The organism is Chloroflexota bacterium, assembly GCA_014360905.1.
GTDB lineage: Bacteria > Chloroflexota > Anaerolineae > UBA2200 > UBA2200 > JACIWX01.
The window spans coordinates 115,343-173,013 of the sequence record JACIWW010000002.1; the positions used below are offsets into that span (position 1 = coordinate 115,343).

Genomic DNA, 57,671 nt, shown 5'->3' on the forward strand with positions numbered 1-57,671 from the left:
GATAATGCGGTTGCCCAGCACAGCATCGTCCACCAGCCTGATCGAACGCGGTTGGCCCACGATCAAGGGCAAGAGAATGGGAATGGGATATACAACTGTATTCTTCAACGGCAGGATAGGCAGAACCTCAGGGATGGTCAGGCGCTCAGTAGACTGCTCTGCCTGCATCGCCGGTGCTTTTTGCTCTGCATTCGTTCCCGCTCCCTGTGCCAATGACTTCATTATTCAATCACCTCCATGGCCACCGTTTTCCGCATTACCCCTCTATGCTTTGCGTTCAGGCACTATCACGATTGGTACTTTGTACTCCCTGCGCACTTTTGGCAGGAGAATGTACAGGAAACCTCTGTCGTAATTTGCCTTTGTTTCGTTCTCATCCACATCGCAAGGCAAGTGTACTTCGCTATGGAACTCGCCATAGCTGATCTCCATTTGCTGATATGCCATCTTTGCCGCCGGGTCAAAGCGGTAACCATGCACTGTCAGGAGACGTCCGTCAAGCCGAACGATGACATCGCTCTCTTCCACACCAGCCACTTCAACCTTGACGGTAATGTGCGAATCGGTCTCGTAAACATCGGTGGGTGGATGCCAGATACGTGGCTGCCCAGGATATAGCCTTTCCCGGCTCGATGCCATAGAAACAAAAAATTGGTGATACCAGGGATTACCTGGATCATGATCTCGCACTTTTAACTTGTCATCGGACCACATATTGATTTACCTCTTTCGTACAGACTCAGGATGGCATTCATATTTTACCGTATATGCATCAAAAAATCAAAGGGCATGGTTCCTAGTCATTCATGTTGAGCACGCGAGAGCACTCAAAAGCGGAGGCAGCACACATAATAAGAAAAGCAACTTTGCTCTTCTCCTTGCTTTGCGATATACTATGTTCGACCGTCCTACCCCAATCGAATCTTTAGCCCAAGGAGGGAATGCAATGACCACTCAGATGGAAGGCTGCCAAGTGATTGCACCGGCGCAATTATGGGCTGCGGCTACCACTCTTCCACCCCGCGTGCAACGGCTGCGTGAGCAGTTCTTTTCCTTCTATGAGCGAGATTACACCAACGAAGTCCGCGCTTATACCACTGGAACACCTTGGGACGTAGTGTATTCCATCTGGAACTGGACCAACGTGCCAGAGATGGCTATGTTCTTTCACGGTGTACGTAGCTATCTCTGGGCAGCAGCTACGCCCGTGCAATTACCCAAAGGATTTTGGAATGAGCCACTGGTGGTACGCCGAGCGCTTTTCTTCCGCGAAGTGCTACAAAAATACCTACCAGTGCAAATCCTAGATGGCGAGCTCATTGTTGGCTCGCACTTTAATACTGCCCTGTCTCGCTGCTTGAAGAAGGACGAAGCCCAGGCACGCGACCGAGCAGAACAAGCCTTTCTCAAAGAATGGCAAACGCTTAATAGCCTGGGCGTGGGCAACTGTGGCGCTATTCCTGGGCACTTGGTACCAAACTACGCCAAAGTACTGCGCATTGGTTGGAAGGGAATTCAGGAAGAAGCCAAGGCACTGCTGGAGCAGCCCGTGAATATGTCTACGACAGGTGCAGGTATCACCCCCGAACAGCGTGAGTTGGCACGGGCTGTTGTCATCTGTGCGGATGCAGTCCGTCTGCTGACAGAGCGCTATGCCCGCGAGGCGGAGCGTTTGGCTGAAACCGAGACCAATCCACTCCGTCGAGCAGAGCTGCGAGAGATTGCTCGCACCTGCCGCAAAGTGCCTTGGTTGCCAGCAGAGACCTTCCCCGAGGCTTTGCAGTCTCTGTGGACCACGCACATGCTGCTTATAGCTGCCGAAAGCTACCCCGGCCCTGGCGTATCCCCTGGACGAGTGGATCAGTACTTGTATCCATATTACAAAGCTGATCTAGACGCTGGCCGGCTGACCCGCGAACAAGCCAAGGAATGGCTGGAATGCTTGTGGATCAAGCACAATTATGTCTATGATTACCAAAGTTGGGTGGGCACTAATCAGGGAATCAATTCCTCATTCGGCCAGCTTATTACTCTGGCCGGCATGGATGCAGAGGGAAACGATGCCTCGAACGATCTCACCTACCTGATGCTGGATGTCATTGAAGAAATGAATCTACTGGAACCTAAGCCCAACATTCGCATCCATGCACGCACGTCAGACCGTTTGCTGAGCCGCATTGTAGATATGCTGGCGAAAACCCAAGGTTCGCCGTTTTTGATCAATTTTGATGAGAATTCCATAGCTGGCTTGCGCTGGGAGGGATTGCCGGAAGAACTCCTATGGGACTATACACCAGTTGGTTGCTTGGAGAACACCCTCCCAGGCTGTGATCGTTCTGGCACTGTTGATGTGAACCTGAACCTGGCCAAAGCAGTAGAGCTGGCTCTGAACGATGGTCGGGACATGGCCACTGGTAAGCAAATTGGCCCACGAACTGGTGATCCAACCACCTTCACTTCTTTTGAACAGTTTTTCACTGCATTTAAAACCCAGCTTCGTCATCTGCTGGAATGGATCATCCGTGTCAACGACATGGCGGATGCAGGACGAGCACGGTGGGAACCAGTGCCATACATGAGCGCACTGGTGGAAGGTTGCCTGGAAAGTGGCAAGGATAGCAACGCCGGTGGTGCACGCTATAACTTCTTGACCGTGGAAGGAGTGGCTCTGGCTACTGCAGCGGATAGCCTGACCACTGTGAAGAAACTAGTCTTTGAAGAGCGCCAGATCGAAATGGAGCAACTCCTCAAAGCTCTGCGGGCTAACTTTGAAGGCTACGAAAACCTGCGCCAAACCTTGCTGAACAAAGCTCCCAAATACGGCAATGACGATCCTTATGCAGATGAAATTGCCCGCGAAATCAGTCGGTTCTGGACAGAGCAAGCATTCCGCTATGTCTCCCCAACAGGCAAGCGCTACCGAGGTGGTTACCTCTCCTGGAACTACTGGATTGCCTATGCCCCTTCCACCGCTGCTACGCCTGATGGACGTCGGCGAGGCCAATTTCTCTCCAATGCGGTCTGCCCAGTCAATGGGGCCGACCGCCAAGGTCCCACTGCGGTGATCAAGAGCGTGGGCAAATTGGGCTTGGAGACAGCCCCAAATGGCGCCAGCCATACGATGAGCTTTAGCCCCAGCCTCCTTCGACATCCTGAGCAGCGGCAGAAGCTGATGGCCTTGCTGCGCGCTTATGGCAAAGTAGGCGGCACTTGCCTGCAGATCAATATCATTGATGCAAATACCCTCCGCGCAGCACAAAAACATCCCGAAGAATACCGCAATCTGTTGGTGCGAGTGACTGGTTACAACGCGTATTTTGTCGGACTGGGCAAAGAAATCCAAGACGAGATCATCGCTCGTGAATCCCACCAACTGTGATGAACACGACATGACGGTCACTGGCCTTGCTTTTAATGTACAGCGCTTCAGTACAGAGGATGGCCCGGGCATCCGCACAACAGTCTTTTTGAAGGGGTGTCCCTTACGCTGCGCCTGGTGCCATAATCCAGAAGGCCTGAGCCCCAAACCTGAATTGGTTTGGTATGATATGCGCTGCGTTGGCGCTCGTGAATGCCTGAAAGTTTGCCCAGTGGATGCGCTGCAATTGATGCCGTCGGGCATGCGCATTGACCGTGACCGTTGCACCATGTGTGGTGCATGCGCAGAAGCCTGCCTGGCTGGAGCTTTAGAGGTCATTGGCCGCCATTGGAGCCCTGAGCAATTGTTGCTGGAATTGCTCAAAGACAAGGTATTTTATGAAACATCTGGAGGTGGTATCACTTTCAGTGGCGGCGAGCCCATGATGCAGGTAGATTTCCTCTGTCAGGTATTGCCTAGATGCCGGGAAGCAGGCCTCCACGTCGCCTTGGATACGTGTGGTGCGGTCTCTTGGGAACGCTATGAGCAAGTGTTGGACTGGGTGGACTTGGTCCTTCTCGACCTGAAAATCATGGATGCAGGACGTCACAAAGATGCTACCGGAGTCTCGAACGAACACATTCTGGAAAATGCTCGCCACATGGCCGCTCGACAGATGCCAATGTGGATTCGCACGCCAGTCATCCCTGGTTATACAAATGACCTGGCAAATATCCAGGCGATCGGTTGGTTCATCCGGGAGAGATTGCCCACAGTACAACGCTGGGATTTGTTGGCTTATACCAATCTAGGCAAACCCAAATATCACCGGTTGGATCAGCCCTATCTATTGGAAGAGGTACCATTGCTCACCAGCGAGGAAATGGAACTTATCTGGCATACAGCAGTCCAATTGGTTCCACAGGCGCACTGGTCTGGGGCCACTCGATAAAGACAGAGGAGAGCAAGACAATGGCTCATGACACTCCTCTGTACTATCGCAATCTGGTCTTGTACGAGGTCTTTGTGCGCAACCATGGCCCCAGTGGTACATTCGCCGACGTACAAGCCGACCTGCCCCGCATTCGGGACATGGGGGTTGATGTGGTCTGGTTCATGCCCATCCATCCCATTGGCAAAATACAGCGAAAGGGGCGTTTGGGTAGCCCATACTCTATCGTTGATTATCGGGAAGTCAATCCTGAGTACGGGGACAAGGCAGCCTTGGCGCATCTGATTGAGAACGCACACGAATTGGGACTGAAGGTCATGATAGACGTCGTGTACAACCACACTGCACATGACTCGCGACTAGCACAAGAGCATCCAGAGTGGTTTCACTGTGATGAACATGGCGTTCCCGCAAGCACGGTCCCGGAATGGAGCGATGTCATTGATCTGAAACACCCCAACCAAGCTTTGGCAGCCTACCTAATCGAGATCCTTCAGGAATGGGCCGAATTCGGCATAGATGGCTTTCGCTGCGATGTTGCTTCGTTGCTACCACTGGAATTCTGGCTACAGGCGCGTCGCGAGGTAGCCAAGGTTAAGCCTGGCATAATCTGGCTGGCTGAGTCGGTGCACGCTGCATTCGTTGCTGCACGGCGTGCCGCCGGGCTGACTGCCATCTCCGACAGCGAGCTCTATCAGGCCTTTGATCTGACCTATGATTATGATATCTGGCCTATCTGGCAGGCTGCTGTGGTGGGGAAGGTTCCTGTAGGACGTTATCTGGAGATGTTGCGCTATCAGGATTGCATCTATCCGGCCAATTTTGTCAAACTGCGCTGTGTAGAAAATCACGACCAGGCGCGCATCATGGCCTTGGCCCCAACCCGTTCTCAGGCAATTGCATGGACAGCTTTCCAGGCGTTTAACAAAGGGGCGTTTCTCATCTATGCCGGCCAGGAATCAGCGGCTACCCACACTCCTTCCCTGTTTGATACAGACAGAATAAAGTGGGGCTATTATGAGCTACAGCCATTCCTGACTTTATTGACGCATCTGAAAAAAGATCCGGCACAGATGGCAGGCCAGTTCGTTCTGCTGAGCACAGAGCCAGCGATTCAGGCAACTTGGTTTTTGCCTGGCAATAGTCTGTATGGTGTTTTCAACACGAGCGCTACCACGGGACGGATGTCTGTACGGCTGCCTGACGGAGAGTACACCGATCTCTTGAGCGGGGCAACTGTGCTTGTTACGCAAGGGCATATGACGATCCCACCTTCAGCAGTCATTCTACGCTATGCAGACAAAATAGATTTGCAAGCGTTCTACTCAGAACTCTTGGATTACCATCACGAGCCACAATGATGGCGCTAGGAAGATTAAGGAGAACATAGAGGCCTGAGCGCTTGGGCTAATTCTCACAATCTGGAGGGAAGAACGATGTCTGTATTGGAGCAGACACCTGGATTGTTAGCAGCTTTACAGGGTGAAATGACGCCCAAATTCCTGGCCTCGCGCAACGCAGCAGGTGTGCCGAATGTGGTGCCAGTAGTATCCATCCTTCCTGCGGAGGACCAGCCGGACACCCTATTCTTTGGCAATTTCTTGCTGCGCAAAACCATCCAAAACCTCAACGAAGATCAGCGCGTGGGGATCCTGGTCATCACTCAGGAGTTGCAGGGCTGGGTGCTCAAAGGCGAATTCGTGGAGTTTCAACGTACTGGTGCTTACGTAGATCGTCAGATGAGCAGCTCCCTACTGCGCTACAATGCATACACTGGCATACGCAATGCAGGGGTCATCCGCGTACACTCGGTGGAAGCCGCTTTTGGCATTTCCAAATGGCAAGTAGCCAAGGACTACTTACTGGCGAGATTATCAAGAGCTGGTGGTGTACGAGATGGCGGCGTGAAAATGCCTCTGCCTGTGCAGCGCGAATTTGCCAAAATGATCGCTGTGAAGGTGCTGACCTGGGTCGGAGAAGATGGCTACCCCATAGTGATACCTGCTCTCTCCTTGCAACCGTCCGGAGAAACAAATCTGGTCTGTCGGAAAAGCACGCGGTTCCCAGAACCGCCGCTAGGTTCTTTGGTAGCAGCCAACATCCTGACTTTTGAGGCGATATCTTACCAGGTCAAGGGGCGCTGGGTTGGAAGCGGCAAGACGGGCATCATCCGTGTACAAGAAGTCTACGCCGGTGGTCCGCCCCTTCCGGGCGGCCGAGTAGCATAGATTGAAGCGCCTCCGCAGCAAATGCGGGGGCGCTTCTCTTTTGGAACATTCCCTTACCCTGTGCCGTCTCAAGATATGAAAAACCGCGTATGTCTTGAGGAGGTGCAGATGAAAATGTTGGCGTCAACACGCCCACGGGGTCAGCGTTTCTGGTTTACAACATGCGCCGCTCTGCTGCTATTCCTGACAGCGCACACAACCATCAGAGCAGATGGGTTCATCATTCCCATTCCGCCACCCCGAGTGGAAATCGTGCCCGATCTTGCGGTCAAATATCACCACGTTAGGGTCACCATAGCAGACCAAGTGGCTCAAACAGAAATTGACCAGGTTTTCCTCAACGATTCGCCGTACGACCTGGAAGGCACCTATATCTTCCCCTTGCCTGAAGAAGCCGCCATTTCTGATTTTGCGATGTTTGTAGATGGACAGCGCTTGGCAGGCAAGATCCTGGATAAAGAGGAGGCACGCCGCACTTATGAGAGCATAGTGCGTCGCCGCCGAGACCCTGCATTGCTCGAATATGTTGGCCGTAACGCCTTCCAGGCCAGCGTTTACCCCATTCCTGCCCATGGTGAGAAGCGTGTACAGCTTGCTTATAGCCAGATTCTGCCCGCTGACAGGGGGCTAATCCACTATGTCTATCCTCTGGATACCGAACGCTTCTCGAGTCGGCCATTGGAAGAGGTGGTCATCACCGTGGATTTGCGCTCCCATGTACCGATTAAAGCTATTTACTCTCCCTCTCACGATGTGGCGATCGAACGCACAAGTGAGACATCGGCTCTCGTGAGCTTTGAAGCGAACAACGTTCGACCAGTTAAAGACTTTGAACTGTACTATAGTCTCTCGGAAGATGATATAGGAGTGCACCTGCTCTCTTATAAGGAGCACGGAGAAGATGGTTTCTTCCTCCTCCTTATCGCACCCAAAATGGAAATAGATGAAGAGGCAATCGTGGCCAAAGATGTCATTTTTGTCCTGGATACTTCAGGCAGTATGGAAGGGCAAAAGCTGCAGCAAGCTAAGGAAGCCCTCGAATTCGTTTTGGATCACCTACGGCAAGGAGACCGATTCAACATCATCGCCTTCAATACCTCCATCAGCAAATATGCACCAGATCTGCGTCCTGCCTCCGAAAGCGCTGAGGCACGCCATTTTGCGCGTCGTCTGTCTGCGGGTGGTGGAACAAATATCCACCGTGCCTTGCTCGAGGCATTGCAAATGCCCAGCAGCGCACGGCCCCAGTTCATTATTTTCCTGACAGATGGCTTGCCCACTGCTGGCGAGACTGACTTGCAGCGCATTCTTGCCGAGGTGAACCGTGTTGCCGCGAAGAACATACGCCTGTTCACTTTCGGAGTTGGTTATGACGTGAACACGGTGCTACTAGATTCGCTCAGTGAGGCGCATCGCGGGGTGAGTTCTTACGTTGAACCGGGACAAAGCATCGAGGAGGTGGTAACCTCTTTTTATAGTAAAATCAACGCACCTCTTTTATCGGATTTACGTCTTCAAATTCAGGATGTCGTGGTAGAAGATCTGTATCCATACCCTCTGCCAGATCTCTTTGCTGGCAGCCAATTGTCGGTGGTCGGTCGCTATCGTGAAGGAGGTAAAGCGCGGATTACGATAAGCGGCATGGTCAATGGGAAAGAGCAGTTTTTTTCTTATTCAAACGTATATTTCAGTCAGCAGAGTGGCCAGGATTTCGTCCCTCGCTTGTGGGCTACGCGCAAGATTGGATATTTGCTCAAAGAAATTCGCCTGCACGGGGAAAACAAGGAACTAGTGGACAGTATTGTATCCCTCAGCGTGCGCTATGGCATTATGACGCCATATACCTCCTTCTTGGTGGATGAAGAACAGGACATTCTGACCGAAACCGGCCGCCAGCTGGTTGCTGAGAGCAACAGCTTCCCGACTGCTGCTCGCGCGCCTTCATTTGGAGCAAAGGCAGTTGCCGATAGCCAGACACAGAACAAATTGACATTGGCTGAACGGGCTGGCGGGAGCGAGACCACTGAGATCAGGTTAGTGGGGAACAAAACTTTTGTCTTGCGTGACCATATCTGGACCGACACAACCTACAATCCACAGCAAATGCGCGTTACTTGCCTGCAACTTGGCAGTCCAGCCTACTTTAAACTGCTGGCGGAGCATCCGCAGTGGGGCAAATACTTCGCTGTTGGCAGCCAGGTCATCGTGGTACTGGAGGGCACGGCGTACCAGGTCAAGGCAGACGCATGTGAAACTCAAGAGCCTCCTCTGGCGAACCCTCAGGCCTTGAGCCCGTGGGAACAATTCTGGCAGTGGTTTTGTGCCATAACAAAACGATAACGATTCACTAATTTGCGTTTTGGGAGATATGCTGTATAATCTGGTTGAGCAATTGTGCGCTATCCTCCAATGACCCTGAATGAAGGAGGTTTTAAGAAATGAACGCGAAATTGCTGCGCTTTAGGATATTGAGCCTACTGATGGCGACCGTCCTACTTTGTCTGAGCGCCTTACCTGTTCAGGCTGCCCCACCGCCCACACCTGTGCCATCCGCTGCTCCGCCTATGCCACCTACTCCTTATGCACCGACAGGCTATCCCATTTATCATCAAGTACAGCGGGGAGAGAATCTGACGCGCATTGCCTTGCGCTATGGAACGACCATATGGGCTATTGCTCAGGCAAACGGCATTTGGAATATCAACTATATCCGTGCTGGACAGATCCTGCTCATTCCGGTACCAGGCCCTACCCCTGGGCCAACGCCGCGTATCTACATCGTGCAGCCAGGTGACACCCTGAGCGCTATTGCCTGGCGGTTCGGCACCACGGTGTGGGCGATAGCTCAGGCTAATGGCGTCTGGAATCCCAACTTGATTTACATCGGACAGAGGTTGTACATCCCTTAAAACCGCGCTGATGGCGCGTTTCGATTGACACTTCGTCAGTTAGAAATGTGTGCCGTCGAGCAATCCAGAAGGAGGGGACAATGAAAAGGATGATCAGAAAAGGGTTGCTGGTCTTTGCGCTCCTGGTAGTTTTGCAATTGATCGTGGGGGCAACAGCCGTTATGGCTGACTGCAGCCGCTGGCACGTCGTCAGGCCGGGCGAGACGCTTTTTGCCCTTGGCCGTTTATACGGCGTCAATCCCTATACGATTGCTCAGGTGAACGGACTGGCTAATCCGAACTACATTCGGATAGGGCAGGTGTTGTGTATCCCCGCTTCCTGTGGCTGGACTGCTCCGCCACCCCAACCACGCTATCCACCAACCCAATGCTGGTACTACTATCGTTGCTGGCCCTATTATTACCCCTGCTATTGGTGGAACTGGTGTTGGGATCCATAAAGCCTTTCCCCCACGATTCATAAGTTGCAGGGTATCGGGGAGTGCCGACCTCGGTACCCTGCTTTTATGTAGCCTATCTTCATGGAGGTCAACATGGATTGCGTCATCAGAAATGGTACGATTGTTACTGCCGAGCGCACGTTGGTGGCTGACATTGGCATTCAGGGCGAGAAAATTGCTGCTATTGAGCCAGGACTTGAAGGCGACAAGTACATTGATGCCAGTGGCTTCTATGTATTCCCCGGCTTTATTGACCCGCATGTACATCTGCAGATGGCTATTGGCGACCTCACGTCGAGCGACGATTTCACCACAGGCACGATCGCTGCTGCCTGCGGTGGAACAACCACAGTCATTGATTTCACAGAGAACTACCGTGGAGATGACCTGCTCGAAGGAGTTGAGAAACGACGCGCTCAAGCGGATGGAAAAGTAGCAGTGGATTATGCCCTTCATCTGACCCTCGCCGATGCAAGCGAAAGGACGTTGGTACAGTTGCCCTTGTTGGCCAAGGAGGGTTATGCAAGTGCCAAGCTGTATACCACCTACGAGGGCCTCTGGCTGCAGGATGGAGAGCTCTTGCGCCTGCTTGCAGCAACGCGCGATTGCGGCATATTGCCCATGGTTCACACGGAAAACCGGGATGCCATCGCCTATCTCACAGCTGAACTCTTGCGCCAAGGCAAAACAGCCCCCAAATACCATCCTCTTAGCCGCCCACCCCTAGTTGAGGCTGAAGCCGCAAATCGTGTGACGGTTCTGGCCGATCTGGTAGATGCTCCCATCTACATAGCCCATCTCACCTGCCAGGAGACGCTGGAAAGAGTGCAGGCAGCAAGGTTGCGCGGGCAGAAGGTGTATGCAGAAACCTGTCCCCAGTACCTGCTGCTCTCTCAAGAGGATTATGAGCGGCCTGGCTTTGAGGGAGCCAAGTTCGTGCTGTCCCCCCCATTGCGCGACAGGTCCAACTGGGACGTGCTTTGGTTGGCACTGGCGAACAACGAAGTGCAGGTTGTATCAACGGATCACTGTCCTTGGTATTATGAGACACAAAAGATCCGCGGTCTGAATTCATTCGCTGAAATCCCCAATGGCACCCCGGGTATCGAGACTCGTGTGCCTTTGCTCTTCAGCGAAGGAGTGGGCAAGGGACGTATTTCTCTACGGCGCTTCGTGGAGATCTGCGCTACCGCGACAGCAAAGCTCTTTGGCCTGTACCCTCGTAAAGGTACTATCGCGGTAGGCTCCGATGCCGACCTGGTCATCTATGATCCCAATAAAGAGGTCACCTTGTCCTACCAGACACTTCATCAACGGGCAGATTACTGCCCCTATGAGGGGCATACCGTGCACGGTTATCCTCGCACGGTATTGTTGCGCGGCCAAGTCATCGTGGACGATGGACGTTTTGTTGGTCAAGCAGGCCAGGGCCAATTCGTCCTCAGAGATACTTTTGCCTTCCACTCGTAATCGAACTTCAGAGCAACCATGTGCTCAAGGATGCCACGCTGGACATGGCGGTGTCGCACGCTGTTTGTACGGGCCGCTGGCAAATGCATTCCAATAGCCACGCGAGTTGACGATTCCGTAAGAGAAAATCGCATGTCCAGGAACAGCGCCAATAGCCGCAGCCTCTCTGCGCTCAGCGTTGATGCGCATTTCGATGGAGGCCCAGTCCATATCCGCGCTGATACCCGGGAAAACGAAACGGCTAGCACGGTGACTTAACCAATCGCGCATAACCGTGATCCAGTTGTCATCGCCAACTGAACCACCCACAAAGGCTGAGCAACCATATAGCATGGGCATCTCAGCATCCACTATGCCCTCACTCAGCCAACCGCGGCTGTCCTGGTAATAGCGGTCATAACCACCAGCGCAGCCCATGCCCCACAAATCCTGTGGGAACCACCATACTGCCGCACTGAGCAGCGCTTGCCGATCCAATGGGACGATGCCCTCTTGGTATATTCGTCTAATCAGGCGTGTGATCTGTGCGCGTTGCCAGTCTGCATAACCATCTTCTGTGAAACACGGTGCTCCCCAACGTTCTTCGCTGCGTGGATCGCATGAATAGTTCACACCAGCGTAACGCACCAAATCCAGGTGCAATCCATCCACATCGTAGCGTGTAAGGATGTCAACGGCAGTGGCAACGAGGTGATTCTCAACCAGCCAGTCGTTTCCGGGGCTGGCCCATAAATAATGCGCATTCAGCAGCATCGGTTGATGGTTCATATCCCATTGCCGCCAATAAGCCCACGAACTGCCTGGCGCACGGCTCCAAACCCAGAAGGGATGGAGCGGCTGGGTATCATCAGGTGGTGCAGCTGTCCCTGACCAAACGGAATATACATTGAAATACGCATGTACCTGAATGCCACGGGCATGTGCTGCAGTGATTAACGTGGCAAGGGGATCCCAGCCGGGATTCTGCCCCAGAGTGGCAGTATAGGTCCCTGTCAGTCGCGCTGACCATGGTTCAAGTCCTGGTGTGTAGAAAGCATCGCCCTGACTGCGAACCTGAAAAAGGATCATATTAAATCCTGCTGCATCTATATTGGCTACCATCTGCCAGATTATATCTGGCCCGGGCAATTGTCCATCAGGGCAATCCGGCAGCATGCACGTCCAGTCGAAACGGGTGACCCAAATAGCACGCGCCTCTATCTCAGGAGATGCTACCGTTGGAGTAGCAGTGGGCGTTGGGACTTGGAGCATTGCTCGAAATGCTATGGGCAGGTAAAGTTGGTTCGGATAGGACATTGGCAGCAAGCCTCCATTCGGCACTGGCGTGGGTTCGATTTCCGCGGCTGGTGGTGCATCCAGATAGCCATGAGCAACGTACCAAGCCTCGTGGCCCAAGATAGCCCAAAGCTGTTCGTCAAATAGAGTATTGGTGGGATATAGTTCAGGCGTCACACAAGTTGCTACACCATGCTGTGGTACTGACCACGCGTATATATTGAGCATTGCTGCAGCTAGGAAGCTCGCAGCAGCTAGCAGATGTAGCGGCCTTATGCTTTTTCGCGCACTTTCGCCTCGCTTCATGCACCACCTGCACCAGATAATATAATCAATCACCTTTTTCACAAAACCATATACTCTCGGCTGTGCGGACAGCCGCAATACCAAAGTTGACCGATCCAATCAAGGCACTTGGCAATTGAACATGATAAACCCGATACAGTTACTCCTCTTTTGCTTTTTTCACACTTTTGCGGTACAATATCCTACCAGGAGGTGAGAACATGGCTTTCAATGAAGGACTGACTGCGCTTGAAGTACTTGGTTTAGCCATTAGATCTGAGATCGAAGCTGCTTCACTCTATGCCTATATGGTTGGACAGGTACGTAATACCTCGCTAGCAAGCAAACTAGCCTTCCTACGCCAGGAAGAAGAGAAACATCGCGAGATGCTGGAAAGCCTTTATTCCCACCGCTTCCCAGACATCGAGCTGCAACTACCGGCCAAATCCCCCGTCCCTCAGATCCAGTTAGCCAATCTCGCCGATTTAAGCGTCCCGGAATTGTTCCAACTCGCATTGAAAGCTGAACAAATGGCTGCAGAGTTCTATGCGCGCGAAGCGGATCGCTCCAATGACCAGACGGGGCGCATAATGCTGCGTTACCTGAGCAATGTGGAGCGAGGACATCACCATTTATTGGAAACCGAGTATGAACTCGTATCCCGCTTTCCTAGCTATTACGATGCAGATGAGTTTCATTTCGGCGATGAAATGATGCATATCGGACCATAAATAGCCAGCGATAAACATGGCTTGCTCGCCGAGCAACCAAATTTATAGACCATGGAATACATAACTCAACCGCAAAATTGGAGGGTGAACAAATGAGCAATCTATCTGGAAAACGTGCTGTTATTTTGGCTGAAGATTTGTACCAGGAATTGGAGCTTTGGTATCCATTGCTCAGGCTGCGCGGTACAGGTATGGAAGTTCAGGTAGTGGGAACAGGTAGTGCCTCTGTCTACACGAGCAAATACGGATATCCTGTAGAAGTGGATACAACGGCGGACAAGGTCAATGCAAAGGACATAGATGCTATCGTGATCCCCGGTGGATATGCCCCCGATCGCTTGCGGAGATATCCTGCTGTGCTGAAGTTAGTTCGGGAAGCATTCGAGCAGGGCAAGGTGGTTGCTGCCATTTGTCACGCGGGTTGGGTACTTATTTCGGCTGACATCGTGAAGGGGCGTAGGGTAACCTCTTTTTCTGCGATCAAGGACGACATGGTCAATGCAGGAGGACATTGGGTAGACCAAGAGGTGGTACAGGATGGCAATTTGATTACATCGCGTCAGCCAAGTGACCTGCCAGCTTTCACTGATGCAATTATTGCTACGCTTGGCGGCATTGAAGCAGGCGGGTTGGAAAAAGTCACAGAGAAAACTAGGCCACTCGAAGCGCTACGCATGGCAATCCAAGCCGAAGAAGCGGCTTACAACTTCTATACTATGGCCGCCCAGAAGACCAAGGACGCGGAAGCGAAAAATATCTTCTATAACCTGGCACAGGAAGAGCAGCGTCATCGCTCTATTGTCCAAGATGAATACAACCGCCTGGCTATGAACCCGGATTGGGATCGCTACAGCATCTGGCGGGAGATCCTTTAGAAATTACTCGCATAGCGAGATGGGGTGAGCACAACGATGAAAATACTGGCAATAGCGGGCAGCCCTCGTCGTGGGGGCAACACCGATGCCCTGTTAGAGCAGGCCAGTGCGGGCGCTAAAAGCGTGGGCGCTGAGGTCGAGCAGGTTGTCCTGAGTCGTCTGAAGATTGCCCCATGTATGGCGTGCAATCGCTGCTTCGAGACTGGCCGTTGTGTCGTGAAGGACGATTACCAGTACCTCTACGACAAGACGCTAGGTGCAGATGGCATTATATTGGCCTCCCCGATCTTTTTCATGAACGTTACCGGCTGGACCAAGGCCTTTATTGACCGTTTTCAATGTCTCTGGGCGCTCCGGTATGTGCTCAAGCAGCCTATTCCGCCTCCACCAGGAGGTGAAAAGAGACGCGCCATCTTCTTGTCTACGGCTGGCTCACCCAAAACCAAGTTTGACGGCACGCTATACACTGTACGCGCTTTCTTGAGCACTATAGATGCAAAATTGATTGGCATGCAGTGCATCAATGCTGTGGATGAGAAGGGAGCTGTGGCTGCACATCCAGAAATGCTTCAGGAGGCCTATGCCTTGGGTGTCCTGTTAGCCTCTGGCCAGGCAACGAACGATGTTTCATAAGGAGAAGAGACTTGACTGAAGAGACCTTAGACATCCCTCTTTTCCCAATAAATGTGGTGCTCTTTCCTGGGATGGCATTGCCTTTGCACATCTTCGAAGAAAACCATCAATGGATGATCACGGAGTCCTTGGAAAGCAATCGACAGATTGGCATAGTTTGGGCCAACCCCGAGGCTGAAGGAGCCGTGGCCGTCTATACGACAGGCACATCTGCACTGATTACCCATGTTGACAAACTAGAAGATGGCAGTATGGATATCCTGACAGCGGGGCTGGATCGTTTTCGTGTTTTGCATCTGCTGCACAGTGAGCCTTATATCGTTGGTCGGGTGGAATTGTTTCCACTTGAGAGTGCAACATCGCCAGGAGCTGCAAGACTAGCCAACAAAGCAAAGGCCCCATTTGTGCGCTACCTCAGACTGGTCAGTGAAGTGCTGGGCACTACAATACGCATTGAGAGCACGCCACGCGACCCAACTGAATTGGCCTATCTTATGGCAATTGCGCTGCAAGTATCCATGGAAGAGAAACAAGAATTGCTCAGTATACCTTCCTTACCCGCCCTTTTATGGAAAGAGTGTCTCATCCTGAACCGTGAGGAGATATTGCTTAGCCGCATGCAGGAGGTTCAACGTCACAATACAGGCTATATGCGGGGAATAACGAGCTATCTGTCCGTAAACTAATGGTATGCAACTAATGAACTCGGCTGTTCAGGTAACTGCACGAGCTATTCATACAACTATTACCTAAAAAGGAGGCCCTTCATGGCAAAGAAAAACCATCTACAGATCTTCAGAGCGCGACGCACTATTCGCAGGTTTACTCCAGAAGCTGTCAGCGAAGAATACCTACAATCGCTACTTGAGGCGGGCAGCGTAGCCCCTAGTCGGTTAGATCGCCGCCCTCTCCATTACGTGCTTATCCGCAACAATGACACCAAAACTAAAATCGCTGAGGCTTTGCGCGTGCGTCCTTACATCGAAGAAGCGCCTCTCGTCATCGCCGTATGCGCAAACCCAGAGATCTCCGATACCTGGGAGATGGACGGCAGCGCAGCAATTGAAAACATGTTGCTAGCAGCGACCACGCTCGGTTTAGGAGGAGCCTGGGTTGGCTCCAAGGGAAGCGCATTGTGGGACCAGACCGTGCAGGTCCTGCGCCAGACCACAGGGATTCCGGCAAATATCGAGGTGGTGTCGCTGGTCTGCTTTGGCCACCCAGCCGAAGAGAAAAGGGCGTACGAACCGGGCGAAAAGATGGACCGGCAACGGGTGCACTATGAGCATTGGAATAACTTGAAACTGTAACAGTCCGAAGGTGCATGTCATGACGAAAAATCAACGCTTAGTAGTCATTGGCGCAGTTGCCGCGGGCACCAGTGCTGCAGCCAAAGCCAAGCGGACCAATCCAGAGCTGGAGGTGCTCCTGCTTGAACGTGATTCATACATTTCGTACGGTGCTTGCGGGCTGCCCTATTTTATTTCAGGCCTTATTCCTAGCGCAGATGCACTGATCGCGCGTAGCCCCAATGAGTTTCAGAAACAAGGCGTCGAAGTGCGGATCCGGCATGAGGTGCTCGAGATCAATCCACAAGATATGAGCCTTCGTGTAATTGACCACGAGCACACAAAAGAATACCGATTGCCATACGACTATCTAGTTGTCGCCACAGGTGCTACGTCTTTCCGTCCCCCAATCCCAGGACTTGACCTCCACGGTGTATTTACTTTGCGCACCCTGCACGATGGGTTGGCTTTGCAAGAGACCCTTAGGGAAAAACGCCCCAAGCACGTTGTCATCATCGGCGGAGGATATATCGGGCTGGAAATGGCCGAGGCTTTTCGTGCTCTTGATCTGCCCGTGACGATCGTCGAAATGGCACCGCAACTCATGGTGAACTTGGATGAAGACATGAGCAGATTGGTGCTTGCCGAAGTGGAACGCCAAGGCGTACGTGTGCTGCTCAACGATGGCTTGGTACGCTGTGAAGGGGCAAATCACGTGGAAAAAGTGGTCACGCAGCATAATGAAATCTCAGCAGATTTGGTATTGCTGGCTATTGGTGTGCGCCCTAATGTCCAATTGGCGGAACGGGCTGGCGTTAAATTGGGCGCAGGCAAGGCCATCGGTGTGGACAATTATATGCGTACCAATCTAGAAAGCATTTACGCCGCTGGAGATTGTGCGGAAACTACCCATGTCGTAACAGGCGAAAAAGTCTACATCCCCTTAGGCACGACGGCGAATAAACAGGGCAGGGTAGCTGGGGCGAATGTAGCAGGCATGAGCTGTACCTTTGAAGGCGTGGCAGGTACAGCAGTGGCAAAAATCTTTGGCTTGGAGGTAGCGCGCACCGGGCTGACCGAAAGAGAGGCCACCGCGAAGGGGTTCAGCGTGCACACAGCCACCATTCGCACCACAGACCGCGCTCGTTACTATCCTGGTGCAACCGAACTGTACGTGAAATTGATCATGGAACGCACTTCCAGACGCTTGCTAGGTACACAGTTAATCGGTGCGCAAGGGGCGGCCAAACGCATTGATGTGCTCGCCGCTGCGTTATATGCGAAGATGACCGTGGACGACCTAACTCGACTTGATTACAGCTATGCACCGCCATACGCCTCAGTGTGGGATGCGACGCTGATTGCAGCCAATGTGGCCAGCAGGTGCAGTTAGAAGGCTAACTCCTCCTAGAAAAACTACGGTTGGAAAGCATAAACTGGCTTTGCTGTAGCTAACAAACTTTTAGAGGTAGTGCAATGATGGCAACTGTTAACAACATGACCTTCAAATTCTCTGGTGAAGCCGGCCAGGGAATAGAATCCACCGGGAGGGGGTTTGCCAAAGCACTTGTACGTGGTGGTCTGTATGTATTCGGCCTGCAGGACTATCACTCTCGCATCCGTGGCGGTCACAATTTTTATCAGATCCGCGTGGCAGACCACGAAATCTACTCCCATGATGAGCAAGTGCATGTTTTGCTAGCCTTTACGAATGAAGCCATTGCCGAACACTTGCAGGAGATTGTCCCCGGTGGCGGCGTCATTTACGACCCAGAGCTACAAATCAACCCAGCAGCCCTGGCAGCAAGATTTGTGCAGGCTTTTCCCGTTCCCCTGAACCAAATCGCTATGAAAGAAGGGGGAAATAAAGTTATGAGCAACACAGCAGCAACTGGCGCTGCTGCTGGGTTAAGTGGTTTTGACCTGGAAGCAATTAACAGCGTGATTCGTGATAACTTTGGGAAAAAGGGCCCCACCGTGGTAGAAAGCAATCTTAAGGTGGCAGCCGCCGCCTACCATTTTGTCAGAGAGAAATATGGTAGCTCGTTGACATTCCGATTGCAAGCACAAAAAGCAAAACCTCGTATGCTGATCAGTGGTAATGAAGCGCTGGCTCTGGGAGCACTTATGGCGGGGTGCAAGTTTGTTGCGGGCTATCCCATGACACCGGGCAGCCCTATCCTAGAATGGTTTGCCACCCATAGCAAGGACTATGGTATCGTTACCAAGCATGCCGAGGATGAGATTGCGGCTATCAATATGGTCATAGGGGCAGCACAGATGGGCATACGAGCCATGACAGCTACCTCCGGTGGCGGATTCTCCCTCATGGTCGAAGCCCTGGGGCTGGCGGGCATGACCGAAGTCCCCATCGTCGTAGTCAATGCACAGCGACCTGGGCCAGCAACGGGCCACGCTACTCGCCATGAACAAGGCGACCTGCTTTTCATGCTCTATGCTGCGCAAGGCGAGTTTCCACGCATCATCCTCGCGCCAGGAACGGTCGAGCAATGTTTTGAGGCTGCCTACCGCGCCTTCAATTTAGCCGAAAAGTATCAATGTCCGGCTATAATCCTTTCAGATGCATTCTTAGCACACTCGCCACGCGCTTTGGAGCTGGACACACTGCAACTGGATGTTCCTATTGACCGTGGTGAACTTCTTAGTGACGAGGAATTGGATCAGTTAACCGAGCGCTATCAACGCCACGCCCTCACCCCATCAGGCATTTCACCTAGAGCTTTGCCCGGACATCCTAAAGCAATCTACTCGACGTCTAGCGACGAACACGATGAGTACGGGCAAATTTGCGAGGATGCTGCTATCCGCACTCAGCAGATGGACAAACGTATGCGCAAGTTGGAGACAGCACGAGCGGAAATGAAGGCACCACTGCACTATGGCCCATCTCAAGCCGAAATCACTTTTCTGACCTGGGGATCTACCTATGGCCCCCTGCGCTCAGCTGTGGATATCCTGAATGCACAAGGCACGCCAGCCAACATTGTACAAATCATGGATATCTGGCCTCTGCCTGTTGAGAAAGTGAGCCAAGCCTTGCGAGGAGCCAAAAAACTGATCAGCGTAGAGCAAAACTACAGCGGACAGTTGGCTACGTTAGTGCGGGCCTATACCGGGATCAAGATAGATGGCTTGATTAACAAATACGATGGACGACCTATGTCGCCTGAATACATCCTGTCCCGCCTAAAGGAGGTGGCATAAACCATGGTCAGCCTGAAAGATTATCTCAGTCCTATGCGTCCCACTTGGTGTACAGGATGCGGCAACTTTGGCATCTGGAATGCCCTGAAGAAGGCGCTAGTTGAATCAGGATTAGAGCCACATCAAGTGATCCTGATCAGTGGCATAGGTTGTGGCTCGAAACTCCCTGACTATACCACCGCCAATGGCTATTTGAGCCTCCACGGACGTACTTTGGCAGTTGCAACTGGCGCGCGTCTGGCCAATCACGGGCTCAAGGTTATCTGTACCCATGGCGATGGCGATGGCTATGGAGAGGGTGGCAATCATTTTATCAGTGCCGTCCGCCGTAACATCGGCATCGCAGACATTGTGCAGAACAATCGCGTGTATGGGCTGACCAAGGGACAATACTCTCCAACAAGCCCGCATGGCTTTGTAAGCAAAACATCGCCCCAAGGGGCTATCGAACATCCTTTTAATCCGTTAGCTATCGCCCTGGCAGCGAACGGCACTTTTATCTCCCGTGGTTGGTCGGGAGATGTGGAACACCTGGCCTGGCTTATCAAGGAGGCACTGCAGCATCGTGGCTACGCTTTGATTGATGTGTTACAACCCTGCGTAACCTTCAACCGCATGTACTCGTATGAGTGGTTGCGTCCACGAGTGTACAAAGTGCAGGATGATCCAAATTACGATTCCAGTGATAAGGGGGCAGCTTTCGCCAAGGCGCAGGAATGGGGCGAGCGCATCCCCATCGGAATTATCTACCGCACGGAAGACGTCCCAGCATATGAGGAACAGGTGCCAGCATTGACACTCGGACCGCTGGTAAAACAACCCATTCGTGTGAAGCCAATGGCAGAATACGAACTACTGAAGCAGGAATATCTGTGAGGAGGGAATACGTATGGAGGTAACTGTATATACTACCAAAACCTGACCTTACTGTTATCAAGTGAAGGGGTTCCTTTCGCAAAGAGGAATTCCGTTTAAGGAATACGATGTCGGTATCGACCGGGAAGCAGCCCTCCGTATGATCCGCCTTTCTGGTCAACAAGGCGTGCCTGTTACCACTATTGATGACGAGGTTATCGTAGGATTTGACCGACGCCGTTTAGAAGAAGCATTGGCCAAAGCGCAAAGCCGTAAGCCTCCACTGGGCGTCGCAGTAGCAGATGCTACGGGAACCACAGAGGGTGCATACGTAGGGCGAGTAACCCCCTACTCTCTAGCAGAGAAAGCGAGTTTACAAGTCGGGGATGTCATTATCGAGATAGGCGGGCAACCTGTGCGTAATGCAGTAGATTTGGAGCGAATTTACAAGAAGCTGCACACGGGTTCGCGCGTCGCGTTGATTTTCCTTCGCCAAGGACGGCTTACCCAAACCGAGTTATCCCTTTAGAATACTTATGAATAAGGAGGCAAAATGAACAATCGGATTGATGGTGCATTGAAGGCTTTGGAAGAAGCAAAATGCCTAGAGCAAGAAGGACAAGCTTTTTACAGTGAGGCGGCCAAAAAAGTCAAAGATGCGAAAGCTCAGGAGATGTTTCTCTCCTTGGCTAGGGATGAAACAATGCATGAGCGCCTCATCCAGCGACAGATTGATAACCTAGTTTCAACAAGCCAATGGGCAGAATTGCCCGAAACCAAGGGCGCCAAATGCGATCTGAGCCAGGATATTTTTCCACGAGGGCGCGCTGGACTCCCCAAGGTACTCAATGCAGATCCCACTGAGACCGAAGTTCTGATCACGGCGCTTGAGTTCGAGGCAAAAAGCTATGACAAATATCGCCACGAAGCCGAGGTCTCAACGGACGCAGCAGCCCGTGAAATGTACGAGTTCCTCACCAGCCAGGAACGATTGCACTTTGACCTACTGATGACAAATTATGAATCTATGGTGCGTTACGGGGGCTGGGCTGATTGAGAAGGTAGGCAAACCATAGACCGAAACTCTGTAAGAATTACACCTTGGGAGGTTGTGAATGGAAAAAGCAGCGTGTATGGCAGCGCTCACCGCGCTCGAAAAAGCCATGGAAGCGGAGCGGCAAGGCAAAGCCTTCTATGAGGAAGCCGCAGAGCGCGTTCAGGATCCAATGGGCGCGGCGGTGTTCAAAACCTTGGCTGATGATGAGATCAATCATTTGCGCCTATTGCAAGCGGAATATGAAAAGATCAGCAGTGATGATGAATGGATGGAACTAGATGAAGCCAAGGTCTGCGAACCGCAGACACCGCTCAAGCTCTTCCCTGATAAAAGGGAAGCCTCACTGATCCTGCCGGACAATGCCACGGATCTAGAAGCATTGCAAATGGCGATGCAGTTTGAGGAAATGGGGTACAATCTGTACGCCAAAGCCGCAAATGAAACCGACGATCCGAAAGGGAAAGAGGTATTCCGCTTCCTGGCCAGACTCGAAAACGAGCATTTTGTCTTCTTGCAAAAGACGCACGACTATCTGACGAACAAGGGGGTTTGGTACTTCGACGAGCAAGAGTTCCCCATGTTCGACGGAGGATAAGCGACAAAGCGAATCGTTGTCCTGGCAACTACGATGGAGGCATTGTGATGAAGAAATGGGAATACGACATCACTTCATATTCCATTGAGCAGGTTCTCGCGATAAGGGAGAAATTGGGTTATCCCCCAGAGCAGGAAAAGCCGGTTGTGTTCTGCACGGATACGGGAGTATGCTTCTTCAACAACATTCCCAATCCCAATATCAATGCTATCCTGCATATCCTCAACACCAAGGGGGCGGAGGGCTGGCAACTCGCAGCTGTAACCTTTCGTGCAGATGAGATGCTCTGTTTCTGGATGAGAGAAGCGGAAAGTAAGTCGCAGCAAGCAGAAGGCTGACAACAGATCCCAATAAAGAGGAAATTACCTTGATCGGCACTTTGCTTAACGTAGCCACCGTATTGATCGGCGGTGGATTGGGTACCATATTGGGTCAACGTTTGCCCAATAAAATGCGCCAAACCGTGCTCCAAGGCTTGGGTCTGGTGACGCTTGTGACTGGCCTGAGCATGGCCCTACAAACCAACAATATCCTCATTGTCATGGGCAGTGTTTTGCTTGGGGGTATCCTAGGCGAATGGTGGGGCATCGAAGAGCGCCTCCAAGCGGCGGGAGAGGCTCTACAACAGCGCCTGCGCTTGGGGCATACGGGCAAGCTTGCCGAGGGTTTTGTCACTGCCAGCCTCATTTTTTGCGTCGGTCCGATGACCATCATCGGCTCGATCCGCGACGGACTAGTTGGGGATTACAGTTTGCTAGCTATTAAATCTTTGCTGGATGGGTTTGCAGCATTGGCCTTGGCATCTTCGTTGGGCATTGGAGTGATGCTTTCTGCCATTACGGTTCTGCTCTACCAGGGTGGTCTGAGCCTTCTCGCCAGCCTGGCTCAGGTAGCAATGAGCGAAGCAATGATCACGGAAATGACCGCTACGGGCGGTACGATTATCATGGGCATTGGGCTGATCCTGCTCGACCTCAAATGCATCCGCGTGGCTAACCTGCTTCCTGGCATTTTCATTGCGCCTTTGATTGTGGCCATCTTAACGACTCTGGGCATACCAATAGCCCCCTAAAAGGTACGCCAATAGACTTGCCCAAAGTGAACTATACTCGATGCGCCCTGGTTGCCTTTTGTGCAAATTTGTGCTAAAATTTCTTTTGCATCAACATCGCAATCAGGAGGGTGAAGGAGAGCCATGCCTATCTATGAATACGAATGTGAGTCTTGTCGCATTCGTTTCGAACGTTTTCAGCATTTCAAGGACGAACCACTGAAGGAATGCCCTGAGTGCGGCGGCACGGTGCACCGCTTGTTGCAGCCTGTGGGTATTATCTTCAAGGGTTCTGGCTTTTACATCACGGACAGCCGCCAACTGTCCTCGGCCTCGAGTCAGCCGCCAAAGGAAATCTCTGCACCTAAGGAGTCAGGTGAAAAGAAAGCACTGCCGGCTGCAGAGAGCAGTTCGGGTCGAAAAACAGAGGCGGCGGATTAATACCGCCGCCTCATCCCACAACATAGGGCATGATAGAGTAAGCTCACAACTGGAAGCCGCCTGTGGCTTTGACAATGCGGCGTTTGTAGTTTTCCACAAAGTTCAACAGTTTGGCCTCCAGTTCTTGCCATTCTTTGCTGGCCAAAATGTCGCGCATCTGGGGCAAAGTCTCCGTAACACCCCCAGCCAGCACCTGGGGCCCTTCGCCGTACATGGTGTACCAAGCATCTGTCAATTGTAACCCCGCTTGCACCATGGCTGGACCAAATTCGCGCATAATAAACTCGATGTATTCGGATTCCCGATCCCGTTTGATATCCCAGGTCATCAACAGTTTGAACATGTCCTCTCGCCTCAACAAAATTCTAAATCGGATGTATCATACCCGATGGTGTATGGAAATGCAAGTCCCGTGCTGATCGCTATTGTATTGCTACTACCTATACATACAACTATCTAGGAGCAAAATCCTTGAAAGCGGTCGTACAGAGAGTAACTCAGGCAAAGGTAACAGTTGAAAACACGGTGGTAGGTGCCATCCAATCCGGGTTGGTTGTCTTGCTTGGCATTGGCCAGGGCGATGGCGAAGAAGAAGCGCAGTGGATGGCCAACAAGATTGCCAACTTGCGTATCTTTGCCGATGAAAACAGCAAGTTCAACCGCTCCATCCTGGATGTGGGTGGACAGGTGTTGCTCATCTCCCAATTCACTTTGTATGGCGATGCACGCAAAGGACGGCGGCCCAGCTTCACGGATGCTGCTCCTCCTGAAATAGCCGAACCCCTGGTAAATCGCGTGGCACAATTGCTGGTTGAAAATGGCGTACCGGTAGCTTGTGGGCAGTTTCAAGCGCACATGCTGGTCGAAATCCACAACGATGGCCCTGTAACGATCATCCTAGAAAAATGATGAGCGCTCAATAGCTGGTAGCCGTATCGCTAGACAAAGCGAACTGGTGTTAGGAATTGGGAAGCCATTCCATCGTCTAGACTAGTGGGGGCATTACGATGCATAGATTTAGGCGTGCAGCAACAATCATATCCATTATCTTGGTTGTTTGCCTATCCTGGCTCACCGCTTGCCAGCCAGGGCGTGACAAAACAGTATCTATCGCCTTGGAATCCCTGTACACCCAGTCCGGATTAGCGTTAAGGGTATCGGGCAGAAACTGGCGCCCTGGCAGCCAAGTAACTGTTGGCTTCAATGCACCAGAAAGCCAGCCACAGGATAGCGAAACCATCGCCACCACGCTGACAGATGCATCAGGTAATTTTGTGGCCTTGTTTCCTTTCCCCACGGATAAGCACTGGGCCCTCATGCCCGAGATATGGATAGTGGCTCATACATTTGACTTTAGCCAAGTCGCCGTGACCAGTTTTCACAATCCACAACTCTTCACACCTACTCCCTTACCTAGGTCTACCCTTCCTGCCATACCTACCGCTATACCCATTGCCTACGTGCTTGGTTACGTTGAAAAGATTGCCCTCGATTCCCGTAGCCTTATTCTGAAACCACTTGATGGCCAGGCTAGGGTTATAACTTGGCATGAAAGCACACAGGTCATAGCGGCTGGACAGCCAGCACAGCTCGCAGACATGCGTGTTGGAGATCTCATCGAAGCCAGTGGACAAACCGTCACAAAAGATAGCCTCATTGCCGACCGCATCCGTATCCTGTCCCGCACCACTGCTGAACCAAGCCCAACCCATGCACCGACAAAACCTATCTCCGCGTGGCGCGGCGAGTATTACAACAACACCGCCTTCAGCGGCATCCCTACGGTGACGCGGAGCGATCCGGTCATTGATTTTCAATGGCAGAATGGTTCCCCTGCAGAAGGATTGCCCGCCGATCAGTTTGCTGTACGGTGGACAGGCGCCTGGTCATTCGAGGCAGGCACCTACCGTTTCTATGCACAAGTGGATGATGGCGTTCGTTTGTGGCTTGATGCGCATCTAATAATTGACCGCTGGCACGAAAGCACTGGCGCACTGTACAGCGCAGATGCATACTTGAGCACTGGATCACATGCCGTTCGAGTAGAGTACTTCGATGCATGGGACAATGCCTACGCCAGAGTCTGGTGGGAGTATCGCGGACCTAACATTGCAGTCGCTGCTCCTGATTGGAAAGCTGAGTATTACGACAATATGACCTTGAGTGGGACGCCTTTTCTCGTGCTGAACGAGCGCGCAATTGATTTTGACTGGGGAGCAGGAGCCCCAGCAACTGGTATGAACACTGACCATTTTTCGGCTAGATGGACGCGAACGATCTCGCTAGATACAGGCACCTATCGTTTCTATGCCCTTAGCGATGATGGCGTCCAATTGTGGATAGATGACACGATAGTGATCGATCATTGGATGGACGGAGCCGCACAAACCTACGTGGGCGATCTACACCTCCTGCAAGGCAGCCATACGATTCGCGTGCACTATTACGAAAATGCCGGGCAGGCCGTAATCAAGGTGTGGTGGGAATTGCTTCCTGCTACTCCTACGCCAACCTACACACCAGTGCCACCCACGCCGACTTTCACACCCCTGCCACCTACAGCTACAGCGACTTCTACCTTGGAAACTCCGCAGCCGACACCTGAGTGAGTGCTGGGATTTGCAGGGCTCCTGATTCAGCCTGCCTCACAAAGCCGATAGGCCGTACTTCAGAGTGTAGAGCCAACCATATCGTGAGAATCAGGGTGCTTCAGCAGGCGAGCCTGCTCCGTTTGACAAATAGAACATTTGTTCCTAAAATAACCTTATTAGTATATCATCGCGAGGTCTCCAGGTGGACAGGGTTGCCAAGTTGAAATTGCTCACTCGTGCTGCACAATACGATCTGTGCGCTGCTTGTGGTGCCCAGGCTTCTCGCGTGCGCGACGAAATTGGGCAATGGCTCTACCCCGCTTCGCTGCCGGATGGCAAGAGGGTTACCCTGTTGAAAATCCTGCAGTCCAGTCTATGCGAGAACGATTGCCTCTATTGTGCAAACCGCCGTTCACGTGATGTAGAAAGGAGCACCCTCGGTCCCGAGGAACTTGCAGCAACTTTCGATGAACTGGTGAGGCGCAACCGAGCACAAGGGCTCTTCTTAAGCTCAGCGGTATGGAATAGTGCCTCGCGCTCTATGGAGCAAATGATCGCCACCGTGGAATTGGTGCGCTTCAAGTACCACTTCACGGGCTACGTGCACCTTAAACTGTTGCCTGGCTGTGAGAAGGCAGCAGTCGAACGAGCCGTGCAGATCGCCGATCGCGTTTCTGTAAATCTGGAAGCACCGAGCGCTGGACACTTGCAAAGATTGAGCGGAGACAAACATTTCGAGCGGGATCTATTGCAACCCATGGAGTGGGCCAAGCAATTCCGCGAGGCTCACTTAGGGGCTAAGGCAGGACTGACGACGCAGTTTGTCATCGGTGCAGCAGGCGAGTCCGATCAGGAAATCCTGGCTCTCGTCGAGCGGTTGTACCGCGAGCACAACCTGACTCGCGCGTACTTTAGCGCTTTTCAACCTATTCCCGATACTCCTCTGGAACACCTACCTGCTACCCCGCCACTGCGTGAACATCGGCTCTATCAAAGTGATTTCCTTCTTCGTCATTACGGTTTTACCTTGCAGGACCTGACATTTGACCGCAACGGCTATCTTGATGTGGATGTGGACCCCAAAATGGCCTGGGCGCAAAGGCATCCTGAGTATTTCCCGCTGGAAATCAACCGTGCTAGTAAGGAACAACTACTGCGCGTACCGGGCATCGGCCCACGCTCGGCGGCACGCATTCTGCGTGCACGGAGAGAAAGCAAGCTTCGCTATATGGAAGATTTGCACGCCCTAGGCATTGAAACAAAGCGAGCAGCACCCTTTATCCTACTTGATGGGCACTGCCCGCCTCAACAGCTGGCACTCTGGTAACAACTTCGTATTCACCCAGGGATTACATCGTAACTATGACGCGGTAATTGTCCCCATTTAGCGCTGCTTCCAAAGCCTCGCGGAGCTGGGAGAAGGGAAATGCCTTGGAGATCAGAGGCTGAACGTTGATGGAATGGCTGGATAAAAGAGCTACTGCCTGCGAAAAGTCCTCTTGATCCTGACTCACCGTGCCGGTCAACACAATCTCTTTATGATGGAACAGGTTCGGGTCGATCGTGATCATTGAACCCCGGGGGTGCACGCTGGCATAGATCATCAGTCGGCCACCTTTGCCTACTGCTTTGATTGCTTCCTCAATGGCAGAGGCAACCCCAATAGCAGCGAAGATCACATCTGCACCTCGGCCCCCGGTCAATTCCTTGACACGCTCTGTAAAGTTTTCTTTGCTGGGATCAACAGTTGCCATAGCGCCCATCTCCAGCGCTTTTGCTGCTCGCACAGGGTTGGGTTCGCTGACAAAGACCCGTGCGCCAAGACGCTTGGTCAAAATAAGGTGCAGCAATCCCATAGTGCCTGCGCCGATGATGACCACGTTGTCCGCAGGCTCTACCTGTGCCTTCTTAATGCTGCGCAGCACACAAGATACAGGCTCGGATAGACAAGATTCGATAAATGGTACATCGCCATTCACAGGATAGATTTGATAGCCATCCACCAACATATACTCAGCTAACCCGCCAGGTCCAGCAGGCTCACCGCTCTTACGATTTTGCCAGGCGTTGTCACAAATATTGTCCAGCCCACGACGACAGGATGTGCATTGGAAACAACGATAGAGCCTTGCCGCAACAACATGGTCGCCAGGTTTGACCTTCGCCTGAAGCCCTGGGCCAACTTCCGCTACAACCCCAGAGACTTCGTGCCCTCCTAACAGCGGGTAAACGCTCGTGTCAGCACCAGCGTACACCCGCTGCTCCCACGTACACAAAGCGCAAGCTTTGACCTGCACCAGAACCTGTCCAGGCCCAGGAACAGGGATCGGCACTTCCTCGAACTGGATTTCTTTCGGAGCAACCAGTATGGAACGAATAAAAGTTTTCTTTGCCATTCTCGTATTAGCTTTCTAGCGAAGTATTGTGGTTCAGAGAGTTAGTGCAAAGCCTTCTCAGCCTGCTTGACCGTAGCATTATCATGAATGATGGCGGCAATAGCACGCGTCATCTTGTCGGGCGCAGGATGTTGGTAAATATTGCGCCCAATGGCAACCCCCTTTGCTCCCGCCTGCATCGCATCATACACAACGGTCAACAAATCGGCTTCACTCTTGATCTTGCCACCGCCCAGGATAACGATGGGAACATAAGTGGTATCTACAATGCGACGGAAGCTCTCCACATCACCGCTGTATTGCGTCTTCACAAAGTCCGCACCCAACTCGGCCCCAATACGGCACGCATGGCCGATGTTCTCCGGCGTCCACCAGTTTGCAGGATCCTCAAACCCAGCGGGCAACATCTCAGCCAACACAGGGAGGTTCCAATCACGGCACTCACTGACCAGCAGCGAGAGATAAGGCAGTGTTTCTGCTTCGTAGCGGCTGCCTGGAAAACCCATGGCTACAACGCCATCCGCTCCAATGCGCAAGGCATCAATGGCATTGTAAATGAGCGACATAGCGCCACGATCTTTCGCCAGCGTGCTCGTTCCACCATCTACACGCAGGATAAGCCCAGCCGTGCCGATTTGCTGTGCAAAGCGGGTTGCCACCCCATACGTGGTCATGATAACATCTGCACCGCCTGCCACGACCTGCTTGATCGTCTTACCTGGGTTGTCTAGGCCGGGAACAACTCCCATTCCTCCAGCGTGATCCATGGCGACAATAAGCGTCCTGCCATCACTTCTGAAGATGCGCTGCATTCTGCGTTCCTTTGTTCCGTACAAAAGTAGCCTCCTTGTTTCTTCATTCAGATGCTGTGTTTTCCGTTCGGCACACCCATCCCTTCGAGCACACAACTGGCTATGGGCCGGGGCTTGCTCGCACGCCGACCCATAGCGAGTCCTGTTAAGCCAGGCTTTGCTCTAGAAGATACCAAACTGCCCGAAGATCGGGTAAGACCCCAGCACAGCAACGACGATAATTCCAATCAGGATCCTGGTCGGCGAGATTTTCTTCCTTTCCAGTAACCACCAAACTAGCAACACCAGCAAGAGTGGTAGCATGTTAGGCAACAACCCATCCAGAATCTTCTGCAGCTCAAAAGTGCTGCCGCCGATCGTAAACTTGATCTTGGTGCTAACCTTAACAAAATTGACAGTCAATGCACCAAGCACAAAGTTGCCCAGCACACCAGCTATAGTGATCGCCCGATTCAGCGCACCGCTCTTGAGGATATTGGTAACTGCATCCCGACCCTGCAGATAGCCTTGCTGCCAGATCCACCAGCCAATGCCCCATACAAAAGCCGCCACAAGGATAAGGTAGATAATGGGCCCCAAGAAATTACCTTGTAGCGCCAGGCTCATGCCGATGGCTAGCGAGATAGGAATAACGATACCCTGCTGGATCGTATCACCAATGCCTGCCATGGGCCCCATCAGGCCTGTCTTGACCGAGTTGATGGCGTCATCGCTGATGTCAGCACCCAGTGCTCGCTCCTCCTCCATAGCGATGGTGATGCCGTGGACAACGCCACCAATGTCAGGTTGGGTGTTGAAGAATACCAAATGGCGTTTGAGGGCTGCTTTAATGTCCTCCTTGTTCTTATACAATTTGCGGATGATAGGGGTCATGCTCATGGCAAAGCCTGTACCCTGCAGGCGTTCCCAGTTATAGCAAGCATGCGAGAAGAACAACCAGAGCAGCCAGGAGCGAAAGACGTCCCTGCGCTCCAGCAGCGTATATCGTTCAGCCTTTTCTCCCCCAGTTGGGAAAAGGGGCCCTGTTTCTTCAGCGCCGGTGATAAACGTCACATGCAACAATGCGACACACAGGCCAATGATAGCCAACACCAGCAGGTTCGCGCTTCCAGCTGCCAGAGTAGCAATAAAGAAACCAATGAAGAAGTAGGCTGGCAGCGAGCCCCGGAAAAGGAAGCGGAGGTTGAGTGCAATTCCTAGGGCAGCCAGCATGCCACTCGCTGTGTACAAGCCACTCATCACCCAGCCTAGGTTCTGCCCGATCCAGTTCAGCGCATTGGCTACTGCAGCCGAACCAAGATAGGCTGCTAACGCAACCGGAGCAGCGTACAGGAAGAATAAGAAAATCTGCGAGGGGACAACATTCATCAAAGCTACCCCACGGATGTCTGCCTTCTCGGCGCGGGCATCAGCCCAGTGAGCAAAGGCTGAACAGACCGACATGCGCAACGCCCAGGTGAGGCCACCGAGCAAGCCCAGTGGAGCAGCCAAAGCCAATGCTGCCTCCGTCTGCAGCCCACCACCCAAAGCGAGAGCCGTGCCAAGGTAACCTGCTAACCCCGGGTCACCCGGCAGCGAGCCGCCAGCGGAGATCCAGCCTAGATAGAGCACGTTGATGTTAGCACCAATGGTCATGCCTTCTACAGGTCGCCCCATCACCAGGCCTACTAGCGTACCAGCGATCAGAGGACGGTAGAGTACCGTAAAGCCAAGGTTGGCAAACCAGGGCGATAGTGCTAAGTAATACAAAATGCCCACAATGATTGCCACACCCAGACTCATCCTTGTCTCGCCCTGTGCCAGTGACGCTGCATGACTGATAGAGAACAAAGATCCTGCCAGCAGCAACACTAAGCTGATCATTAGGGCAAGTGCTACCTTGCGACGTTCCATTTGTTCCTCCTTTTTGAATTTGGTATAAGAGTACTACGGCCTACTTAACCAACGCTGAAAAATCCACGCACTGTTCGCCTGGCACAGTCTGGAGAGTGATTTTCACCCCGTCCTTCACGAGGCTCTTCAAGATTTCCTTTTCCTCATCCGACATGGAGATGTTTTTGAACACGGATTTGCGACTTGACCCTGCTCCCAGGCCTCCTACGTTCAAATGGCTAAAACGAACCCCACCATCAAACAATTGGCGAGCAGCTTGGGGCGATTTGAGCAGTATCATCGTGCGATCCCTTTGCGATGAGCCTTCACCAAAGGTGGCAATGGCCTCCTGAATAGTGCGTACATCCACCTTAATGCCTGGAGGCGCGGCCAAGCGCAGCACTTCCTGCATAAATGGGTCTCTAGCCACCCCATCATCTACAATGACAATGCGATCAGTACGAATGTGTTTGACCCAGACTGCTACAACTTGCCCATGGATAAGGCGATCATCAATCCTCACCAGACTGAACTCAGCGATTGTCCTCACCTCCTTTCCCTGCTCAGTTTTTGACAGTGGCTTTACACAGGAGCGGCTTCAAATTCAGGACGGATTTCTGCCCCGCTTCTGCCACGTGTGCTGCTAACTCACTCAACGACATACAGTCACGCGATGTGAGGGCTTCAATGACTGTGGCCATATTTGCACCAGTAACGCACTCCACATTGGGCTGCAAAATTTTACGCACCGCCACGTTACATGGAGTGCCTCCAAAAAGGTCAAGCAGCATGAGCGTATCCTGCCCCTGAAAGTCCAGCAGGGCACTCTCCAATTTGTCGCCAAAGCCTTCCGGGCTTTCCTCAGGAAGGAGTGAAACAGCGCGCACGCCTTCTTGCGCTCCTACGATCATCTGTGCAGCGCGAATGAGCGCTTCACCCAAGTTTCCATGAGTGACAACGACTACGTGGATCAAGGATTCGCTCTACTTTCTTTTCGTTCTCCATAAGGATCCAACTCAAAATGTAACCTGTACCACTCGCCGCAATAGAAAACCTGCGAAAACTCGATGACCTCCCCCGTATCAAGGTAGGTAGTGCGTTCCGCGTGTAGAACAGGAGCAGGAGCAGATAGACCGAGCAGCTCTAATTCACGAGGTCCAGCCAGTACCGCTCGCACGGTTTGTTCCGCGCGCGCCAGGTGCAAACCATATACCTTCTCGAGGGTATGGAACAGCGACTCCTCAGCCAAGTTGTATTGGAGGATGTCGGGACAAAGGCGGTGAGGGAGGTAAGCCGTATGCAAAGCCAGCGGCACATTGTTGACCAGACGCAGTCGTTCTACCTTGACCACTTCTTCCTGCCTTGAGATATGAAGCTCCTTGGCTAACGCAGGCGTTGCCTGCAATAATCTGGCTTCCAAGAGAATAGAGGAGGACTTGGCTCCAGAACGCCGAATGTCTTCGCTGAAACCAGCTAAAGAAATCTTTACTTTCAAACCTCTCGGGGGATCAGCAACAAAGACGCCTTTACCTACTCGAGTGTAGACAAGCCCTTCCTTGACAAGGTTACCTATAGCCTGGCGCACCGTCATGCGGCTGATGCCAAGACGGCGGCACAGCTCACGCTCAGATGGGAGCTTCTGATAAGGATGCAAATCGCCGCTTACAATCTGCGACACTAGAATTCTTTCGAGTTGCACGTACAATGGTTCTGAACTGTCTGGTCTTAACAACAGATGCGTTTCCTTAGAACACTTTGCCATTATAATGGTTATGATTGGTCTATACCAGTTGAATACCAATATAGCAGTTCGGATTTTTGTCAAATTTGCAATGTACGCTAAAGAGAATGACCAACCCAGGTTGGGTCTCCATGACACATCATCCTCAAACAATCTTCGCTATGGTCAGTGTACCGAATCCAAGAAAGCGGCCACTGCCTGCAGGAATTCTTCTGCGCATTCCTCCTGGACTAAATGGCCGCAATTAGGAATAACTACTAATTCAGCTTCAGGCAACTCAGCCGCAAGACGCACACTCTGCATAGAGGGCACCCAGCGGTCATCGTCGCCAGTGATGACCAATACCGGCTGATCAATATGCTCCAATTGTTTATCTAGTTCCAAGGGATGGCTAGCCAGGACAAACTCCCAGAAAGCGCGCTCCCAGTTATCAGCGTGCAGCGGTTTTTTGTAACCAGCAAGCACTTCTGGAGTGATTTTGTTCGGGTCATGCCAGGCACTGGGCAATGCTCCCTCCAGGCGGGAAGTGAGTAGACGCACTAGCAAAGGGCCAAGGCGTTGCAACTGTGGCAGGTGCAAGAACGGACGAACCCATGAGGGTGCACCACCCCCTTCGTATATTGCGGGGCTGACCAATATCAATGCCTGTACCCGTTCAGGGAAAAGGAGAGTAGTTAGTACAGCGATCGTACCCCCCGCTGAGTGTCCCACCAGAATCGCCCTTTCGATGCCCATCTGGTTCAACAGGCCTACCGTAAGACGAGCCTGTGCTTCGACCGTGTAGGGATTCTCGTTTTCCCACTCGCTGGGCAGGGGACGCTCAGTCAATCCGAAGGCAGGACGGTCAAAGGCAATGACCATGCCAAACTGGGACAAAGACGGCATGACCTCGCGCCAAGACCAGGCGCTAGCCCCAAAGCCATGCAACAACACCAGCACGGGTTCGCCCTGCCCCATGGATTTGTAGTGCACCTCCAAATTGTTGACCGTGATAAAACGACTATCCGTGTCAGCCAATTGCCTAGGGGGTACAGTGTTTTCAAGCGGGGGCACGGGAATGAAAAAGGGCCCAACGCACAACACAAGCAACAAAATGGCAAGAATGGGCAGAACCACGCGTTGTAAACGTTTCATTACAAGTGCTCCATAGCTGTGGAGTAATAGTACAATAAATTATAACATCGGGTTGCTTTCTGGTACAAGATGCCCTCTTCTCAATGCCTCGGCACGGGAGCAGGCCTCAAGCTGTGCACCACTGAACATGGGTGAAGGGGCTGAGCACTCAAAATTTACAAACTAGAACCTTGCATTGACATTCCGCGCAAATGGGGGCATAATAGGAGTATCAAGTGCTTTATTGAGAGCTCTCGAACAGCGAAAGGAGGAGCTGTGGCCCGAGTTACCTTACAAGAGTATTGCGATGAGGCCCGCGATTTGATCAGTGCGCACGCTTATGATGACGCTATTGCCATCTGCCAGCACATCTTGAAACGGTACCCCAAACACATTAGGGCTTATCAAATCCTAGGCGAAGCTTGCCTGGACAAAGGCGAGATTGACGAGGCTATTGACATCTTCAAACGACTTTTGGACCATGCCGATCCAGAGAATTTTGTCGCTTATGCTGGCCTTGGCGTCGCGCTCGAGGAAAAGGGGCAGATCCCTGAGGCAATTTGGTACATGGAGAGGGCTTTCGAACTGGCGCCAAACAACGAAGAAATTCGCGGAGCGCTGCGCAGATTGTATGCCAAGCGGGACGGCAGGGAGCCCGAACGGATCAAGTACAATAAAGCGGCATTTGCTCGCGTGTACACCAAAGGGGGACAATACCGCCAGGCTATTCGAGAGTTTCGCGATTTGCTTGAAAGCGAAGCCGGTCGTGACCGCTTGGATCTGAAGCTCTCTTTTGCCGAAACCCTCTGGCGCGATGGACGTCACGAGGAAGCAGCCGCAGTAGCACGTGAGATTTTGCAGATATGCCCTGACTGCCTCAAGGCCATTCTGCTTTTGGGAGCGATACTGCTCGAAAAGGGCCGTCAGGATGAGGGCTGGGCTATCTTAGCCAATGCACGCCATTTGGACCCTGAAAACAAATTAGCCCAAACCCTTTTTGGCGACCAATCTCCCTTGCCACCCCAGAGTATCAGGATACCCCGCCTCGAAAAGAAGGCAGAGCCCGAAGTAACACCTGCTGCAATTCCTGAGGTCTTGGCACCGGCTGGCGCAGCTATAACAGAAGTAGCAGCAACAACAGAAGAGATGCCAATTGAAATCATCCCCGCTGGCCTTGAACCAGTCGTGCCATCAACGGAGGAACAGGTCAGCCCAATCCCGGAAGCAGCCTTGGAAAAGGAAACAGGGGTTGCCGAACTTGAGCCTACAACGCCTGCCGTTGAAGAAGCGCACCTTGAAGAAAAAGCACAAGCCATGGTAGCTCCGGCTGAATCAGAAGCCCTGACGCCCCTAGAGGTAGCCTCTGAGGAGACAACCCTAGCATCTGCTGCAGGGATGACGCCTAGCGCAACGGCGGTGATAGAACGTTACAAGCTGCATCTGGAGGAAAGTCCCAAGGATGACGAAACGCGCCTGGCTTTGGCTCGCGCCTATCTTGACCTGGGTCAGGTGAAGCTAGCGCTGGAACAATACAACCTGCTGCTTCAGGGCAAGTCCAAGATCTTGCCAGAACTCATCCGTGACGTGGAAACCATCGTGGCATCTAGGCCAGATAATCTAGAAGCCCATGAATTGCTCGCGGATCTCTACGTAAAAGATGGCCAGTTGCAGAAAGCACTGGACAGATACCGATGGATCTTGCGCAGGCTGGAGGAGAAAACCACATAACTGCAACAAGCCTACTATTTCATTGAGGAGACATCCAAGATATGGAAAGAACTCTGGTTATCATCAAGCCGGATGGAGTACAGCGTGGCCTGATTGGCGAGATTATCACGCGGCTAGAGCGCCGAGGTCTGAAGATCGTGGCCATGAAAATGATTCAGATGAGTAAGGAACTGGCAGCAAAGCATTACTCCATACATAAGGGCAAACCCTTCTATGAGGGATTAGTCGAATATATCACTTCCAGCCCAGTGGTCGTCATGGTAGTGGAGGGCAACCGAGCCATTGAACTGGTGCGAAACACCATGGGCGCAACGAACCCAGCCAATGCGACGCCCGGGACCATCCGCGCTGATTTTGCCGTAGAAATCGGTCGAAACCTGGTGCACGGCTCAGATGGTCCCGAGACGGCTGCTTTTGAACTGGGATTGTTTTTCCGCGATGAGGAAATCCTATCCTGGAATCGGGACACGGATCGCTGGATATTCGAGTAACTGAAAGCGCAAGAAGATGTACAGCTTATCACCCTCTTGCGCTTCCTCGCAGGCCATTAGAGGATTCTAAGCACAGGCCTGGCATCCTTCCACAATTGCTCCAAGTTATAATAACGTCTCGTCAGCGGCAAAAAGATGTGAACAATAACTGAACCGTAATCCATTAGGAGCCAACCGGATGTCGCCGTGCCCTCCGAACCGAGTAAACGCACACCCATTTCGTCCAGTTTTGTTAGGATATCTTCATAGATAGCCTGAATCTGTCGCTCACTCGTACCGCTGCAGATGACGAAGTAATCGGCAAACGTCGATACTGGGCGGATATCCAGTAGAAGGACATCCTCTCCCAGTTTGCTTACGGCGAAATCCACTATAGCTCTGCCCAGTTTCTCTGGATCCAGACCATTCCTCCTTTCTTTTGCTTAGGTATCAAGCCATGCAGTTGGATTACTATTCATATTATAAACTTATCCACCGAAAGGACAAAGGCACTACCCTCACACTTCTAATTTCTCCAGTTGTTCGCGCATCTTTTGCCAATGCGTCCCGCGCCAATAGAAGCGATTGCATTCAGGGCACAAGCGGAAACTCTCCTGGGTTTGAAAAACGAAGGGAGGTACCTGCCCCCAGGCTTCGTGCTTGGGGACTTCTTCGAGCACTGTATTACACACCGGGCATCGGGAAAATGGTTGATCGAAGCGCAAACCAAATGCCTGCCGCACTTGTGCAAGTTGTTCCTGCAATACCTCGCTCTCAATAAACAGGGAACGAAGGCCTTTGCGCCGGAGCAGACCAGTATCCCGTGTCAGCAGCACACGTCCTTCCAAGCGAGCCAGCCTTACTGCCTCGAGATCGTCGAGCTCGGGGGAGTACAATGTGTCGTATCCCAATATACGCAACCATTTGGCAAGTGTGCCCAGCATGCTATTGGCCAAAAAACGTATCTCGCTCACAGCAGCACAGCTCCATTTTGGCCTTGTTCACTCACATAATACATCAAACCAGCGATGTAGCCAAAGAAGCCAAAGTCCGATGTGGCGATTTCAGTATGAATCCTAGGACAGCAAGAACGACCGCGTGGCTTTTGACAAACAAGTCCTAATCGTGTACAGTAACGTCAATTACAGGAGCGTTTTCGGTGAAGGCATGAATGAGATCAGGCAACAGCTCCTTCGTCTTATACCTCGGCTGGCCGGTCACAGTATCCTGGTTATCGGTGACCTGTTCCTCGATGAGTATGTACTGGGTCACGCCACCCGCCTTTCGCGGGAAGCACCGATTCCTGTCCTGGAATTCATGCGCCGCTTCTACGTCCCTGGAGGAGCAGCCAACCCCGCCCACAATGTGTGCGCTTTGGGTGGACAGGCTACGGTAATAGGTCTGATTGGAGACGATCCTGCCGGGGTACAATTACTGGCGGAACTACGCCAGGTGGGCATTGATCCATCTGGTGTAGTAGTGGATAATTCTCGCCCAACCACCACCAAAACACGCATCCTGGCCGAGGGTTCCTTGCGCTTTCCACAACAAGTGGCGCGTATAGACCATGTGGACCGCCGCGAAGTGAGCAAAGAGATAGAAGCAAAGCTAATCGCTCAGGTCCAAAAGCTTACGCCTCATATGGAAGCAGTGCTTGTGTCAGACTACCAGACCGGTGTGGCCAGCCCAGCCGTAATTGAGGCTGTACAACGCAGTGCACGCGCTCAGGGCAAACTGTGCACAGTTGATGCTCAAGGAGCCTTCCACAAATATACAGGTTTTCGCCTAATCAAGGGCAACCGACAAGAAGTAGAAACTGCATTGGATTGCCATCTGCAGAACAACGAAGACTATCATCTGGCTGGCAAAGAATTGCTACGCCAATTAGATGTGGATGCCGTCATTATCACTCGCGGCGCAGAAGGCTTGTCGCTTATCGCGCGTAACGAGGGATGCTGCCATCTGCCTGCTGTGAACCGTAGCGAGGTTTTCGATGTAACAGGTGCAGGCGATACCGTTATTGCTGTGGCTACCTTGGCTCTACTGGCAGGAGGAAATTTTTCTGATGCAGCTCGCTTGGCCAACTATGCCGCAGGCTTGGTTGTACGCAAGTTGGGCAATGCAGTGCCAAGTGTAGATGAACTGGTCTGGGCAGTTGAGAACTGGGGATGAGGAGCAAAAATTATGCGCGACCTTCGAGTAAGCAAAGCAATTGTGGCTGGTATTGCTGGCGCGGTGCTCGGCGGGATCGCACAAACGCTGATTAATTCCCTCGCTGGGGCAGCGCTGATTGCTGATGGCATGATGTGGGGTGCAGTATTGGCCATACTGATCGTCTCGTTGTCCAATTTCACGCGCATGGGCTACTTAGCCATGAAAAGCGACAAGCCCGCCGTCAATTTCGTGATTGGCGTGGGTTTGTTCTGCCTCATCTCCGTGGTGGCTATCACCCTCTTCTTCGTCATTTTCTGGGTGCTTAGCCGCCTTCTGTGATCGAATTCTTGGCACTTCATATCACCACCATATCCTATGTCATGCCCTTTGGTTGGTATGCATTCTCGGCTATAATAAGTTTGTAACCTATCTACGCAATACTGTTTGTAACTTGTGCATGATCAAATCTGAAAGGAATCGCCCCGTGAACCCTTTGGAATTGCCGCCAATGGATGCCATTCGGCGCAATCATGCTCTGGAACATGCTACCATCAATGTCCTGACCGAAAGGCACCCTGCGCTCCGCCTTTTAGGACGAAGCGACTGGGAGGGCTTTACCCTGTACGGCTCTGTCACTACAGACGCAGTGATCAAAGCGCTCTCTGACGCCTGGCAGCGTTTGAGTGCTGGTGAAAAGCAGCTAGCCATCCACCCACGTTGTGGAACGAACCTGACCACAGGACTTGTGCTGAGCAGCCTCGTTTCCTACATTACTTTGGGCAATAGAAAGAGGTCCCCTCTGAGGAAATTCCTACAGCTGCTTATAGGGCTGGCAGTAGTGCTGACCCTAGTACAGCCCCTTGGAGTTAAGCTCCAAGAACTCATCACGACCTCACCGGATGTGAGCAGATTGCGCATTGTGGATATTCGCTGTCAGAAGCAAGGCAACGTGGTAGTGCATCGCATCAAGACGGTGCAGGAGTAAACGTGCTTTACCTCTTTCACGGCGAAGACGAGTTCACGCGCTCTGAGGCACTGGCGAAAGCAAAGAAGAGTCTGGGCGATCCTATTGTGGCCGGCCTCAATACAACCGTGTTTGATGGGCGCAAGATCAACCTGGTGACACTCATCCAGGCTTGCGATGCGTTGCCCTTCATGTCTGAGCGGCGTCTGGTGATTGTGGAAGAGTTCTGGTCTAAGTTTGAACCGCCTAAGGAGGGCAAGTTAAGGGATAAGCAACCAAAGATTTCTGAGGCCGATGAGGCCTTCTTTGAAGGGTTGAAACAGTACTTGCCACGATTGCCAGAGACCACTTACCTTGCTTTTGTCGAGAGCCGCTCCCTCAGCCCAACAAATCCTGTTTTCCGCACTCTACCCTTGGACAAGAAATGGGTGTATGTAAAGGAATTTACCCCTCCGGCGGAACGCGATTTGGGACGTTGGATCGAGCAGCGCATGAAAGCAAAAGGCGGGAAAATCACCCCTCAGGCTGCCCACGCACTGGCTTGTCTTGTCGGCAGCGAGCTGCGAGTGTTGGACCAGGAGTTGGAGAAGCTGCTGGCTTACGCCAACTTTCAGCGGACTGTGACGCTCAACGATGTGCACGAACTGGTCAACGAGGCAAGAACGTACAACGTGTTTGCCCTCGTTAATGCGATTGGGTTGCGTCAGAGGGAGAACGCAGTCCGCTACTTACATAAACTGCTCGAAAGCGGAGCAGCACCAGCGTACCTGCTCACCATGATCGAGCGTCAATTCCGTATCTTGTTGCAAGTGACGGAACTGCAATCCCAAGGTGTCAAGCGAGCCCAAATTCAGAAGACCTTGGAAATTAGGCACGCTTTCATTGTTGACAAGGCATCGGAGCAAGCAGAGAAGTTTTCTATAGAACGGTTGGAATCCATCTATCGTCGGTTGGCCGAGGTCGAGCAGGCCATTAAAACTGGTCAGATGGATGAGTTGTTGGCTCTCGACTTGCTAGTAGTGGAACTTTGTGCAGGATGATTGTTAAGGCGGGCTATTTCCTAGAGCGCACGAGCTGAACAAACTTGCGCTTTCCTACCCGGATGACCATTCCCTCCCGAGGCTGAACAATCAGGCCAATATCCTCCACTTTCTCGTCATCAATTCGTACTCCGCCTTGCTCAACCAGTCGCCGAGCTGCACTAGCACTGCTTGCCAGTCCTGCATTTTTCAACAAATCTACGATTGCTATGGGTGACCAGTCAGGCGGTTCATAAAGCGGAATTTGGCTTGGTAGTTCACGTCGCTGAAAAATTCGGACGAACTCCTCCTCTGCTTTGCGTGCCGCTTCCGGGCCATGAAATTGCCGCACGATATCATAGGCCAGGCGCATTTTCACATCTCGCGGGTTGACCGTGCCATCGGCAAGTGCACGCCGTATCTCTGCTAATTCGCTATCAGGTATCTCACTGGCTAGAGTCAGGTATTCATCGAGCATGTCATCGCTGATAGACATAGCTTTGCCATACATCTGATCGGGCGGATCGGTCAGGTCTATTGTGTTGCCAAAGCTTTTGCTCATTTTGCGTCCATCAATGCCAGGCAAAAGCGGTACCAGAAAGACATCCTGTGCGGGCAAGCCAAGACTGGCCTGCAGTTCGCGTCCGGCCAAGATATTGAATTTCTGATCCGTGCCTCCAAATTCGACATCCGCCTGGATGGCCACCGAGTCGTACGCCTGCAATAAGGGGTACATCAGTTCCATAAGTGTCAGGGCACGGCCCTGCTCCCAGCGCTGGCGGAATGTCTCATGGGCCATCATCTGGGCCAGAGTGAAGCGGCTAGCGAGGTTAAAGACATCCGCTAAGGTGAACTTGCCGAACCACTCACTTTGCCAGCGAACTTCGGTGCGTGAGCGGTCCACTACAATGAAAAACTGCCGCATGTAGGTTTCGGCATTACGCCGCACTTCTTCCGCACTGAGCATGGTGCGCGTTTCATCCCGTCCACTGGGGTCGCCAATCTGGGCAGTCCAGTCGCCCACGATCAGTACAACCTGGTGTCCCAACTCCTGAAACTGTCGCAGCTTGCGCAAAGCGATCGCATGTCCAATGTGCAGGTTCGGCTTGCTGGGGTCTAGTCCCAGTTTCAAACGCAGCTTGCGTCCCGAGCGCAGCTTCTCTTCCAATTCCTCTCTGACGATGACTTCGGCTACTGTACGATCAAAGATACGCTCAATAGCATCCATAGCTCACCCTTATGATGAAATGATGCAAAATTATACTACACCAATTGGGACGATAAAAAGCAAACCCCTTAATGTGAATCCCCTTGGCGCTCCTGCGCTGCCAGCTTCTCCAGGAATTGGTAGACACCATCCAGATCCTCTACCCAGTGCAGATTCGTTTCTGCTTCCACTTCTGGGGGAATGCCGCTGATGAGCGGCTTGATGATCACCACAGAGGTCTGACCCACCCACTTGGTCCAAGCAATCTCGGCGATAGTGCCACAGCTCAAGCCAATACAAACCAGCACATCAGCGAGTTGAGCAATGCATTCGTGTTGCCCTGTCCAGGTCAGGTCTTCTACCGTCTCGTGACAGAGATGGCGGTGGCGCTCGCAGCAAGCAGTAGCTTCCTGCGCTGAGGTCCCTCCATGGGGGATGATGCCTATCAGCCTGCGTCCCCCTGCCTCTCGATAGGCCTGAGCTGCCAACAATGCGACACCCCGGTCAGGCACTAACACGACCTCGTACCCGCGCTGAGCCAAACCCGCTCCTGCTGCCTTGGCTACGCGCTCGCAAACGCTGGGATCTAGGCCAGCGGCTCTAGATGTCACTTGGATATCCGTGGGGCCAATGATGCCTACGAGCATGCTTCTTCTCGTTTCCTCTTGTATGTAAGTCGCTTTGTCCCGAGAGTGAGAGCATGCGCTATATTATAATCGCTCTCACTGTTGGCCGTTCAACAGTCTGGATTTAAGATCCGAGGTCTGGGTACTCCAGAAAACTGCCATCGGCAAACAGAACATAGACAACAGGACGGATACGGGATCGGATCATCTGCCCACGTTCAAAGGCTTGCCATTCAGTCGTATTGCCTCGTTCTTCTGTATTTGCCCAGCCTAGCCCTTCCTTGACTGCCCTTTGTGCGCACCAGACCAAGCCAAATCCGCGTTTGGGCTGTAAAAAGCCTCCTGGGGGAGTTGCTGTGCAACTGTATTCTGGCATGCCCTCCTGCCACTGATCGGCAAAGCTGTGCCATTGACCATCGTTGTACAACACAAAGATGTTCCGATCAGCTTCCCGCCAAATCATGTAACCCCGTTCAAAGGGCTGTTCCGCAATAAACCCGCCTTGCATCTCTTCAGTTGGACAACCCAGGCCTAGGCGCAGAGCAGGCTCGCTCATCCAACGGCCAGCAAACGGTGGCCCTGGAACCCGCTGACATGAGGGCTCCGGGATGATTGTTGCCGTCAGGCTGGGTTCAGGTTGGGGTGTCAGCGTGGGCCATGGCGTTGGCGTGTGTGTAGGTGTGGGAGTTGGTGGCGGTGGCAATAATGCATCGCGCAATACGTGCACCGTGCCTCTTTCCCTGTCAGCAATATACACGTATCCTCGTTGTACATCTACTGTCATGTCGTACGGGTCAAAAACCTGGCCGGGCTCGCCAGGCAAGCGAAGCTGCGCCACGGTACCAAAGCCGCGGCTATCGAGAATCCATAACTGAGGACCGGGTTCAACAGTCGGATCCGAGGTAGTAGTGAGACAAAGGAAGACGTGGTGTGTCTTGGGGTTGTAAGCAAGAGCTGCTGGATACTTGGGCAAATCCACAACCGCTACCTGTCTGAAGTCGATGGCATCGTTGATAATCAATTGAAAGCGCCCAAAGCGCCCCGCTGTAGAGAAAACGAGCTGTCCCTCAGAATCTAGCACCATATCTGTGGTGCTCAAGCCCCCAACTGCACCTGGAATCAATTCTCCGCTGGTCAAATCCATCACATAGATAATGAAACCGCCATTGGAGCCGGGTATGCCATTGTGAGCCACCATGTAAGCACGACCGCTTTTTGCGTCCAGTTCGATCTGAACAGGCTTAACGACCGAGCCATACGTAGTTAGCAACTCGATGTTGCGCAGTACCCGTTGGCTATCGGCATCCAACACGGCATCGCTGGCATATAACCGAGCTGCTTCGGACGCAACCGCAAGCCCTTGGGGTGCTGAACCAACGTTCACAGTCTTGACAACCCGATTGTCACGCATCGAGATTACGCTTAAATCCCCAGATACATGATTTAAAACAAACAGTTGCCCCCGTTTAGCATCCACTGCTACCTCAATTGGATGCAACCCTACGGACACTTCGGTCGTAACGCGTTGATCCTGCAGCACGAAAACGCTGTTTGTGCTCGCGCAGGCGATGTAGAGTCGTCCAGTGTTTTCATCTACCGCCATGTCCCGGGGCAGCAAAGCCAGCGGCACTACGGTGTGCAACTGGTTGGTTTCGCCATCTAGTATGACCACGTTCTCGCTATCCGCATTGACTACGTATACTCGCCCCTTTTCATCCACAGCCACATCCCACGGTCGCAGTCCAACCGGCACGGTAGCGACCAACTGCAGCTTGCCGCCATCAATAACTGATACATCGTTTGTCCAAGAGTTAGCCACGTAAATGCGTCCATTTTGGGGATTTACGGCTATGCCTCGGGGATCCCCACCAATAGGCACACGTCCCATCTCTTGCTGCCCAAACGCGGCATAGTTCACCAAATAGCTCGTATTGCTGACAGCGTCATATTCGCCTACGAGGAAGCCACCATGCACCGGGTCTGCTTCCAGTGTGAGATAGACAGGGCACTTGAGCTGTGCTACAATGGTCATAGTTTCCAAACTCACGATTTGCACGCTATCATACACACTAGCATACAATAACCTGGTCGCTGGGTTCACCGTAAGGGCCAATATACCGATGGGTGCTGGCAAAGTTGCAGAGCCTATCCGTTCACCTGAAAAGCCGTCTAACACCCTGAGTACATTCTCCCCACGTCCACCAACGTAGACGCGGCCATCCCAGGCAGCCAGGCAAGCGGGGCTTTTGACAGTGGGCACTGTCTTGACTACCTGATCGCTTGAGATGATGGAAAGGGAGTCATTCCCCTCGTTAGCTACGTACACGAAACCAGTCTTTGCGTCCGCTGCCAGGGCAACTGGCTTGTCGCCAACAGGGATTACTGCAGATACGCGATTTCCTTCAATCACAGAAACATTGTTAGTGCTGCGATTGGCCACGTAGACTCGGCCATTCAATATGACGATCGCCTGCGGAGCATGACCTACACCACGCAGAGAACGAAGGGGTATTTCTCCGATAAGATACGGCCTATCGGGAAATGTTGGCGAGGGTAAGGCAGTAGCAGTGGGCAGCAAAGTAGGCGATGCCCCTTGAGTTGGTGCTTTGACGGTTGGCGTAGGAGTAGAAGGTACCGGTGTGGGGACACAGGATGCTAGCAAAAAGAGCACAGCGAATAGCGATAATATGCAGATCAATGCCCGACCCATTATTTCTATCTCCCTCAAACCTTAAAACGTGGTTTTCAGCGCTCAGGTTCCCTACAGCCCCTGCCACAAATTATCGATTGGTTAGCACCCTCCACCGCCATGTTGAGGTCTATCTTCTTTGCTACCTACTGTCAGCGATTATAGCATGAACAGGAAAAACGAAAAAGCCTGGCCACTTGGGGCCAGGCTAGATGCGTACGTCCATGCCGCAGCACAAAGCCGTAGTTGTTTCACGGTATGCGCAATTTTTGGCCAGGATGGATGAGGTTCGGGTTGTCTCCGATGAGCTCCTTGTTGGCTTCGTAAATCTCGGGCCAACGCTTTGCGTCGCCGTACATTTCTTTGGCAATTTTGGACAAGGAATCGCCGCTTTGCACCACATAGAAGCGCTCAGCACCAGCAGCCTGCGCCTGAGCTTTCGCAGCTAGGCGCTCTCGCTCCTGTTTGGCAAGTTCTTCAAGTTTTTTCTGCTCTTCCAGGCGCTGCCGTTCGCTCTCCTCGAAACGTCTGCGAGCTTCTTCCATCTCCTGCCGTTCACGAGCGAGTTGCTCTCGTCGTGCCCGCGCTGCTTCTTCATCCACGCGCTGCGGAGTTGCTTCTTCTTTCTTTTCTTCTTCCTTCTTTCGACCGAAAAGACGATCTAAAATTGACGGCATGCTCACTCTCCTTTTCTCCTGTCATACAAATTACCGACCAGTGGCGAATCAAAACGATCTGCAGTATACAACTTTCAGCACACCAGACGCTGAAGCACCTACTACAAACGTATTTCGTACAAAAACTGACCGGCTAGTAGGTGAGAACTCGGGGCAGTTTCTTGGCTTGCTGTACCCAGTCTTTGACCTGTTCCAGAGTGGGCAAGCGGCGCACCAGACTTTTGCGGTCGTTGACTTCCTTTAGCATGGCAAAAAGGTTTTCCGGATTGCGTTGCGCCAACTCGACCACCGTATCCACCCCTGCCTCTTCCAGCAAGTCGGAATATTCTTCCCCAACGCCCTTAATCCGGAACAGGTCAGCCAAATTTGCCCATTCTAGAATGAGTTTCTCGCTGATACCCGTCTTGGCGGCAAGTTCTTCGCGCTTTTTGGGAGTTGCGGCTGCCTCCAGAAAAGCTTCAGTGGTCGTGATGCCGGCCTTCTCTTTAAGCGCCTTTTTGTAAACCGGACCAATCCCCTCGATATCAATGATCCTTGCCATACCATGCCTCCTTTGGCTATTTTGTGTGGTGCTCACAAAAATCATATCGAATAAAGAAGAATTAGTCAAACTAGCAGATACGCTTCTTTTGCCCGTGTTTCGGTCAGGATGTATAATGCAACTAGCGTACTTTCCCGCTTTGTTGAGGTGGATAAGAGCATTTGCCACTAAGGAAACGGCAGCGATAAACTCGCTGCAATTTGGGGAGGTGTCAATATGCAAGCATTTGAAAAACTAGGTGCCTTCTACCTGGGCCAGGAATACGATTTGGCACAGGACAAACGGCTTGAACAATTAATCATGTACGATGCCCGTGATCTCACTACCCATGCTGTCTGCGTGGGTATGACTGGCTCCGGAAAGACAGGCCTGTGCATTGATTTGCTGGAGGAAGCAGCCCTAGATAGCGTTCCGGCCATCATCATTGACCCCAAGGGCGACGTCACGAATCTCCTATTGACCTTTCCCGAATTGCGTCCGGAAGATTTTCAACCATGGGTTAATCTCGATGATGCACGACGCAAGGGCATGACTGTAGCAGAATACGCTGCTTACATTGCAGAAACCTGGCGCAAAGGGCTGGCTGATTGGGGACAAGGGCCTGAGCGCATCCGCATGTTGAAAGAAAGCGTGGACTTTGCTATTTACACGCCTGGTTCCGATTCCGGCTTGCCTGTTTCCATCCTGGCTTCGCTCAAAGCACCTGCTTTGGATTGGAGCGAAAATGCCGAGTTGCTGCGTGAGCAAATACAAGGCACGGTCAGTGCCTTGCTCGGACTAGTGGGCATGAAAGCCGATCCCCTGCGCAGCCGCGAGCACATCCTGCTTTCCAACATCTTCGAACATTTCTGGAGCCAGGGGCAGGATCTCGACCTGGCCAAGCTAATTACAGCAGTGCAATCACCGCCAGTGCGAAAACTAGGCGTGTTTGATTTGGATACCTTTTTCCCGGAAAAGGAGCGCTTTGGCCTGGCTATGTCCTTGAACCGTATCATCGCAGCACCTACCTTTGGGGCATGGATTCAAGGCGAGCCGCTTGATGTCAATAGCCTCTTGTATACAGCGAGTGGCAAACCGCGGCACAGCATCTTTTACATCGCTCACCTGAGCGACTCAGAGCGCATGTTCTTTGTCACCCTTTTGCTGCAGCAAATCGTCACGTGGGTGAGGCAACAATCGGGTACAACCAGCCTTCGTGCGCTGCTCTACTTTGATGAGTTGTTTGGCTTTTTCCCGCCAGTTGCGAATCCCCCGTCCAAGTTGCCCTTGCTGACCCTCTTGAAACAGGCTCGAGCCTTTGGCTTGGGAGTTGTGCTCACCACGCAGAATCCAGTGGACATAGATTACAAAGGCTTGAGCAATGCTGGCACCTGGTTCATCGGAAAGCTGCAAACCGATCAGGATAAAGCTCGTGTGCTGGATGGGCTGCAGTCTGCATCTGCTACAGCAGGGAGCGTTCCGGATCGCAGCCAGCTTGATCGTAGCATATCCGCCCTCTCCTCACGCATTTTTCTGCTGCACAATGTCCATCAAGATCGTCCCGTTATCTTTCAAACGCGTTGGGCAATGAGCTACCTACGTGGGCCACTCACCCGCCCTCAGGTACGCGAATTAATGGCCGAAAGGAAAGCTGCAATGGCTGCAATGCCTGCAACAGTTGCAACAGAACAGATAACTCGCGAAAAAGTTGCCCCCGCAGTCATGGAAATGGCTGCGGGCTATAGCCATATCCCTCCAACCTTGCCCCACGACTTGCCCCAATTTTTCCTGCCTGTGCGACTTAGCTCTGCTAGTGCTGTCGCTGCTCTGGAGAGAAATCAAGGGCGACGTGTGGAGGCATTGGAGAGCAAACTGGTCTATGAACCCGCTCTGCTGGCTTTGGGCCGTGTGCGCTTTGCCGATCGAGCTCGAAATGTAGATGAGACGAGAGAAATAGGCTTCCTGGTACCGCCTAATGCCCTGGGAACAGTGATCCGCTGGCAGGACGCGGAGCAAATAACAGTAGACCTGCATGGCCTCCCGACACAGCCAGAACCAGAAGCCCTTTTCGCCTCGGTTCCGTCACAGCTCAACACTGCCGCTAAACTGAAAGCAATCGAAAAGGAGTTTGCGGATTATCTATACCGCGAGCAAACATTAAACCTGCTATACATCCCAGCCTTGAAGCTTTATGCAGAACCTGGCGAGTCTGAGCGCGATTTTGCTGCCCGGGCCCAGCAACTGGCGCGCGAAAACCGCGATGCTGAGGTGGAAAAACTGCGCCAAAAGTACCAACAGAAGCTCGACCGGTTAGAAGATCAGTTGGCGCGAGAGCAAACGGAGCTCAGCAAAGATCGTGCTGAATACGAAGCGCGCAAACGGGAAGAGCTGCTCTCTGCTGGTGAAACGGTTATCGGCATGTTAGGCATATTCGGTCGCCGCCGAAGCACAACCACGCTCTCTCGTGCTGCGACCAAGCGTCGCCTCACTGCCAGCGCACAAGCCGATATCAAGGAATCAGAGGAGCAAATCGCCTGCTTGCAGTCCGAGATCGAAAACATGCGCCGCGAGATGGAACTAGAAGCAGAGGCACTCAGCAAAAAATGGGCCTCGATCTTGGACAAAATCGAGACTTATCCAGTCAGGCCTGGACGTGGAGCAGTGCAGGTAACCATGATGGCGTTAGCTTGGACGCCTTACTGGGAAATTGGTTACACTTCAGCCAGCGGTAGTCTAACCCACGACCGTGTACCTGCTTGGCGCTAGGATAGACTAGTTCGCTGTCAGCGCTAAGCGGTTCGATACCAAAAGCACTATATAGGTCTGCAGCAGTTTTCTTGCCTGTAGGCCAGATTGGCCATAGGCGGTGCTCCTTCTGGTACAGTTATTTCCGCAACTCTTTTTACTATAGGAGCACCCCCTTTTGTCAAAATTGCCTGTACCACCTGGTAACGATCTGTGGGCGCAAGCGCATTGTAAATTTGACAATGGCGCCAAGCTGTGGTAAAATCACTTTGTTTAGTAGTGAAAGATTTCACAATTGGGCAGAATGAGGACTATACCTTAGGGGGCGTAGTCCTCGACCAGTTTGGGTCCCTATCAAACGCGTCTTTTGAAATGCGTTTGACTCATATATTCATGATTGCACAAAGGAGGCAGATATGATCGTCGAAGTCAAATCACCAGTACCGAGCGATATTGAAATTGCTCAAGCGGCCAGACTGCGACCTATTCGTGAGGTGGCAGCTGAATTAGGCCTCTCAGAGGATGACCTTGACCTCTATGGCAAATACAAGGCCAAGGTTCATCTCGATGTCTTGGAGCGCTTGAAGGACCGCCCCAATGCCAAGTACGTTGATGTAACCGCTATCACCCCCACACCACTGGGTGAAGGCAAAACAGTAACTACGATAAGCCTCAGCCAAGGCCTACATTATATCGGCAAAAAAGTTTTCACCTGTATCCGTCAACCCTCACAAGGTCCTACCTTCGGCATCAAGGGAGGTGCAGCCGGCGGCGGCTATGCCCAGATCGTCCCTATGGAGGACTTTAACCTGCACCTTACAGGCGATATCCATGCTGTAGGCGCCGCTAACAACTTGCTGGCTGCTGCCATTGATGCCCGCATCATGCACGAGGATGAGATGAGCGATGAGAGGCTGCTCAAAGCGCTCTGCCCAGATGACAAGTTTGCCCCCTGGATGTACAAGCGGCTGCAGAAACTGGGCATCAAAGCAGAGAAGCCGTCTGATTTGAGCCCTGAAGATAGGAGGCGCTTTGTCCGTCTGGACATTGATCCATACAGTATCACTCTGAACCGCGTGATTGATATCAATGACCGGGCTATCCGTAATGTGGTTATCGGGCTGGGCACGAAAGACGATGGGCGACCTCGCCAAACCGGTTTTGATATCACTGTCGCTAGCGAGGTGATGGCTATCCTGGCCTTGGCGACCAGTCTGAGGGACTTGCGTGAGCGCATCGGGCGCATGGTTGTTGGCACGGACAAGAACCACAATCCCATTACGGCTGAGGACCTTGGCGTAGCCGGGGCCATGACCGTCCTGCTTAAAGACGCGCTCATGCCTAACCTGATGCAGACCCTCGCTGGTACCCCAGCTTTTGTCCATGCCGGGCCGTTTGCCAACATCGCTCACGGTAATAACTCAATTATCGCAGACATGATCGGCCTGAAGTTAATCTCGGGCGGCTACCTGGTCACAGAGTCCGGTTTTGGTGCGGACTGCGGCATGGAAAAGTTCTTCGACATTAAGTGCCGTTACAGTGGGCTAATACCTAACTGCGTAGTCATGGTTGCCTCTATCCGCGCTCTGAAGATGCACGGTGGTGGCCCAAGGGTGGTGGCTGGCGTTCCTCTCAACCCGGCTTACAAGCAGGAGAACCTCGAGCTTTTGGAGAAGGGTCTTTGTAACTTGGAAGCCAATATCAAGATTGCCCTCAAGTTTGGTATCCCGGTCGTGGTGAGCGTCAACAAGTTTAATACGGATACGGCCAGAGAGATTGCGCTGGTAAAAGAAGCTGCCGTTGCTGCTGGCGCTGAGGTGGCCGTGGTCAATGAGGGGTGGGCGAAAGGTGAAGCTGGCGCTGCCGAACTGGCTGAAGCTGTGGTTGCTGCCTGCGAGAAGCCCAGCAACTTCCGGTTCCTCTATCCGCTGGATATACCGATCAAAGACAAGATCGAGATCATCGCCAGAGAAATTTATGGCGCTGACGGCGTTCTCTTTGAGGCAGCAGCTCAGCAAAAGCTCAAACTCTACACAGACCTTGGTTATGACAAACTGCCTATTAATATGGCCAAGACCCATCTATCGCTGTCTCATGATCCAAACTGGAAAGGCGTGCCGAAGAACTACATGCTACCCGTGCGCGATATCCGTGCCTCAGTCGGTGCAGGATTCCTGTATCCGCTCTGCGGCGCCATGCGCACCATGCCCGGCCTGCCCTCCCGCCCTGTCTTCATGGACATTGACATTGACGTAGAGACTGGTAAGGTTTTAGGGCTGTCATAGCGCATGGATTGAGAGGTGGTGGAGCGCTGCTCCTCCACCTCTGCTATACATTTTGTGAATTTCCAAAAAGGACTTATCTGTGCTATAATTCATCCAAATAGGATAATTTTTATCCTAATACGGTCCCAGAGCGGCCGTGTATCCAAACCAAAGGAGGGGAAAGGTGCCGATGGAAAAGGCTGTTTTCGATGTGCCGAAAATGTATGCTGACCACCATGTAGAAGCAGTGCGCAAGGCTTTGCTGGAATTGCCTGGCATTGAGCAGATTACGGCGAGCAGCGCTCTGAAGCGCGTGGTGATAGTTTATAATGACGGGCAGCTGGCCCCTGGCGTTATTGAGCAGAGTCTCCGTGCAGCGGGCTATGCTCCTGGAGAAGAGTGGGAACTGCCCAAACTGCCTGAAGGTAAGGAAGACCACTCCCCGTGGTTCCAGGTCATCCCAAGGGTAACGACTACGGATAGACGTGACCTGGAAATGTCGGGAGATTTCCGCAAGTACTAGATTCTGCAGTTAACCTACCAAGATTGCTATAGAAGGAGCAAGATCCAATGACAGATCAAAAATCCATAGACCCAGCGGTGTGTGATTTGCTGGAAGTATGCGAATCCGAGGGTATTTCCACCGCTTTCGACCGCGCAGAACAAATGAAGCCATGTCCCATTGGCAGTAAAGGGGCTTGTTGCAAGAACTGTGCGATGGGCCCCTGTCGTCTCACTAAAGAAGGCCAGGTCGGTATCTGTGGGGCTACCATTGACACGGTAGCGGCACGTAACTTTGCGCGCATGGTTGCGGCTGGCTCTGCTGCCCATTCTGACCATGGCCGCGATATGGCGTTAACCCTTCTGGCAGCGGCCACAGGTCATGCTCCGGATTATGGCGTACGCGACGTGCGCAAGCTCTATGAAGTTGCCTCTTTTCTCGATGTCAAGACAGATGACCGCCCAATCAACGACATCGCCAAAGATGTAGCTGAGAAGGCTCTGATCGAATTTGGCCGCCAGCAGGGAGAGATCATCTACCTCAAGCGTGCGCCACACAAGCGCCAACAAATCTGGCAAAGCCTGGGCATTGCACCGCGTGGCATTGACCGCGAAGTGGTGGATATCATGCATCGCACTCACGCTGGAAACGATCAAGCCGTTGAGAGCCTTATGATGTCCGCACTGCGTACTGCCCTTGCTGATGGCTGGGGTGGCTCGATGCTTTCCACCGACATCACAGATATCCTTTTTGGCTCCCCTGTGCCACTCGTGGCCAGGGCGAACATGGGCAACCTCAGCGAAGACCAGGTGAATATCGTGATCCACGGCCATGAACCAACTTTGTCTGAGATGATTCTGGTTGCGGTCAACGATCCAGAGATGATTGAATATGCCAAGTCAAAGGGCGCTAAAGGCATTAACCTGACCGGCATTTGCTGCACCGCTAACGAGACATTGATGCGCCAAGGCGTGCCCACCATCGGCAATTTCCTCAGCCAGGAACTGGCCATTGCCACGGGTGCAGTAGATCTGATGGTTGTAGACATCCAGTGCATTATGCAAGCCTTGGCTCCCATGACAAAGCATTTCCATACTATCCTGGTCACTACTTCTTCCAAAGCACATATTGATGGCACCACCCATATTGAGTTTGACGAGCACCATGCTGGAGAGATAGCCAGACAAATCGTGAAGATGGGCATTGACAACTTCCCCAACCGTGGAGACATGCATATCCCTAAGGATATTAGCCACCTGGTAGCTGGCTTCTCGCACGAGTATATCAACTATGCATTGGGTGGTTTCTACCGTGGCTCTTTCCGCCCCTTGAACGATGCCGTCATCCAGGGGCGGCTGCGCGGTGTTGCAGGCGTGGTTGGTTGCAACAACGCGCGAACTTGCCATGACGCGGCTCATACCTATATTGTACGGGAGCTAATCAAGAATGATGTGTTGGTCGTGATGACTGGCTGTGGAGCGATTGCCTGTGCCAAATACGGCTTCTTGTCCCCTGAAGCAGCGCAATACGCAGGGCCAGGGTTGCGCGAAATCTGCGAGGCAGTGGGCATTCCGCCAGTGCTACACATGGGCAGTTGCGTGGACAACACTCGCATCCTCACCGTGCTTAGCCAGATGGCTACGGAAGGCGGGCTGGGTCAAGACATTGCAGATATTCCGGGTGTCGGCTTTGCCCCCGAATGGATGAGCGAAAAGGCGATCTCCATAGGTTGCTACTTCGTCGGTTCAGGAGTATATACCATCTTTGGCAGCGAATCGCCCGTAGCCAATAGCCCTGCTGTGGTGCGTTTTATGAGCGAGGGCTGGGAAGAGCGTGTCGGCGGCAAAATGGAATTCATTCCCGATCCAGAGGAAGCGGTGCGCAAAGCTTTGGAGCACATTGACAAAAAGCGGGCTGCTTTAGGGCTGGTAGAATACGACCCAGCGCGCTATGGCCAAAGCGGCGATGCGCTCATGCTCAAGGTATTGGAGCAGGTAGACGAAGGGACGCTCAATCTGTACAGCGCCAAATTGTAGATACGATGATTCGCCAGGTTTGCATTCAGACTATTCCGGCCCCTGGCTGTACCAATTCCAATCAACGGAGATAAGGAGAGCATCTATGTCAAGGTATATTGCAACCCGTGCCATCCGTGGTGCAAATCTGATCGTTGCCGAAGCCGAGAGGATACTAAAAGAGGCCCTCGAGGAGTTAGGTCCAGACACCCCAGTCAAGTTCACGAACACGGCTTACTATCTCCCTGTCATTCTGGCTTTCACGGGAAGAGAGGTGAGCAAACTGGGTGACCTCGTGCCTGTCCTGGAGGATGCAAAACGGATTCTGCACCCCGTCCCAGATGACAAGCTATGGCTGCCCTATTTGGGCGAGACCCTGGATTGTGGCATGGCGACGCTCTTGGCTGAGGAAGCCATCGAGGGTATCCGCTTTGCGCGTGGCCTTGAACCACAACCCATTACTTGGGATGGCAGTTACATTCCCAGTACTAGTTTTACCTCCCCTGATATGGAAGCACAAGCGGGAAAACGCCTCAATGGTCCCATTGACGACATCCAATTGCGGGCTTGGGGTATCCAACTGGTAGATGGGCGCATGCCTGGCTTTGCTGCCATCGTTGGCTGCGCCAAGAGCAACGAAGTGGCGGTGCAGATCGTGCGCGAATTGCAGCAGCGCAACATCCTTGTCTTTCTGTGTGGCAATGTCAATGGGCGCAGCATCATTCACCAGTTGATGGAAGAAGGGGTTGAGATGGGGTATGATACCTATATCATCCCCTTTGGCACGAATACCATTGCTGCTATCTATCCGCTGGGTTTTGCTGCCCGCAGCGCACTGACCTTTGGGGGTTTGAAGCCAGGACAAGCGCGCGAGATCCTCTTGTATAACAAGTATCGCGTTTTCGCCTTTGTGTTGGCTTTGGGCGAAGTGGACGATTTGAAATATGCTACGGCGGCAGGTGCAATCAACTACGGCTTCCCCACTATCGCTGATACGGTAATCCCGCAAATACTGCCCACGGGCATCACGACCTATGAGCACGTCATCAGCATGCCCTTTGACGACATCGAGGGAAAAGACGATCTGGAACGTGCTAAGAGGTTAGTGCAACGCTGCATCGAAGTACGCGGGGTTAAGATTAAGATCACTGAAGTGCCCATCCCAGTGCCTTATGGTTCAGCCTTTGAAGGCGAGCGCGTGCGCAAGGCTGATATGCGTGTGGAATTTGGCGGTAAGTACAGCCGCTGCTTCGAATACTTGAAGATGTCAGATTTTGATGCCGTGGAAGACGGTAAGATCACAGTGGTAGGGCCTGGCTTCGAGGATGTGCTGCCAGAAGGGTCAATGGACATGGGCATCGTAGTTGAGGTAGCTGGGCGTAAGATGCAGGAAGATTTTGAGCCCGTGTTAGAGCGGCAGATTCACTATTTCATCAACGGAGCGTCGGGCATCCAGCATATTGGCCAGCGCGATATTGCCTGGATCCGTATCAGCAAAGCGGCAGCGGAGAAGGGATTCAAGCTGGAGCATTTTGGGAAGATCCTATATGCTCGTTTCCACGCTGACTTTGGCGCTATTGTGGACAAGGTGCAGGTTACCATCTACACCGATAAAGCCAAGATGGAAGAATGGCTAGCGAAAGCCCGTGAGGCCTACGATCGTCGCAACAGGCGTCTGGCAGACATGACTGACGACTCAGTGGAAGAGTTCTATAGCTGCACCCTATGCCAAAGCTTTGCCCCCAACCACGTCTGCGTTGTCTCGCCGGAACGACTGGGGTTGTGCGGCGCTTACAACTGGCTGGACTGCAAAGCCTCCCACCAAATCAATCCCACGGGACCGAATCAGCCCATCAAAAAAGGAACCTGTGAGGATCCCGTTTACGGAGTTTTCAGCGGGGTGAACGAGTTCGTGCACCAGCACTCGCACCAGTCCGTGCAGCAAGTTTCGATGTACTCTATCATGGTGAATCCCATGACTGCCTGCGGCTGCTTTGAGTGCATCGCAATGGTCATTCCAGAAGCCAATGGCATCATGGTTGTCTCCCGCGAAGACCCCAGCATGACGCCGGCAGGCATGACCTTCTCCACCTTGGCTGGCATGGCTGGTGGCGGATTGCAGACGCCCGGTGTCATGGGTCATGGTAAGTACTATCTGACGAGCAGAAAGTTTATCTCTGCGGATGGCGGCTTCAAGCGCGTGGTCTGGATGTCTTCCTTCCTCAAAGAGACCATGGCAGAAGAGCTCAAAGTCGTTGCCGAGCGCGAGGGCGATCCAGATCTTATTGATAAGATAGCCGACGAGCGCGTAGCTACGACCGTAGATGAACTTCTGCCCTACCTGGAGGAGAAGGGGCATCCCGCATTGACCATGCCGCCCTTGTTCTAGAAGCGGGGCAAGTGGTGAGTAACGAATGATGAGCAATGAACTCTCACTCGTTACTCATCTTTTTTGACCGAGCTTGGTTTTATCGCCACAATGGAGGGTGTATGAAAGCGAACGAAGTTCAAACGTACGAAAAGCGCGTCGAGGATGTTATGCACTATGGCGTGATTACCTGCCGCACCTATACTTCATTGAAAGAAGCGGTGCGCATCATCACGGATACCGACGTACATGCTCTAGTTGTTATCCATGACAATGGAAATGTCGCTGGCATCGTTTCACACATGGATTTGCTTCGTCTGTACGGCTGCAATCTGCTCGAGTACAAAGCGGAAGATGTGATGACGCCGAATGTGATTACTATTAGCCCGGATGCACCCGTTAAAGAGGCAGTAGCCTTGATGCTGAAGCACAACATCCGACGGCTTTTGGTAACGGAAAAGACGCCGGAAGGCGAACGCCCCATAGGGGTGATATCCACAACCGATGTAATCAGAGATATGCGAGAGCAGCCTTGGTTTTGGTAACCCATATGATGCCGAGTCCGAGATGATCCCTGTCTTTTTGATCTTTGTATCTTCGTGAAAGGAGATATTACACAATGCCCATCGCAGTAGAAACCCCAAAAGAAAAGTGGACGGGTAAAGTGAGGGAAGTAAAATTAGGCGCGACTGCTGCTGAAGGAGGCACGCGACAGAGAACCGTTACAGTGGGAGGCGAGAGTACCCTGCCTTTCCTTACTTTCGAAGGCGATATCCCTAATCCACCTGCCATTGCAGTAGAGGTGCAAGATCGTTACCCTAGTGATTGGTCTGCTGTCCTAAAGGCGGCATGGGGGGACGTGCTGAATGACCCCGCTGCCTGGGCTAAAAAAGCAGAAGAATACGGCGCTGACATCATTGCGCTTAAGTTGCAAAGTGCCCACCCCGAGGGCGATAACACAGATGCAGCCCATGCTGTAGCCACGGTGAAAGCAGTGCTGGCAGCCACAGGGTTACCCCTGATTGTCTATGGCCCGGGACAGGCCGAGAAGGACAATGAGGTGCTGGTAGCAGTTGCAGAAGCTGCCAAAGGTGAGCGCATTGCCTTGGGCAACTGCGAGGATAAAAATTATCGCACCATCGTCGCTGCAGCCCTAGCCAATGGCCATGTCGTGGTAGCCAAAACGCCTATTGACGTGAACTTGGCCAAACAATTGAATATCCTCATCAGCGACATGCGTCTGGATCTTGACCGAATTTTGATGGACCCAACCACAGGCGCACTGGGCTACGGCCTTGAATATACGTACTCGGTCATGGAACGCCTCCGCCTGGCGGCATTGACAGGCGATAGCATGACCCAGCAGCCCATGATCTGTACAGTGGGTGAAGAAGCCTGGCGCGCAAAGGAGAGCAAGGTGAACGAAGGCGTGCCCGCAGCGTGGGGCAATTGGGAACGACGCAGCAGAAACTGGGAAGTTCTTACCGCCAGTACGCTGATCCAGGCTGGGGCGGATATTGTCGTGCTAC

Annotated in this window: 56 protein-coding genes (2 of these 56 running past the window's edge); 38 read left to right on the forward strand and 18 right to left on the reverse strand. The window is 52.5% G+C overall.

What is annotated here, in order from left to right:
• Both lon and H5T67_01525 read right to left on the reverse strand, forming a co-directional pair.
• Window positions 1–168 carry the beginning of an endopeptidase La gene (gene lon, locus H5T67_01520; GenBank protein MBC7243997.1) on the reverse strand. 2,304 nt of this gene lie to the left of the window's left edge, so 168 of the gene's 2,472 nt are visible here — the first part of the coding sequence; its start codon is at window positions 166–168; its stop codon lies beyond the left edge, outside the window.
• Window positions 169–264: 96 nt separating this feature from the next.
• The gene (locus H5T67_01525) at window positions 265–714 is read right to left on the reverse strand and encodes an Hsp20/alpha crystallin family protein (GenBank protein MBC7243998.1); all 450 of its coding nucleotides are present in this window, start codon (window positions 712–714) and stop codon (window positions 265–267) included.
• 232 nt (window positions 715–946) lie between these two features.
• Here H5T67_01525 and H5T67_01530 point away from each other — a divergent pair, with 232 nt between their 5' ends.
• The 8 genes from H5T67_01530 to hydA all read left to right on the forward strand — a co-directional run bounded on the left by H5T67_01530 (window position 947) and on the right by hydA (window position 11,357).
• Window positions 947–3,379 carry a formate C-acetyltransferase/glycerol dehydratase family glycyl radical enzyme gene (locus H5T67_01530; protein ID MBC7243999.1) on the forward strand — a complete coding sequence of 811 codons (2,433 nt, stop codon included), beginning with the start codon at window positions 947–949 and terminating at the stop codon, window positions 3,377–3,379.
• The gene (locus tag H5T67_01535; GenBank protein MBC7244000.1) at window positions 3,360–4,310 is read left to right on the forward strand and encodes a glycyl-radical enzyme activating protein; all 951 of its coding nucleotides are present in this window, start codon (window positions 3,360–3,362) and stop codon (window positions 4,308–4,310) included. The genes H5T67_01530 and H5T67_01535 overlap by 20 nt, the downstream gene beginning before the upstream one ends.
• 20 nt (window positions 4,311–4,330) lie before the next feature.
• Window positions 4,331–5,671 (forward strand): alpha-amylase, encoded by a 1,341-nt coding sequence (locus H5T67_01540; protein MBC7244001.1) that lies wholly within the window; start codon window positions 4,331–4,333, stop codon window positions 5,669–5,671.
• 75 nt (window positions 5,672–5,746) lie between these two features.
• Window positions 5,747–6,538, forward strand: coding sequence for a pyridoxamine 5'-phosphate oxidase family protein (locus H5T67_01545; protein ID MBC7244002.1), 792 nt, complete (start codon window positions 5,747–5,749; stop codon window positions 6,536–6,538).
• 108 nt (window positions 6,539–6,646) lie between these two features.
• Window positions 6,647–8,878, forward strand: a complete 2,232-nt coding sequence (locus H5T67_01550; GenBank protein ID MBC7244003.1) for a VWA domain-containing protein — start codon at window positions 6,647–6,649, stop codon at window positions 8,876–8,878.
• A 98-nt stretch (window positions 8,879–8,976) separates the two neighbouring features.
• The gene (locus H5T67_01555) at window positions 8,977–9,447 is read left to right on the forward strand and encodes a LysM peptidoglycan-binding domain-containing protein (protein MBC7244004.1); all 471 of its coding nucleotides are present in this window, start codon (window positions 8,977–8,979) and stop codon (window positions 9,445–9,447) included.
• An 80-nt stretch (window positions 9,448–9,527) separates the two neighbouring features.
• Window positions 9,528–9,887, forward strand: coding sequence for a LysM peptidoglycan-binding domain-containing protein (locus tag H5T67_01560; protein MBC7244005.1), 360 nt, complete (start codon window positions 9,528–9,530; stop codon window positions 9,885–9,887).
• Window positions 9,888–9,968: 81 nt separating this feature from the next.
• Window positions 9,969–11,357, forward strand: a complete 1,389-nt coding sequence (gene hydA / locus H5T67_01565; GenBank protein MBC7244006.1) for a dihydropyrimidinase — start codon at window positions 9,969–9,971, stop codon at window positions 11,355–11,357.
• 24 nt (window positions 11,358–11,381) lie between these two features.
• On the opposite strand, the gene H5T67_01570 is transcribed toward hydA, so the two are convergent.
• Window positions 11,382–12,809 carry a family 10 glycosylhydrolase gene (locus H5T67_01570; GenBank protein MBC7244007.1) on the reverse strand — a complete coding sequence of 476 codons (1,428 nt, stop codon included), beginning with the start codon at window positions 12,807–12,809 and terminating at the stop codon, window positions 11,382–11,384.
• A gap of 329 nt (window positions 12,810–13,138) precedes the next feature.
• Between H5T67_01570 and H5T67_01575 the strand changes: the two genes are divergently transcribed.
• The 14 genes from H5T67_01575 (at window position 13,139) to H5T67_01640 (ending at window position 23,669) form a co-directional block, all read left to right on the forward strand.
• Window positions 13,139–13,648, forward strand: a complete 510-nt coding sequence (locus H5T67_01575) for a ferritin family protein (GenBank protein MBC7244008.1) — start codon at window positions 13,139–13,141, stop codon at window positions 13,646–13,648.
• Between the two features lie 92 nt (window positions 13,649–13,740).
• Window positions 13,741–14,523, forward strand: coding sequence for a DJ-1/PfpI/YhbO family deglycase/protease (locus H5T67_01580; protein MBC7244009.1), 783 nt, complete (start codon window positions 13,741–13,743; stop codon window positions 14,521–14,523).
• A gap of 36 nt (window positions 14,524–14,559) precedes the next feature.
• On the forward strand, window positions 14,560–15,156 hold the full coding sequence (locus tag H5T67_01585; GenBank protein MBC7244010.1) for a flavodoxin family protein: 597 nt from the start codon (window positions 14,560–14,562) through the stop codon (window positions 15,154–15,156).
• An 11-nt stretch (window positions 15,157–15,167) separates the two neighbouring features.
• The gene (locus H5T67_01590) at window positions 15,168–15,842 is read left to right on the forward strand and encodes an LON peptidase substrate-binding domain-containing protein (GenBank protein ID MBC7244011.1); all 675 of its coding nucleotides are present in this window, start codon (window positions 15,168–15,170) and stop codon (window positions 15,840–15,842) included.
• Between the two features lie 81 nt (window positions 15,843–15,923).
• The gene (locus H5T67_01595; protein ID MBC7244012.1) at window positions 15,924–16,466 is read left to right on the forward strand and encodes a nitroreductase family protein; all 543 of its coding nucleotides are present in this window, start codon (window positions 15,924–15,926) and stop codon (window positions 16,464–16,466) included.
• Window positions 16,467–16,485: 19 nt separating this feature from the next.
• Complete coding sequence (locus tag H5T67_01600; GenBank protein ID MBC7244013.1) at window positions 16,486–17,838, forward strand: CoA-disulfide reductase; 1,353 nt, start codon at window positions 16,486–16,488, stop codon at window positions 17,836–17,838.
• Window positions 17,839–17,921: 83 nt separating this feature from the next.
• Window positions 17,922–19,670: a 2-oxoacid:acceptor oxidoreductase subunit alpha gene (locus H5T67_01605; GenBank protein MBC7244014.1), complete on the forward strand. Its 1,749-nt coding sequence runs from the start codon at window positions 17,922–17,924 to the stop codon at window positions 19,668–19,670.
• 3 nt (window positions 19,671–19,673) lie between these two features.
• Window positions 19,674–20,546, forward strand: a complete 873-nt coding sequence (locus H5T67_01610) for a 2-oxoacid ferredoxin oxidoreductase (protein MBC7244015.1) — start codon at window positions 19,674–19,676, stop codon at window positions 20,544–20,546.
• Between the two features lie 61 nt (window positions 20,547–20,607).
• A complete protein-coding gene (locus tag H5T67_01615) occupies window positions 20,608–21,054 on the forward strand; it encodes a PDZ domain-containing protein (protein MBC7244016.1) in 447 nt (148 codons plus the stop codon).
• Between the two features lie 24 nt (window positions 21,055–21,078).
• The gene (locus tag H5T67_01620; GenBank protein ID MBC7244017.1) at window positions 21,079–21,582 is read left to right on the forward strand and encodes a hypothetical protein; all 504 of its coding nucleotides are present in this window, start codon (window positions 21,079–21,081) and stop codon (window positions 21,580–21,582) included.
• A 58-nt stretch (window positions 21,583–21,640) separates the two neighbouring features.
• Complete coding sequence (locus tag H5T67_01625; protein MBC7244018.1) at window positions 21,641–22,177, forward strand: ferritin family protein; 537 nt, start codon at window positions 21,641–21,643, stop codon at window positions 22,175–22,177.
• A 47-nt stretch (window positions 22,178–22,224) separates the two neighbouring features.
• Window positions 22,225–22,515, forward strand: a complete 291-nt coding sequence (locus tag H5T67_01630; GenBank protein ID MBC7244019.1) for a hypothetical protein — start codon at window positions 22,225–22,227, stop codon at window positions 22,513–22,515.
• Window positions 22,516–22,544: 29 nt separating this feature from the next.
• The gene (locus H5T67_01635) at window positions 22,545–23,249 is read left to right on the forward strand and encodes a DUF554 domain-containing protein (protein MBC7244020.1); all 705 of its coding nucleotides are present in this window, start codon (window positions 22,545–22,547) and stop codon (window positions 23,247–23,249) included.
• Window positions 23,250–23,372: 123 nt separating this feature from the next.
• Window positions 23,373–23,669 (forward strand): zinc ribbon domain-containing protein, encoded by a 297-nt coding sequence (locus tag H5T67_01640; protein ID MBC7244021.1) that lies wholly within the window; start codon window positions 23,373–23,375, stop codon window positions 23,667–23,669.
• A 43-nt stretch (window positions 23,670–23,712) separates the two neighbouring features.
• Here H5T67_01640 and H5T67_01645 read toward each other — a convergent pair whose 3' ends face one another.
• On the reverse strand, window positions 23,713–24,012 hold the full coding sequence (locus H5T67_01645; GenBank protein MBC7244022.1) for a hypothetical protein: 300 nt from the start codon (window positions 24,010–24,012) through the stop codon (window positions 23,713–23,715).
• A gap of 128 nt (window positions 24,013–24,140) precedes the next feature.
• On the opposite strand from H5T67_01645, the gene H5T67_01650 reads away from it, so the two are divergent.
• From H5T67_01650 to H5T67_01660, 3 genes are all read left to right on the forward strand, one after another.
• A complete protein-coding gene (locus H5T67_01650; protein ID MBC7244023.1) occupies window positions 24,141–24,578 on the forward strand; it encodes a D-tyrosyl-tRNA(Tyr) deacylase in 438 nt (145 codons plus the stop codon).
• 98 nt (window positions 24,579–24,676) lie between these two features.
• On the forward strand, window positions 24,677–26,278 hold the full coding sequence (locus tag H5T67_01655; protein ID MBC7244024.1) for a hypothetical protein: 1,602 nt from the start codon (window positions 24,677–24,679) through the stop codon (window positions 26,276–26,278).
• A 184-nt stretch (window positions 26,279–26,462) separates the two neighbouring features.
• Window positions 26,463–27,587, forward strand: coding sequence for a radical SAM protein (locus H5T67_01660; protein MBC7244025.1), 1,125 nt, complete (start codon window positions 26,463–26,465; stop codon window positions 27,585–27,587).
• A 22-nt stretch (window positions 27,588–27,609) separates the two neighbouring features.
• Here H5T67_01660 and H5T67_01665 read toward each other — a convergent pair whose 3' ends face one another.
• The 7 genes from H5T67_01665 to H5T67_01695 all read right to left on the reverse strand — a co-directional run bounded on the left by H5T67_01665 (window position 27,610) and on the right by H5T67_01695 (window position 34,215).
• Entirely contained in the window at window positions 27,610–28,656 is a 1,047-nt protein-coding gene (locus tag H5T67_01665) for a zinc-binding dehydrogenase (GenBank protein MBC7244026.1), read from the reverse strand.
• Window positions 28,657–28,697: 41 nt separating this feature from the next.
• Window positions 28,698–29,468 (reverse strand): fructose-bisphosphate aldolase, encoded by a 771-nt coding sequence (locus H5T67_01670; GenBank protein MBC7244027.1) that lies wholly within the window; start codon window positions 29,466–29,468, stop codon window positions 28,698–28,700.
• A 162-nt stretch (window positions 29,469–29,630) separates the two neighbouring features.
• A complete protein-coding gene (locus tag H5T67_01675; protein ID MBC7244028.1) occupies window positions 29,631–31,361 on the reverse strand; it encodes a PTS system mannose/fructose/sorbose family transporter subunit IID in 1,731 nt (576 codons plus the stop codon).
• Window positions 31,362–31,401: 40 nt separating this feature from the next.
• On the reverse strand, window positions 31,402–31,890 hold the full coding sequence (locus H5T67_01680; protein ID MBC7244029.1) for a PTS sugar transporter subunit IIB: 489 nt from the start codon (window positions 31,888–31,890) through the stop codon (window positions 31,402–31,404).
• Window positions 31,891–31,903: 13 nt separating this feature from the next.
• A complete protein-coding gene (locus H5T67_01685; GenBank protein MBC7244030.1) occupies window positions 31,904–32,314 on the reverse strand; it encodes a PTS sugar transporter subunit IIA in 411 nt (136 codons plus the stop codon).
• Window positions 32,311–33,018: a GntR family transcriptional regulator gene (locus tag H5T67_01690; GenBank protein ID MBC7244031.1), complete on the reverse strand. Its 708-nt coding sequence runs from the start codon at window positions 33,016–33,018 to the stop codon at window positions 32,311–32,313. Before H5T67_01690 ends, H5T67_01685 begins: the two co-directional genes overlap by 4 nt.
• A gap of 228 nt (window positions 33,019–33,246) precedes the next feature.
• Complete coding sequence (locus H5T67_01695; GenBank protein MBC7244032.1) at window positions 33,247–34,215, reverse strand: alpha/beta hydrolase; 969 nt, start codon at window positions 34,213–34,215, stop codon at window positions 33,247–33,249.
• Window positions 34,216–34,470: 255 nt separating this feature from the next.
• Between H5T67_01695 and H5T67_01700 the strand changes: the two genes are divergently transcribed.
• Entirely contained in the window at window positions 34,471–35,922 is a 1,452-nt protein-coding gene (locus H5T67_01700; GenBank protein ID MBC7244033.1) for a tetratricopeptide repeat protein, read from the forward strand.
• Window positions 35,923–35,963: 41 nt separating this feature from the next.
• Complete coding sequence (ndk, locus tag H5T67_01705; protein ID MBC7244034.1) at window positions 35,964–36,413, forward strand: nucleoside-diphosphate kinase; 450 nt, start codon at window positions 35,964–35,966, stop codon at window positions 36,411–36,413.
• 56 nt (window positions 36,414–36,469) lie between these two features.
• Here the strand turns inward: ndk and rsfS are convergent, their stop codons facing one another.
• Window positions 36,470–36,814: a ribosome silencing factor gene (gene rsfS, locus H5T67_01710; protein MBC7244035.1), complete on the reverse strand. Its 345-nt coding sequence runs from the start codon at window positions 36,812–36,814 to the stop codon at window positions 36,470–36,472.
• Between the two features lie 96 nt (window positions 36,815–36,910).
• The gene (locus tag H5T67_01715) at window positions 36,911–37,366 is read right to left on the reverse strand and encodes a Mut7-C RNAse domain-containing protein (GenBank protein MBC7244036.1); all 456 of its coding nucleotides are present in this window, start codon (window positions 37,364–37,366) and stop codon (window positions 36,911–36,913) included.
• A 193-nt stretch (window positions 37,367–37,559) separates the two neighbouring features.
• Here H5T67_01715 and H5T67_01720 point away from each other — a divergent pair, with 193 nt between their 5' ends.
• From H5T67_01720 to holA, 4 genes are all read left to right on the forward strand, one after another.
• Entirely contained in the window at window positions 37,560–38,564 is a 1,005-nt protein-coding gene (locus H5T67_01720; protein MBC7244037.1) for a ribokinase, read from the forward strand.
• A 12-nt stretch (window positions 38,565–38,576) separates the two neighbouring features.
• Window positions 38,577–38,885, forward strand: coding sequence for a hypothetical protein (locus H5T67_01725; GenBank protein MBC7244038.1), 309 nt, complete (start codon window positions 38,577–38,579; stop codon window positions 38,883–38,885).
• A gap of 145 nt (window positions 38,886–39,030) precedes the next feature.
• Window positions 39,031–39,531, forward strand: coding sequence for a hypothetical protein (locus H5T67_01730; protein ID MBC7244039.1), 501 nt, complete (start codon window positions 39,031–39,033; stop codon window positions 39,529–39,531).
• 2 nt (window positions 39,532–39,533) lie between these two features.
• Window positions 39,534–40,550 (forward strand): DNA polymerase III subunit delta, encoded by a 1,017-nt coding sequence (gene holA, locus H5T67_01735; GenBank protein ID MBC7244040.1) that lies wholly within the window; start codon window positions 39,534–39,536, stop codon window positions 40,548–40,550.
• Between the two features lie 13 nt (window positions 40,551–40,563).
• Here the strand turns inward: holA and H5T67_01740 are convergent, their stop codons facing one another.
• The 5 genes from H5T67_01740 to H5T67_01760 form a co-directional block, all read right to left on the reverse strand.
• Window positions 40,564–41,757: a tyrosine--tRNA ligase gene (locus H5T67_01740; GenBank protein MBC7244041.1), complete on the reverse strand. Its 1,194-nt coding sequence runs from the start codon at window positions 41,755–41,757 to the stop codon at window positions 40,564–40,566.
• 68 nt (window positions 41,758–41,825) lie between these two features.
• Entirely contained in the window at window positions 41,826–42,383 is a 558-nt protein-coding gene (locus H5T67_01745; protein ID MBC7244042.1) for a hypothetical protein, read from the reverse strand.
• A gap of 103 nt (window positions 42,384–42,486) precedes the next feature.
• Complete coding sequence (locus tag H5T67_01750) at window positions 42,487–45,072, reverse strand: YncE family protein (protein MBC7244043.1); 2,586 nt, start codon at window positions 45,070–45,072, stop codon at window positions 42,487–42,489.
• A 230-nt stretch (window positions 45,073–45,302) separates the two neighbouring features.
• The gene (locus H5T67_01755; GenBank protein MBC7244044.1) at window positions 45,303–45,728 is read right to left on the reverse strand and encodes a LysM peptidoglycan-binding domain-containing protein; all 426 of its coding nucleotides are present in this window, start codon (window positions 45,726–45,728) and stop codon (window positions 45,303–45,305) included.
• A 133-nt stretch (window positions 45,729–45,861) separates the two neighbouring features.
• On the reverse strand, window positions 45,862–46,269 hold the full coding sequence (locus tag H5T67_01760) for a DUF4332 domain-containing protein (protein MBC7244045.1): 408 nt from the start codon (window positions 46,267–46,269) through the stop codon (window positions 45,862–45,864).
• A gap of 216 nt (window positions 46,270–46,485) precedes the next feature.
• Between H5T67_01760 and H5T67_01765 the strand changes: the two genes are divergently transcribed.
• The 7 genes from H5T67_01765 to H5T67_01795 all read left to right on the forward strand — a co-directional run.
• Entirely contained in the window at window positions 46,486–49,014 is a 2,529-nt protein-coding gene (locus tag H5T67_01765; protein MBC7244046.1) for a hypothetical protein, read from the forward strand.
• Window positions 49,015–49,409: 395 nt separating this feature from the next.
• Complete coding sequence (locus H5T67_01770; GenBank protein ID MBC7244047.1) at window positions 49,410–51,278, forward strand: formate--tetrahydrofolate ligase; 1,869 nt, start codon at window positions 49,410–49,412, stop codon at window positions 51,276–51,278.
• 163 nt (window positions 51,279–51,441) lie between these two features.
• A complete protein-coding gene (locus H5T67_01775) occupies window positions 51,442–51,780 on the forward strand; it encodes a heavy-metal-associated domain-containing protein (GenBank protein ID MBC7244048.1) in 339 nt (112 codons plus the stop codon).
• A 47-nt stretch (window positions 51,781–51,827) separates the two neighbouring features.
• Window positions 51,828–53,795, forward strand: coding sequence for an anaerobic carbon-monoxide dehydrogenase catalytic subunit (cooS, locus tag H5T67_01780; GenBank protein MBC7244049.1), 1,968 nt, complete (start codon window positions 51,828–51,830; stop codon window positions 53,793–53,795).
• Window positions 53,796–53,880: 85 nt separating this feature from the next.
• The gene (cdhC, locus tag H5T67_01785; protein MBC7244050.1) at window positions 53,881–56,163 is read left to right on the forward strand and encodes a CO dehydrogenase/CO-methylating acetyl-CoA synthase complex subunit beta; all 2,283 of its coding nucleotides are present in this window, start codon (window positions 53,881–53,883) and stop codon (window positions 56,161–56,163) included.
• Window positions 56,164–56,264: 101 nt separating this feature from the next.
• On the forward strand, window positions 56,265–56,687 hold the full coding sequence (locus tag H5T67_01790) for a CBS domain-containing protein (GenBank protein ID MBC7244051.1): 423 nt from the start codon (window positions 56,265–56,267) through the stop codon (window positions 56,685–56,687).
• Between the two features lie 80 nt (window positions 56,688–56,767).
• Window positions 56,768–57,671: the 5' portion of an acetyl-CoA decarbonylase/synthase complex subunit delta gene (locus H5T67_01795; protein ID MBC7244052.1), read on the forward strand. Its footprint extends 59 nt past the window's final position; 904 of the gene's 963 nt are visible here — the first part of the coding sequence; the start codon lies at window positions 56,768–56,770; the stop codon falls past the right edge of the window.

Excerpts from the sequence above, each read along its gene's own strand:
- H5T67_01560 (MBC7244005.1), top strand. The coding sequence starts at position 9,528 with ATGAAAAGGATGATCAGAAAAGGGTTGCTGGTCTTTGCGCTCCTGGTA.
- H5T67_01765 (MBC7244046.1), top strand. The coding sequence starts at position 46,486 with ATGCAAGCATTTGAAAAACTAGGTGCCTTCTACCTGGGCCAGGAATAC.
- ndk (MBC7244034.1), top strand. The coding sequence starts at position 35,964 with ATGGAAAGAACTCTGGTTATCATCAAGCCGGATGGAGTACAGCGTGGC.
- H5T67_01630 (MBC7244019.1), top strand. The coding sequence starts at position 22,225 with ATGAAGAAATGGGAATACGACATCACTTCATATTCCATTGAGCAGGTT.
- H5T67_01655 (MBC7244024.1), top strand. The coding sequence starts at position 24,677 with ATGCATAGATTTAGGCGTGCAGCAACAATCATATCCATTATCTTGGTT.
- cdhC (MBC7244050.1), top strand. The coding sequence starts at position 53,881 with ATGTCAAGGTATATTGCAACCCGTGCCATCCGTGGTGCAAATCTGATC.
- H5T67_01750 (MBC7244043.1), bottom strand. The coding sequence starts at position 45,072 with ATGGGTCGGGCATTGATCTGCATATTATCGCTATTCGCTGTGCTCTTT.
- H5T67_01745 (MBC7244042.1), bottom strand. The coding sequence starts at position 42,383 with ATGCTCGTAGGCATCATTGGCCCCACGGATATCCAAGTGACATCTAGA.
- H5T67_01530 (MBC7243999.1), top strand. The coding sequence starts at position 947 with ATGACCACTCAGATGGAAGGCTGCCAAGTGATTGCACCGGCGCAATTA.
- H5T67_01665 (MBC7244026.1), bottom strand. The coding sequence starts at position 28,656 with ATGGCAAAGAAAACTTTTATTCGTTCCATACTGGTTGCTCCGAAAGAA.
- H5T67_01670 (MBC7244027.1), bottom strand. The coding sequence starts at position 29,468 with ATGCAGCGCATCTTCAGAAGTGATGGCAGGACGCTTATTGTCGCCATG.
- H5T67_01760 (MBC7244045.1), bottom strand. The coding sequence starts at position 46,269 with ATGGCAAGGATCATTGATATCGAGGGGATTGGTCCGGTTTACAAAAAG.
- H5T67_01585 (MBC7244010.1), top strand. The coding sequence starts at position 14,560 with ATGAAAATACTGGCAATAGCGGGCAGCCCTCGTCGTGGGGGCAACACC.
- H5T67_01770 (MBC7244047.1), top strand. The coding sequence starts at position 49,410 with ATGATCGTCGAAGTCAAATCACCAGTACCGAGCGATATTGAAATTGCT.
- H5T67_01740 (MBC7244041.1), bottom strand. The coding sequence starts at position 41,757 with ATGGATGCTATTGAGCGTATCTTTGATCGTACAGTAGCCGAAGTCATC.
- H5T67_01640 (MBC7244021.1), top strand. The coding sequence starts at position 23,373 with ATGCCTATCTATGAATACGAATGTGAGTCTTGTCGCATTCGTTTCGAA.
- H5T67_01580 (MBC7244009.1), top strand. The coding sequence starts at position 13,741 with ATGAGCAATCTATCTGGAAAACGTGCTGTTATTTTGGCTGAAGATTTG.
- H5T67_01620 (MBC7244017.1), top strand. The coding sequence starts at position 21,079 with ATGAACAATCGGATTGATGGTGCATTGAAGGCTTTGGAAGAAGCAAAA.
- H5T67_01595 (MBC7244012.1), top strand. The coding sequence starts at position 15,924 with ATGGCAAAGAAAAACCATCTACAGATCTTCAGAGCGCGACGCACTATT.
- H5T67_01755 (MBC7244044.1), bottom strand. The coding sequence starts at position 45,728 with ATGCCGTCAATTTTAGATCGTCTTTTCGGTCGAAAGAAGGAAGAAGAA.
- H5T67_01610 (MBC7244015.1), top strand. The coding sequence starts at position 19,674 with ATGGTCAGCCTGAAAGATTATCTCAGTCCTATGCGTCCCACTTGGTGT.
- H5T67_01575 (MBC7244008.1), top strand. The coding sequence starts at position 13,139 with ATGGCTTTCAATGAAGGACTGACTGCGCTTGAAGTACTTGGTTTAGCC.
- H5T67_01555 (MBC7244004.1), top strand. The coding sequence starts at position 8,977 with ATGAACGCGAAATTGCTGCGCTTTAGGATATTGAGCCTACTGATGGCG.
- H5T67_01720 (MBC7244037.1), top strand. The coding sequence starts at position 37,560 with ATGAATGAGATCAGGCAACAGCTCCTTCGTCTTATACCTCGGCTGGCC.
- hydA (MBC7244006.1), top strand. The coding sequence starts at position 9,969 with ATGGAGGTCAACATGGATTGCGTCATCAGAAATGGTACGATTGTTACT.
- H5T67_01600 (MBC7244013.1), top strand. The coding sequence starts at position 16,486 with ATGACGAAAAATCAACGCTTAGTAGTCATTGGCGCAGTTGCCGCGGGC.
- H5T67_01625 (MBC7244018.1), top strand. The coding sequence starts at position 21,641 with ATGGAAAAAGCAGCGTGTATGGCAGCGCTCACCGCGCTCGAAAAAGCC.
- H5T67_01545 (MBC7244002.1), top strand. The coding sequence starts at position 5,747 with ATGTCTGTATTGGAGCAGACACCTGGATTGTTAGCAGCTTTACAGGGT.
- H5T67_01525 (MBC7243998.1), bottom strand. The coding sequence starts at position 714 with ATGTGGTCCGATGACAAGTTAAAAGTGCGAGATCATGATCCAGGTAAT.
- H5T67_01605 (MBC7244014.1), top strand. The coding sequence starts at position 17,922 with ATGATGGCAACTGTTAACAACATGACCTTCAAATTCTCTGGTGAAGCC.
- H5T67_01790 (MBC7244051.1), top strand. The coding sequence starts at position 56,265 with ATGAAAGCGAACGAAGTTCAAACGTACGAAAAGCGCGTCGAGGATGTT.
- H5T67_01695 (MBC7244032.1), bottom strand. The coding sequence starts at position 34,215 with ATGAAACGTTTACAACGCGTGGTTCTGCCCATTCTTGCCATTTTGTTG.
- H5T67_01550 (MBC7244003.1), top strand. The coding sequence starts at position 6,647 with ATGAAAATGTTGGCGTCAACACGCCCACGGGGTCAGCGTTTCTGGTTT.
- cooS (MBC7244049.1), top strand. The coding sequence starts at position 51,828 with ATGACAGATCAAAAATCCATAGACCCAGCGGTGTGTGATTTGCTGGAA.
- H5T67_01725 (MBC7244038.1), top strand. The coding sequence starts at position 38,577 with ATGCGCGACCTTCGAGTAAGCAAAGCAATTGTGGCTGGTATTGCTGGC.
- H5T67_01645 (MBC7244022.1), bottom strand. The coding sequence starts at position 24,012 with ATGTTCAAACTGTTGATGACCTGGGATATCAAACGGGATCGGGAATCC.
- H5T67_01540 (MBC7244001.1), top strand. The coding sequence starts at position 4,331 with ATGGCTCATGACACTCCTCTGTACTATCGCAATCTGGTCTTGTACGAG.
- H5T67_01675 (MBC7244028.1), bottom strand. The coding sequence starts at position 31,361 with ATGGAACGTCGCAAGGTAGCACTTGCCCTAATGATCAGCTTAGTGTTG.